Raw genomic sequence first — 54031 nt, 5'->3', positions numbered from 1 at the left:
CCGCGAACTCCACCGACTCCGGTCGCATGGCGATGATCACGTCGGCGAGCCGCAGCATGTCGCCGTGGCTCAGCTGCCGGGCGGGGCGCCTGCCCGACTCGGAGTAGCAGTGGATGCAGCGCAGGGGGCAGGCGTAGGTGACGTCCCAGATGATGTCGGTGGGCTTGGTGACGGGGGAGCTCATGAGGACCTCCTGGTGGCGAGCGGATGACCGGGACGGGCGCCGGACGTCGGGTCGTTCGTCCAGTGCCCGACGAGGTCGGCGTACAGAGGGGAGCGGGCCGGCAGGTCCGCGTGGGTGCCCGCGTGGGCGGCGGTGCCGTCCATCAGCAGGACGCGCCGGGCCCGGATCGCGGAGCTGATGCGATGGGCGATGACGATGAGGGTGCCGGGCCGGGCGGCGAACGCACTCTCGGCCTTCGCCTCGGCGGCGGGGTCGAGATGGCAGGTCGCCTCGTCCAGGACGACCACGCGGGCCGGGGAGGCGTAGGTCCGGGCCAGGGCGATCAGTTGCCGCTCCCCGGCCGACAGCGTGGCGGGTTCGTCGATCTCGGCGTCAAGGCCGCCGAGCCGATCGACGAGCGCCCGCGCGCCCACCCGGTCCGCCGCCTCGTCCAGCAGGGCGTCGGTGGTACCGGCCGGGCACAGGTAGCCGAAGTTCTCCCGTACCGTGCCGGCGAAGACGTACGCCTCCTGGGGCACGAGCGCCATCATGGAGCGCAGGGCGGGTTCCGCGATGACCTCCAGCGGGAGCCCGCCGAGCAGGATCTCCCCGTGGGTCGGCCGCCGAAGTCCGGTGAACAACAGGGACAGGGTGGACTTGCCGATGCCGCTGGGGCCGACCACGGCCAGGTGGTCTCCCTCGGGGATCACCAGGTCGAGGTCGTGCACCACGGGCGTGGCCTGGGGGGCGTAGGCGAAGCCCAGCCCCTTCGTCCGCAGCTCGCAACCGGCGGGCGCGGCGGTGCCGGACGCGTCGGCGGGCGCGGCGTCGGCGGGCAGCGCGATGGTCTCGGCGATGCGGTTCAGGGTGACGGCCAGGGCTACGCCCCAGCTCGAAACCGTGCCGGTCAGCATCTGCAGGGCGGGTTGCAGGCCGGTCGCCATGTAGGTCACCGCGCCGACGACCTCGCCCACGCTCAGGTGTCCCTGCCGCGTCAGTGGCTCGGCGGCGATGACCAGGCCGAGCAGCGGCACGTGCGTGCCGATGACGACGATCAGCCGCCGGGCCACGCCGGCCCGGGCCAGGGCACGCGTGGCCGCGGCCTGGGCGTCCACCGCGGTCCGCACGGTGGCGTACGCCTGATCGCGCGCCCCGCAGGCGGCGATGTCCCGCGTGCCCTCCAGGATCGGGGTCGCCTCGGCGGTGAGCGTCTCGTCGGCGAGGATCAACCGGCGTTGCCGGATCAGCAGCACCCGCAGCAGCCAGGCGAACACCACCACCGCCACGAGCACGGGCCCGGCGACGACGGCCGCGGCCGGCGGCGAGAGCACCAGCAGCCCCGTCATCGCGGCGATCAGCGAGATTCCCAGCCCGTGCGTGGTGCGCAGCAGCGCGGACACCAGGTTCCGCAGCGTCTCCACCTGCTCGGTGAGACGGTTGACGGCGGCGGTGTCCGGCCGGTCGCCGCGGACGGCGCGGGTCACGGTGGCCGTGACGACGGCGCGTACCAGGTCGTCGCGCAGCGGCTCCACCACCGCGGCCAGATGGGGGAACATCAGGCGCGTGGCCGCGGCCTTGAGCAGCATCGCGACCGCGAGCAGGCCGAGCCAGGCCAGGCCGGTGGCCGGGCGTCCGGCGAGGAAGCCGTCGTCGATGGCGGTGGCGACGAGCAGCCCGGACAGCAGCCCCGGGACGGACTCCGCGAAGGCCCAGGCCAGGGCGGCGGTCAGGGGCCGCCTGCGGGGGCGCAGCAGCGCGAGCAGCAGCCGGAACCCGCCGGGAGGGCGGCCGTCCCCTTCCAGGTGGAGGACGGGCGCCGCCGCGAGCGGGGCGGATGCGGGGGTCACAGCCGAGCCGGGCACGGTTCCTCACTCCATGAGCTGTCGTCGTCCGCCTCGCCGCCGTGGTCCGGACCGGCGGCGAACAGGGCGCGGTACGCCGGGTCCCGCCACAGCGCCCGATGCGTGCCCCGGCCCCGGATCCGCCCGCCGTCCAGCCACACCACGTGGTCGGCGCGGGCGGCGGTGGCCGCGCGATGGGCGATGACCAGGCGGGTGGTCCCGCGCATGCCCTCGACCAGCGTGCGGGTCACCTGGGCCTCGGTCGCGGTGTCCAGGCTGGACGTGGCGTCGTCCAGCACGGTCAGGCGGGCCCGGCGCACCATGGCGCGGGCCAGGCCCAGCCGCTGGAACTCCCCGCCGGACAGCGGGGCGTCGGCGGCGGGGGTGTCGTAGCCGTCGGGCAGGCGGCGGACGACGTCATCGACGTGTGCGGCTCGTGCGGCCTCGCGGACGCTGTCGCGGTCGAGCGCCGGCCTGCCGTAGGCGATGGCCGAAGCGAGGTCGCCGCCCAGGAGGACGGGGCGTTCGAAGGCGTAGGCGACCGCACCGCTCAGCGACTCCGGGGCCACGCCGGCGAGGTCGTGGCCGTCCAGCAGCACCCGCCCGCGCTCGGGGTCCAGCAGTCGCCCGGCCAGCATGGCCAGGGTGGTCTTGCCCGCCCCGGACGGCCCGACGAGGGCGGTCAGCGTGCCCGGGGCGATGTCCAGATCGATGGCGTCGAGGAGGCGGGAGCCCTTGCGGGTGACGGTGACGCCGCGGAACGACAGCGCGCCGGGGCCCTCGGGCAGCGGGCGGGTGCCGGGCACGAGGGGCGGCAGCCCGAGGACCTCCTGGATCCGGCGGGCCGCGGCGCGGGCCTCGGCGATCCCCAGGAGCGCGTCGACCTGGTCGATGAACCCCACGCCTATCGCCGCGTAGCCGGCCACGGCGAGCAGTTGCCCAGGTTGCAGCCGGCCGTCGCTGACGCCGAACCCGGCCACGACGAGCACGGCCACCTCGATGACGGGCAGCAGCAGGCTGATCTGCCACACGCCCTGCGCCTGGGCCCGCCACATGGAGTGACCGGCGTTCGACAGGTCGGTCAGCGGGCGCAGCACCCGGGTGATCTCGCGATCGGCGGTGCCGGACGCCCGCACCGTGCGGATGCCGGCCAGGGTGTCGGTCAAGCGCGCGGCCAGGCGCCCGTGCGCGCCCTGGTACCGCTCGTACGCCCCCGACAGCCGGCCGACGGAGAGCCGCACGATCACCAGCGTGAGGGGCACCGCGATCAGGAAGGCGATGCCCGAGCGCCAGTCGGTCACCAGCAGCAGGACGATGCCGCCGCCGGCGCTGACGATTTCCGCGACCGTGTACAGCAGGGTGAGCGGGACCCGCCCGGCGCTGGCGGTGTTGCTCACCAGCCGGTTGGCCAGTTCCCCGGTCGAAAAACGGCGGGCGCCGGCGGCGTCGAGGCGCAGAAGGTGGGCGGTGAAGCGCAGGCGCAGGGACGCCGTCGCGGACGCGGTGGTCGCCGCGCCGGCGAGGGTGTCGATCAGATCGGCGCAGGTGGCAACGGCCAGGACGAGCGCGAGGAACCCGGCGGCTCGCGCGCCCTCGCCGGACACCACGCCGTCCACGGCGCCCGCCAGCGCGGCGGGCAGAGCGAGTATGGCGGCCGTCGACAGGGCGACGGCCGCCGCGGTCACGGTCAGGGGCGCCCACAGGCCGCGCGTCGTGGCGACGAGGAGGCGGTCACCGTCCCGCCGCGTCACCTGCCGGGCGGCGGGGTCCGGGGCTTGGTCCGGCATCAGATGGCGTCGAAGCGCGAACCGAGGCAGGTCGGGCGCCAGCACGTGCCCAGACAGGTGCTCGGCCCGCCAGGGTACGGCCTCGCCTCCCGGACGACCGGAAGCAGGTCCAGGGTGGTGATGTTGGATTCCATCGGCTTTCCTCTCGTTGTCCACACCGCCGGATCCAGGAGGCTCGGGCGCCGGGCCGGCCCGATCGGCCGGGCGCGGAGTTCTGCGGTTCGTCGGGCATCGGCACGGGCGGCGGTGTCGGTCAGCCGGCGCCGGCCCTGTCGTTCAGCCGACGTCGGCGGTGTCGTTCAGCCGGCGCGCTCCGGCCCGGCGCGCAGGAAGGCGAGCACGCGCTCCCTGACGGCGTGTCCGCCGACGTCGGACAGCGGGTCATGGCCCGCGCCGGGAACCTCCAGGTAGGTCACCGGCGCGGCGTCCGGGTGACGGGTCCGCCGCAGCCGCTCGTGCAGGCGGCGGGAGTGGCCGACCGGGATGATCGGGTCGTGCTCGCCGTGCACGATGAGCAGCGGCAGCCGGATGCGGCCGGCCAGCCGGAGCAGATCGCGCGGCCCGAGGTCGTCGTCGTGGATCTCCTCGCGCCCGCCCAGGCGGTCGATGAGGTTGCGGACCGAGGCCGGTCCGTCCTCGTGGAGCAGCCGGCCGGACAGGAACGGCGCCACGACCACGGCCCGCTCCCACAGGCCCGGCTCCGCCGCCGCGGCCAGTAGCGCCAGGTACGCGCCGTAGCTCGCGCCGTAGAGCATCGGCCGGTCCGGGCCGCGCCCGGCCGCCAGGTGGCGGCCCAGATGCAGGATGTCGGCCAGGTCGCAACCACCCCAGGCGCCCTGGATACCCGCGCGGTGCGCCGCGCCGTAGCCGGTGCTGCCCCGCTGGTTGGGCGCCACCACCGCGATCTCCTCGGCGGCGAGGCGCTGGAACAGCGGGTCGAAGCCGAGCCGCCAGGCGGCCTCGGGGCCACCGTGCAGCGCCACCACCAGGCGCGGAGCGCCGGCCGGATCGCCGTACACGACGGCCTCCGTGCCGCCCGCCGGCCCCGGGTACTCCCGCGCTCGCGGTGAGGCCCATCCGGACCAGTCCTCGCCGGTGGGGGCGAGGACGCGCGGCCGGGACGGGTCCGCGATCGTGATGACGCCCGTCGGACGGTCGCCGGCGCTGTGCACCAGACGCAGCCCGGCGTCGGACCAGTGGGCCGTCGGGTGCAGGGCGCCGGGCGGCAACTCGATCTCGGCGGGGGCGTCCGCGGTCAGATCGTGGACCAGCAGGTGGGAACGGGTGCGGCGGGTGACCGACAGGGCCAGGAACCGCCCTGTCGGGTCCAGCGCCAGCGGGACCACGCTGCCCTCGACGGCGTTCAGCCGATCGGGCAGGGCCGTCGGCGCCGGATCGCCGAGGCGGCGCACGCCGAGCCGGTAGCCGCCGTCGCCCGGCGCGGCGGTCAGCAGCACCCTGCCTCGGGGCGCGGCCAGCAGCAGGTGCTCGCCGTCGGGAAGACCGAGGGACGTGATGGCGCCGCGCGCCGGATCCAGGACCAGGGTGCCCGCCTCCGGCTCACCGGAGGTGAGCGCGAGGGCGTGCCCGTGCTCGTCCAGCCAGACCGCCCCGCCGATCGGATGCGGCACCCGGGTGACCTGTTCCGGCGGCGCGGCCCCGCCGGGCAGGCGCCACACCGTGGTGCGCCCGTCGCCGTCCATCTCCAGCACCAGGGCGGGGGTGCGCGCCGTGCCGGGGAGGAGCCGCAGACCGCCCCTCCGGACGGCCATCAGCTCGACCTCCTCGACCGGCCGCCCGCCCTCGGCGCCGGACGCGGCGAAGGTGAGCCGGGAGCCGTAGGCTCCGGACCGGCACAGCAGCAGGCCGCCGTCGTCGGTGGGCAGCGGCACGCTCGCCGCGGTCTCGCCGTCGCGGGTGCGCACCGCCCGGGGCCGGGGCTCGGGACCGGTGAGGTCCCACAGCTCCGGGTACATCGCGGGGGCGCGGTCGTCGGAGGCCAGGCAGGCGGCGTACCCGCCGCCGGAGGAGAAGCGGAAGTTCAGGCGGTGGACGAACGGCCGCCGCCGTACGCCGGTCACCGCGGCGGCCGGGCTCATCGTCTCGGAGACCATCACGCCCGGACCCCGCGCGCCCACGTCTCGGCGCCCGTCTCGGCCATCCAGCGGCGCGGACCGCCGTGCCGCAGCCGGTACAGGAAGTCCAGCACCCCGGCCAGCCCGGTGTTCCAGGCGACGGAGACCTCCTCGCCGCCGAGTTCGTCGGGTACCACCATGAGCCCGTCGCGCAGGACGGCACCGGCCCACAGGGGCGCCGCCAGTTCCTCCGCCTGGTCGTGATAGGCGCGCTCGCCGAGCAGGTCGGCCATGTCCAGCAGGAACTGCCCGTCACCGGCGAGCCCGTGGCACGCCGCGGTCCCCGAGGCCAGGCGGCCACCGTGGACGGCCAGCGCGGCCGCGTGGGCGGCATCCCGGAAGCGCCGGTCGCCGGTCGCCGCGTACAGGCGCACCAGGTAGGTGCCGACGCCGGAGGAGCCGTTGCACCAGTGCGGCAGCTTCGTCCCGCCCCGCGGGCCCTCGGCCCACCAGGCGGCCTCCCCGTGGTACTCGGCCGCGCCCAGCAGGGTCTCCCCGGCGGTCAGGGCGATCTCCAGGCAGTCGTCCCGGTCGAGCGCGACCCCGGCGGCCAGCAGGTACGCGCCGACCCCCGCGACGCCGTGCGCGAAGCCCCAGTGCTCCGCACCCGCCAGCGCGGAGGGGAAGTCCGAGGGGATGGGCCACAGCACACCGTCCGGGGTCCGCCGCGCCGCCTTGAGCAGGCCGTCGGCGCACGCGTCCGCCCGGTCCCGGAACCGCGTGTCGCCGGTGGCGCGCCACAGGTGCAGCAGGGCCGTCCCCGCCCCGGCGGCGCCATGGCAGATGTCCGGGTTGGGCCAGGTGACCGGCAGCTCCAGCCCCAGCGTCACGGCGGCGGTGCGCAGGCTCTCCTCGTCGAGCGCGTGGCCGGCGTCGTGCAGGGCCACGGCGATGCCCGCCCGGCCGAAGTACAGGCCCGGGGAGGGCCGCTGCTCGCGCGCGAGCCTCCGAACCGTCCAATCCGCCGCGTCCCGCAGGGCGGAGGTGAGGCGGTCCCGGGTGTCCGGCGGCAGCGCGTCGTCCGCCCGCGCGGGGTCCAGCACGGCGGCCCACAGCGAGATCACTCCGGCGGCGCCGTACTGGACGGCGCACGGGTCGGCGGTCAGGCCGAAACCCCCGCTCGGCCACAGGCGGGCGGACGGCTGCTCGCCCGTGCCGGGCGACATGGCGCGCATGGTGTGGGCGAGCCCGTCGTGGAACAGGTGGTCCTGCTCCGCCGTGCCCAGGCGGAAGCCGGCGGTCCGGTCGGCGGACCCCAGGGCGGCGTCGTCCAGGTCGCCCAGGAATCGCCGCACCCGCGGCAGGTCCCAGCGCCGCGCCGGATCCTCCCGCATCAGGCCCAGGACCAGCGGGGACAGCGCGGTGGCGAGCGGGTCGCCGGTGGTCGCCACCCGCACCACCGTCTCCACCCGCTCGTCCCAGGGCCGCGCGTCCGCGGGCCGGTCCCGCAGGTGGGGCGGCTGGCAGGAGGTGGCCGCGAACAGCGTCGTCGCACCGAGCGCGTACAGGTCGGCCGTCACGTCGGGCGCGGGAGCGTGCACGGCGGAGTTCACCTGCTCCGGCGGCGCGTAACCGGGGGTGAAGGCGCGCCCGACCGGCGCGCCGGGCACGGCGGCCATCTCCAGGTCGATCAGGCGGCAGCCGCCGTCCTCCGTCACCATGACGTTGTTGGGCGTCAGGTCGCGCAGCACGTGACCCTGTTCGTGCACCACGGCGACCAGCTCGACCAGGCCGCGCAGGACGCCCAGTACGGCGCCGGGCCGGTCGTGCCGAGGAGCCTCCCAGCCGCTCAGCGGGGCGCCCGCGATGTGCTCCTGCGCCAGGAACAGGTTGTCGTCCTGCTCGAAGAGGAGCACCTTGCGAGCCGTGACGTCCAGCGGCCCGAAGATCTCCAGCATGCGCGCCTCGTGGCGCATCAGGTCCCGCTCGTCGGAACCGTCGAGCCTGGCGCCCAGGTGGGGGCGCGCCTGCTTGATCACCACCTGGCGGCCGTCCGCGCGGTCCTCCGCCAGGAACACCCCGCCCTTGGCGCCGTGCCGGATGGCCTCGCGCACCACGAACCGGTCGGCCAGCAGCACCGCCTGCGGCGCCGTGGTCCGCGCCGGGGCTTGGCCAGAGCCGAAGGGGCACGCCGCCCAGGCCGGCGGGGAGTACCAGGCGTTGCGCTCGTCGGTCACCTGGGTGCCGTCGGGCGCGGTCAGCCGGGAGGCGTAGGAGCCGTCGTTGTCGAGCACGCTGGGTGCCGAGAACACCCCGAAGCGGTAGTACACCAGACTGTCCGGCCGGTAGATCCGGTCGGAGAGGATCGGCGCCCCCGGCAGGCCGTAGGTGGCCCTGTGCAACTCCTCGGCGATCTCCACGGCGGCCGCGTCGTCGGGAGGGTACACCGTGATGAACTTGCCCACCGACCCCCGGTCCTGGCCGCGTGCCACGAGCCGGCTCAGCTCCTCGAAATCGGTGGCGTACTTGAAGGAGCACCGGCGGCGCGCCAGCACCCGCACAACGCGCGCCAGCACCACCGGGGCCGACAACGGCGTGGCCGCCACGTGCAGCTTCCAGCCCTGCGCCCGGCTGTCCGCCCCGGGCGGGGTCACGTACGTCCACGGTGACCCGACCTGGAACCGCCAGTCCGGCCCGCCATCGGCCTCCGTACCGGTCATCGGGCCCGTCTCGCCCGCCGCGCGGCGCAGTGCCGCCCGGGCGACGTCCTCCAGGACGTGACGGTCCGCACCGGAGACGCCGTCCCCCGTCGATTCACGTTCACTCACGACGCCGAATCTCCATTCGTCTTTTTCGACATGGGGTGATGCCGGACCATCGGTGCGAAATGGCTGCCCGGGTCTCGCCCACGGCCGGTTCTCCGGACGCTGAGCATGCTGCCAGCGGCGCCTAATGGCGCCCTTAAGGTCTCCACGCCCCCCGGCCGGGTTGTGCCGGGGCGCACATTAAGGACGGCTAAGCACCCCGTAAGAACCGCGGCCTATCGTCGGCACGCGGAGAATTCGCACCGGCCCGCCGGAACATCCGGACGCTCCCGACCGGGACGCCGGAGCGGTTCCCGGCGATGCCCCCGGCCACCGGCCGCGCCGGCGTCGTCCACAAGCCGAACCCGATCGTGGGCGGTCCCGCGTTCCCGCCGCTGATCTCCCATCGCCGACCGCGCGCTCACAGACCCCGCCGGCCTCACCGGCGGACGGCGAGACCTCGCATCACCTCGGAGGTCTCCTCTCCTGAGAAAGCCCCAAGAAAGGAGGTCCGATTTGGAGTTCGACGTTCAGTCGCTCGACATGCTCCCCGCGCGGGCGCAGGCCCTGCCGGGTCCGTGCTGCGTCACCTGCGTGTTGTTCAGCAGGTTCTACGTGTCCACCGACGGGTTCTAGCATCCGGCGACCCGCGTACGCGGGTCACGGTGATTTCCCGTGAAGCCATCGACCACGAAAGGAGGATCGCGATGGAGTTCGACGTTCAGTCCCTTGACATGCTCCCCGCGCAGGCGCAGAGCCGGCAGGGCCCGTGTTGCGTCACCTGTGTGATCGCCACCAATTCCATCTTCTCCTCCTGGTTCTGATCCCGGCGATCCGTATTCCCGGGTCACCGCGGATTCCGTAAAACCGTCACACACGAAAGGAGGATCGCGATGGAACTCGACGTCCAGGCTCTGGACCTGCTCCCCGCCCAGGTGGAGAGCGCCCTTTACCCGTGCGACATCACCTGCCAGAGCTACCGCACCTGCGCCACGTTCACGTGCGGATTCACCAACTACTGAGGCCCGCGGGTGAATGACCGGCCGGGTACGTGTTCCCGATGGAGGGCGCGCGCCCACCGGAGGGAAGACGGCCCGGCCGGTGCGGGACGAACGCTCCGCCTGCGGTGAGCCCCGTACGTCACCGCAGGCTTCCCGGCCCGGCGCGATGGCCCGGCGTGATGGCGCCGCGCGCCTGCGGTGCGACCCCGTTCGCGGGCGTCTTCCGAAGACGGGGGCGGCCTCATGACGAGGATTCGGCCCGGTCGATCCGGGCGCCGGGCTGAGGAGACGCCCTCACCCCGGCCCCAGGGCCGGAAGATCGGCGAGTTCCCGCGGGTCCGCCGCGACCACGCCGGAGAAGCGCTCGGGAGCGAAGAACTCCTCGGCCGCCGCGGCCACGGCGTCCGGGGTCACGGCGGCCAGCCGGTGCGGGAAGTCGAACAGCAGGAGCGGGTCCGCCCCCTTGGCCGCCAGGTCGGCCAGCGCGGTGGCGAGCCCGGCGCGCGGGGCCAGGTGAGTCGCCATCGACCCGACGGCGTAGGCGCGCGCCGCCTCGATCTCCTGGCCGGTGGGCGGATGGGTCCGCATCCGGGACAGTTCGGCGGCCAGCACCTCCAGCGCGGGACCGGTGGTGGCGGCCGCGGTGTCGGCCTCGATCGCCAGGAACCCGCCGCCGGGATGGCTGTCGAAGAACGCCGTGACGCCGTACACGTAGCCCTTGTCCTCCCGCAGGCTGCGCGACAGCCGGGAGGACAGGGAGCCGCCCAGGACGTTGCAGGCCAAGAACAGCGCCGGGTAGCGCTCGTGCGCCACGGTCACCCCCGGCGCGCGCAGCCGGATGCGCGACTGTGGCGCGCCCGGCCGCGGCAGCGATACCAGGCGGCCGCCCTCGACCGCGGGCAGCGGCGGCAGCGGCGCCACCCCCCGCATGGGGGCCTGCCAGCCGGCCAGCGCGCGTTCCGCGGCGTCGGCGTGCCGCCTCGGGTCGTCCGGGGCGAGGATCACCAGGACCGCGCCGCGCGGGCCGGCCGGCCGGTGCCGCACCTCGGTGATCGCTGCGAGCTCGTCCTCCTCCGGCATCGTGAACGCCACCGGATGGCCGCCGAACAGGTGCCGTGCCAGCTCCGCCCGTACCGTGACGTCGGGGTGCGCCCTGGCCACCTTGAACTGCGCGATCAGGTGCCCGCGCGCCGGCTCGACCTCGGCGGGCACCTCCCGCGCCACCCGCGCCAGCCTCAGCGTCAGCGCGTCCATGTCGGACAGCGAGCAGCAGGCGATGGCGGTCATCTGATGGACGTCGGCCACCACGTTCAGCTCCACGCCGTCCTCGGCCTCCTGCCCCCGCGACAGGCAGGCCGCCAGCAGGATCGACTCCGCCAGCGCTCCCCGGGTCGGGCAGGGGGAGGGCAGGAGCAGGCGCGCTTCGGCCAGGGGGGTCACACCATGCCGTACCGCCAGCACGCGCAGCCCGTTGACCAGCGTGCGATCGACCAGGTCCCTACTCATGGCCCCTCCCCGGGACGACCCGCAGCAGCGCGCGGGAGTGTGGGCGCAGGCCGCGTGCCGCCGCGGCCACGTCGGCGGCGCCCACTCCGGCGTACGACCCGGGCAGCCGTGCGACCAGTCCGGGATCGCCGAACAGCAGCTCGAAGCGCCCGAGCATGCGCACCCGGTCGGCGAGCCGGTCCATGGAGCGGTGGTGGGACAGCAGCCAGGCGGTACGCCGGCGCCGCAGTTCCCCGTCCGAGGGTCCGGCGGCGCCGAGCGCGTCCAACTCGGCGTCCACGGCGGCCAGCACCCGTTCGGCCGGAAGTTCCGCCGGGTGGATCGCGGTGAGCACCCACATGTCGGGGTCGCGGGCGTCGAGGAGATCGAACAGGCCGATCCGGGCCGAGAAGGTGACGTTGTGCCCGGTCTCCCGGTGCAGCCGTTCCCGCAGCCGGGGCCGTGCGCCGCCGGCCAGCACGCTGGCCAGGGCGGACAGCGCGAGGTGCGCGTCGGGGTGGGCGGCCGGATCAGGCACCCGGTAGCCGAGGGCGAAGGCGGGCAGCGGCGCCAGCGGGTCCGCGTACTCGGCCACCGCCTGCCCGGCGGGCTCCGGCTCCCCGTACGGGGCGGGCGGGGCGGCGGGGCGGGGCGCGATGGCCCCGAAGGCGCGCTCGATGACCCTCAGCACCGCCTCGGGCTCGACGTCGCCCGCGACCGTCACCACCGCGTTGCCCGGCCCGTAGTGCCGGTCGAAGAACTCCTCGCAGTCCGCGGCGGTCACGTGCTGGAGGGTGGCGTAGTCGCCGTACCCGTCGTGGGCGTTGGCGAAGGAACGGAACAGCACGGGGGAGAGGCGGGGCCAGGGGAAGCCGCCGTAGGGCTTGCGGATCTTGCCCAGGACCTCCTCGCGGATCACCGAGATCTGGGTCCGGACGGCCCGCTCGGTGATCGTGGGAGCGCGCATGCGTCCGGCCTCCAGCGCGATCACGCCCGCGACCGCGTCGGCGGGGACCACGGTGTAGAAGTCGGTGTAGTCCTGGCGGGTGGAGGCGTTGCAGAACCCTCCGGCGCGTTCGACCTGCTGGAAGTGGTTCGGCCCGGTGCCGGAGGCGGCCTGGAACATCAGGTGCTCGAACAGGTGGGCCAGGCCCGAGGCGCCTTCGGCCTCCGCGCGGAAGCCGATGTCGTAGTGCACCGCGACGCCCGCCACGGGAACGGAGTGCTCCTCCTCGATGACGACCCGCAGCCCGTTGGACAGCGTCACGCGCGTGATCTCGGCGGTGTTCACGAACGGGCCGCCTGGCTGGGGGAGGGCAGCAGCTGCCCGGCGCCGGCCGCGTCGATCACGTCGGCGACGAGCCTGAGGTACTCCACGAGGACGTCGTGCCACTTCAGGTAGGCGGCGAAGTCGTGCAGGTGGGTCAGGAAGCGCAGCGCGGCCGTCCTGCCCACGGCGGTGAGGTCCAGGGCGGCGGTGTCCGGGGTGGCGGTGTCCAGGGCGGTGAGGTCCGGGGCGGCGGTGTCCGGGGCGGAGGTGTCCGGGGCGGTGGTGTAGCCCTCCAGGACGCGGCCGATGAACAGGTCGAAGTCCAGGTCGCGGCGCGAGCCGAACCGGTGGACTGAGGCGCGGAGCTCCACCAGCTCGCCGATGATCCACCCCATGTCGGACTCCGGCGGACCGGCGGCCAGGTTCTCCCCGGTCAGCAGGCCGCCGTGCGTGCCAGGGGTCAGGGGCAGGAGGATGCCCAGGCTGGGGCCGCCGTGCAACAGGACGTGCGGTGCCTCCGCGGGCGGGACGCACCACGCCGCCACCGTGGCCATCCGGTCCCGGCCCAGCATCTCGGCGGCCCGGCGGTGCAGATCGGGCGCGGCGCCGGGCCCGAGCCCGTCCCGCAACCAGGAGAGCAGCCGCAGCAGGCCGTCGGGGGACGGGAGATCGGCCCCGGGCAGGGGGACGGCGTGCAGCCGGGCGAGGGCCGCGCCGGTCTCCGCGAGGGTGTCCGCCGTGATCCGCGCGATGTCGGCGTCGCTCTCGCCCGTCCCCGGGCCGAGCAGCATGGCCGCGATCGAGCGGGACTGACCGGCCCGGTACGTCGCGCCGGTGGCGTCCGCCCGCTCCGGGAGCGTGAGCTCGACCCGCCCCCGCGCCGCCGTACGGACGGCGTCCAGGACGGCGGGATCCGGCGTGCGCAGCGCGCCGCCTCGATGTGGCCCGGGACGCCGGGACCACCGGTAGTCCCCCTCGGCCGACCGGGCGATCGCGGTCAGCACGTAGCCCGTGCCGTAGGAGTCGTCGGCTCGGCTCACTGCTCCTCCTTCCCGCGCGTGGCGCGCAGCTCCACCAGTCGCTCGATCAGGGTGGGAAGCGGGGCCGCCCCCAGGGCGTCCTGTCTTCGGGTGTGGGTGCTCAGGACCGGCACCGGGTCGACGACCACGACATTGGGCCGCTCCTCGATCGCGGCACGGTGCCGCCGGTAGGCGTACGAGGTGGTGGCCCCGGGCGGCAGGGCCGGCGCGATCCCGATCAGCGCGGAGGTGCACTGGAGCGCCAGCAGCACGGGGGTGTCGGCGAGCCCGCCGGCGAACCGGCCCAGGAAGTGGTACGTCGCCGGGTAGACCACCACCGTGTCGGCCCAGCTCGCGTACTCCACGTGCGGCGACTCCGGCCCCGGGGCGTCCGGCCAGGCGTCGACGGGCACGTCCTTGCCGATGAGGGCCGCGATCGCCTGCCGGCTGACGAACCGCTCCGCGCTCCTGGTCACCACCACCCGGACGTCCAGGCTCGGGTAGGAGCACCGCAGCCAGTTGAGCCAGTACGGCAGGAAGGCGGCGCCGAGCGATCCGGTGGCCAGGATGAGCAGGCGCTCGGCGGGGAACGGCGGGACCTGGGGCCGCCCGGTCTCACCCATCGGCGTCCGCCATGGCGTGCAGCAGCTGCTCGGCGTCCGTGAGCGCCGCCCGGAAACCCTCGGTCCCCACGACGCCGGCGAGGTTGAGGATGATCTCCTCGACACCCGCCTCGCGGTAGCCGCGCAGCTGTTCGACGACCTCCTCCGGTGTGCCGTACACGTAGACGCCCGCTTCGACCAGGGCCGCGGCGCCGGCGCGCGGGTCGGCCGGGTCGGCGGGCACCCCGGCCCGCCGCAGCATGTCGGTGTAGTGCGGGGTCCGCAGGTGCTCCGCCGCCGCGCTGCGGGCGAGCCTGCGGGGATCGCGGCCGGGGCGGGCCAGCGCCACGTGCACGACGGTCGCGACACGGGGCGGCCTGCGGCGGTCCGCGGCCCCGGTGGCCAGCGCGGGGAGCAACGTGTCCCGGACGTAATGGGGCGGTGTCATCCAGGTGATGGCCACGTCGGCGACGGCGCCCGCCGCACGCGCCATGCCCGGACGAAGGACGCCCAGGCCCACCTCGACGGGCGGGTGGGGCATCGGGGGCAGCGCGGTGGTGACGACGCACGCCTCGCAGGCGTGCTCGACGGGGCCGCCGTCGAGGAGGGCGCGCACCGCGCGGGCGTACCCTGCCGCGGCCGAGGCCGGCTTGTCGTACGGCGCGCCGCGCAGCGCCTGGACCAGGTCCGGAGTCGCGGCACCGTACCCGGCGACCACCGGACGGCCGGTGAGCACCGCCAGGCTGCGCGCCTGCGCCGCCGCCTCCATCGGGTGCCGCAGCGGTATCAGCGTCACGCTCAGCCCGCACGGCACCCTGATTCCCCGGCCGGCCAGGTAGGCGATCGTCTGGTGCGTCTCGACCAGCGCGGATTGGGCCAGCCAGAGCCGGTCGGCCAGCCCGCTCTTCACCAGCTCCCCGAACGGCACGACCGCGTCGGGGTACGCGTGCTGGAGCGGGAACAGCAGCCCGGGAGCCATGGACCCCCCTTTCTTTTCCCAGGGCCATGGCGGTGCCGCGGGCCGTTGTCACGCGCCCGCGGCACCGCCACCGTCACCCCGATCCGTCAGCAGCCGGCATCGATGGTCCACGCGATGGTGCAGATGTGCGCGGTCATCCAGCTGGTCTCCCTCGGCCAGGCGCCGGGAGCGTCGCTCCCGGGAACCTCGGCGACCTCGGCGAGCGAGGTGTAGGCCTCGGCACCCTCCATCAGCAGCTCAGTAGACATGTGTGTCACCTCCTTCCTCGTCCTCGCAGGATCCGGGCCCGGTTTCGGGTCCGGAGGTCTCGAAGGGCAGCGGCGGTGAGCCGATGTTGCGGTGCATCGCGTCGGGTTCGACCCCGGCGGCCCGCAGCGCCTCGCGCACCGCCTCGTCCCGATCGCCACCGTGCTCGGCGTGGGCCAGCAGCCCGGCGGCGATGGCGTGCGAGCGATGCTCGCCGAAGCTCAGCCCGCGCATACCGGGCCGCCGATCCTGCGGCTCCCACGCCCAGCCAATGCCGGGGCCGAGCGCGGCGACGTAGGCGGACAGGTCCTGGCGCAGCCCGCCGGTCGCGGTGGCCGCCGCGCCGATCTCCGGCGCCGCGTGCCAGGAACGGGGGCCCAGGTAGACCACGATGCTGTCGCGGCGCGGGTGCAGATGGCGGTTGGAGAGCACCTTGGCGTTGTAGGGGAGCCGCAGCCTCTCCAGCCGTTCGAGCACCGCGCCCCACAGGGCGGGGGCGGCCTCGGCGCTCTCGGCGCCCAGGTAGATCCGCAGCCGCGCGCCCTTTTCCATGCCCTGGCCGGCCGAGCCGCTCACCAGCAGGAACCCCGGTGATACCGACGGCTGGACGGCGGGCAGGCTGACCCTGCGCGCCGGCCCGGCGGGGGTGGCGACCTCCTCGCCGAGGCGGGACTCGGGCACCCGCACGCGGACCCCGTTCAGGCGGACCACGCCGGGCTTTCCGGGTTCCACCAGGGGCAGGGCGGGGTGGTCGCGGTGCGGGACCACGGCACGCAGCCGGTGCTCGAAGTCCGGGTCGCGCGGCGAGTCGTGCCGAAGTTCCGCCGCGGGCTCGCGGTCGGCGTGGAAGGCGTCGTACAGCGCGTCGGCCAGCGCGCAGCGCAGCGCCTTGGGACCGTCGGCGGTGACCTCGCGGTCGTCGACGGTGGCCGAGGTGAGATTCGCGTGGACGCGCACCCGGTCCAGCGGTCGCTTCATCGTCCCTCTCCCAGGCCCAGCGTGGTGGTGAGGTCGGCGGGGCGGAGCAGGGCCGTGCGGCCGACGCCGGCCACCGCGCGTTCCAGGGCGGTCAGCCTGCCGCGCCGGCGGGCCGCGGCGATGACCCGGTCGATCAGGTGCCAACCGGCGAAGGCCGCTGCCCGGGCCGCCAGCTCGTGGTCGTCACGCGCCGCGGGGCGGGCGTCGAGGTAGCCGGTCCAGAACGCCTCGACGTAGGGGCGCAGGGCCTCGAAGCGGCGGGCGCCACCGGCGACGACCTCGCGGTCGCTCATGCCGTCCTCGGGGCGGGCCATGCCGAGCACACCCCGGTAGAGCCATTCTCCGGCGAAGGCGCCCACGTCCCGCGCGGCGTCGGCGAGCCGGGCCTCTTCCCAGTCGGTCAGGTACAGCGTCCCCCCGTGGTGGAGGAACTGGTCGAGCCGCAGGTCGCCGTGTACCAGGACGCGCGGGCCGCGGCTCTCCCGGTCGCACACGTCGCCGATCGCCTCGATGATCTCGGGGTCGTTGTGCAGGATCGCCCACGTCTCCAGTTCCGCGCCGCTGGAGGCGGTGTAGATCTCCAGCGGCAGGGCGGCCAGGTGGTCGCGCGGTGGCAGCGGCGGCTCGGTGGTGTCCGCCGCGACGGGCCGCGGTGCGCGGAGGGTGTGGAGCGTTCCGACCTGGATGCCCGCGGCGTGCGCGAGGTCCCAGGTGAAGGCGTCCTCCCCGGCGAGGTCGGCCCCGCTGCGCGCGTCCTGCAGCAGCGTGAAGGCCAGCAGGCCGAAAGCCTCGTCGCCGCCCAGGAAACGGGGCGCGTTGATCACCGGGTGCGTGTCGAGCACCACGCCCATCGCCCTGGTGCGCTCCACCCTCCGGCGTACCTGGTCCGCCTCACCGAGGGTGCGCTTGACGAAGACGGGGACGCCGGTGTCGGTCACACCCGCCCAGGTGTCGTTGCGGCCGAAGAACGCGAAGACGCTCTCCTCCCGCAGGACCCCGAGCCGCAGTCCGGTGAGGAACTCCGCGACCTCGGGCACCTGGTCGAGCGGCACCGGGATCGGCCTGGGCTCCTCACCCACGGCCGACACCGGCCTGGGCTCCTCACCCACGGCCGACACCGGCCTGGAGGCGGGGAACGCGGCGCGGCCGGATGCCGATGGCCGCGCCGGTGCACGAGCACCGGCATTCCGTGAGCATGACTGTGCCTCTTTCTCAACGCCCGGTGGATGGCGATCGACGGCGGTGCCGCGCGGGGGTGACGGGGACGAGCCCGAAGTGGGACCGGCGGCCTCGCCGCGGGCTCGTCGTCGCACGCGCCGCGGGGACCGCGGCCGACGGCGGAAGACCTCGGGTTCGCGGCCGGGGAACACGGCCGCCGGCAGGTCGTCGGCGGGTCGCCGTCATGCGCGTCCGGCCCGGCCGTTCGGCTTCGTCAGCGGATGGTGTTGGCGCAGGTGTTGTTCGTCCTGCAGGTGTGTCCGCAGGTGATCTCGCACGCGGCCAGGTTGCTCTCCTCCTGGGCGGGGAGCAGGTCGAGGGTCTTGATGTCGAGTTCCATCGGGTTCGTCCTTTCGGGTCAGCTGATGATGGAGTGCGCGGAGGTGACGCCGCGGCGGGTCGCCAGGCAGGTGGTCTCACCGGCCAGGGCGCTCTCCGTCAGAGCGCTCTCCGCCAGGGCGCTCTCCGCCTGGGCGGGCAGCAGGTCCAGGGTCGTGACGTCGAACCCCATCGCCTGCCCCGCCCCTACTGGTGGGTGACCTTGCAGGTGATCTTGCAGGTGCCGCCCTCCGGGCAGGTGATCTCGCACCTGGCCAGGTTGCTCTCCATCTGCGCGGGGAGCAGGTCGAGGGCCCTGATATCGAGTTCCATTTGGATGTCCTTTCCTGGGGAGAACCGCGCTTCCCGGGGAGAAACGCGCTGAGGCCGCGCTGGTCGGTCAGAAGGACTCGGTGACTCGCACCCGGCCAGGTGGCCGCCCACCTGGGAGGGGAGCGGGTCCGAGACCTCGATGTCGAGTTCCGTCTCGTGCTCCTTCCGAGCGCGATCGCCGCGGCGGCCGGTCACGGCGAGTTCGTCGCGCGAAGAAAGCATCGTGAGAGGCACTTAGGAATTGCTTTCGGCCCGGATGACAGTGCGTCCCGGACTCTTGTCCTCGGTTGTTGTCAAAAGCCGAGACGGGCTTCGCCGGAAGCGCTCCGATCCGCCTCCTGCCTGGTCACGGTGGTGGTGGGCCTGCCCGCGAAAGGCTAAAGGGCCCTTGCGTCGCGAGATCGGGGCCATGGCCGGACTGCCGTCACCGTCGCCGGTGTGCCGGACCCGCGCCGTGCTCGCCCTGTACCGCTTCAAAAGTCGTCGCAGGACGCCCTGACCCGTGGGTCGATCTGACGGGGTGGCGCAGGCACGATCGGTTGATCATGATTCGGGTGTTCGGCCGGCCGGTGCCGGCGAGGCGGAGCGAGACAGTCGAGGATGTCGAGGATGTCGAGATCAAGGTGCTCCGGCATTCTGAGGGGATCCCGCGAGCCGTGACGAATCCTGCGGCGTCCGGCGGTCGTACTGTCGAACCCGTTATCGAGGAGGACCTCTGATGCGCGGCGTGACCTATTCGATGAGCGTCTCACTTGACGGCTACGTCGTCGGGCCGGACGGCGGCTTCGACTGGACGGCACCCGACGAGGACGTCTTTCGCTTCAACACCGACCAGATACAAGAAGTCGGCGTCCACCTGTTGGGACGACGGCTGTACGAGACGATGCTGTACTGGGAGACCGCCGACCAGGATCCATCGCTCGACGACTCAAGGCTCGTGTGGGGCGCGATCTGGAAGTCGCTCCCGAAGGTGGTGTTCTCCACCACGCTGTCGGCGGTGCAGGGCAATGCCCGCCTGGCCTCCGGCGGTCTGGCGGAGGAGATCGAGCGGTTGCGAGCCGAGCCGGGGGAGGGTGACATCGCGATCGGCGGTGCGACTCTCGCCGCCGAGGCCGCCGCGTTGGATCTGATCGACGAGTACCGGGCCAGGGTCTACCCGGTGCTGGTCGGCGGCGGCTGTCCTCATCACCCCCACGAGGGTTCGCAACGGGGCGAGCCGCACCGTCGGGGACGAGGCAACGAGTCCTCATCGTCTCCATAAGGGGCGGCGGTGCGGCCCTGGCGCGGCGGCCGATGGTCGAGTACGGGGCGCGGGCGGTGCGGCGGGCGGCCCGATTCCCTCCGCCGTTCGGGACCGGCGCCCACGCCGCATGCCCGGTCGGCGGGCGGGTGGAGGGCCGTGCGGCGCCGCGCCGCCGCCTTGAAGCAGCTGCTGCAACATCACGGAGACGCTCGCGATCGAGGCGGCGGGCCGGATGGGACGGACGCCGTGGGACGGCTGACGGCAACGGGCCGGTCATAACCGCAACCGGAAACGCGACCGGGCAGACTTCCCAATCATGAAAATAGGGGAGTCTGCCCAGTTCGTTGGGGTAGAGCGCCTGGGACTCGAACCCAGAACCTGCGGATTAAAAGAAGTCGGTTCGAGCGAGGTCTGAGGCTCTGGCCTGCGGGTGTGGTGTCCGTGGACGTTCGCTGAGTTCCGCTGTAGTTCGCTCCCTTGGCTGTACTTGGGGCTGTACAGCCAGAGCACCATCAGCTTGGGAAGTGCATCGATCACGTCTCGCAGAGCGGCTGAAGTGAGCGTTCGGCTGGTCGTAAGTGACCGTGGTCGATCCCTCGACACCCTGATCAATGCTCATCGATCATGTCTGGGAGCGGGGATTCCACTCTGCCGGACAGCTGTCCTACGGTGTGCGGTCACGGCATGTCGCGACGATCGGAGTGAAAAGGCGTGGGACTGACGACACCAACCGCACCGGTGGACGTAGGGGCGCTCTTTCCGGAGTTGGCTGGCCAGAGCAGGACCACCGTCCGGCTGCACCCGCGCCGCGGAGCTCCGGCCGTCACGGACAGTTCCATGGGAGGGCCCCTGCTCTGGCCTGCTGGGGATCCTTGGCCGCTCTGTGCGTCCTCCGGCCACGGGGGCCTCTCGGGCTCGCAGCCGATCGCGATGGTGCCGATCCTTCAGATCTACGCCCGCGATGTGCCGGAACTGCCATTCCTGCCGGATACGGATGTGTGCCAGGTGCTGTGGTGCCCTCTCGTCCACGAGTCCGATTACCGGCCCGTGGTGCGCGTGGTCTGGCGCGATTCGAAGCTCGTCACGGATCTTCTCACCGAGATCCCGGAGCCCGTGTCCTCTGAGGGCTACCTTCCGCGTCCCTGCGTGTTCTCGCCTGAGCGGGTCGAGGAGTATCCCGCTGTCTGGGAAGCGTCGAAAGAGCTGTACGAGAGGATCGATGCGTGGGAGTCGTCCCTGGACAGCCTGGAGGAATGGAGTTATCAGTATCACCTGTCGGTCGCTCCGGGAACGAAGGTCGGCGGATGGGTCGACTGGGAGCAGATTTCGGAGCGCGTCGAGTGCGGTCAAGGCCACGAGATGGAGCACCTGCTGACGATCGCCAGTTGGGAGCACGATCCTGGGTCCGCAATCCGATGGGAACCGCTCGAAGAGCGGTATCTTCACAGCTCGAACTTCGATCCCGAACGTATGGGACCCGCTGGCATCATGATCGGTGACGCGGGATCGACGTACCTCTTCATTTGCAAGCAGTGCCCCGATCGGCCTGTCCGAGGTATCAGTCAATGGTCGTGAAGCCGACTGTCCTACCTCAGCGTGCGATGCAGACAGGAGTCGCACCGTGCTGCCAGCTTGGGAAGTCTCTAACGCACCTGGTGGCTGAGCTGGGAGAGGGCTGACCTGCAGAGGAGGGGGCCAAGTATCCGCGGTTCCCCGTGTTCCCCCTCCTGACGGGTACGCAACGGGCACGCCGTCTGGGCTAGGGCCGCTCTAGCGTTCAACGTGGGCGATCGTGCCGTCACCTCCGCTCATGCAATCGTCGGCGAACCGGCACAGGCGATCGATCCAGCGTTTCGGCTCGGCAGGGTCGACGTTGAGTTCCTTCAGCCATGACTGTTCCCAAAGACCGCCCGGGACGAAAAACCGGGCAGCATGGTCGGTTCCCAGGCGTTCGTCCAGGTGCAGGAGCGCGCCCATCGCCCAAGACTGGTCGTAGCGGCACGCCGGACGAGGAAGGTAGCGATCGAGGTAGTCGATGAGAGGCTCTGTGTCCTCCGCCCTCCCGAAACGGGCGAACGCGAAGCAGTACCCCTTGCCTGCATAAGGGCCGCCGCTTTCCAAGAGCAGTTCGCCAAGCTTGGGACGGAAGCAAGTGCGACGGTCAAGACCTATCAGGTAGGCAGCGACGAGACGGGGGCGCCAGTCCTCGCCCAGCAGTGCACCAAGCTCGTCGTCGGTGATCTCCTTCGCGTCACTCGCGATCGACCGGGCGAACGCGGCAAGTTCGGGTCTGGGCAGACGGAGAAAATTACCGCCGAGGAGCTTCATGTACCGTCGCGATGGCTTCCCCTCCGGAGTGACCCTTCCTTCTGTGGTGACGAAGCGATGGATGAGGGGCGACACCTTGGCATTCCCGGCCTCGTAGCGCATAAGAGTATCTTTCCGTCTCTACGAATCCCGTGCTCCCTCCGGTCGCCGGCCTGTACTGGCGTGCGCGCGGTGTGGTCTGGCCTTCTGATCCGTAGCTCCCCGAATGATGTGCAGGATCGTTCAGAACCGTTCGCCCTACTGCTCGCCTGGACTCCGGCCGTTCAGATCCGTCCGACCCAGTTCATGATCGTTCCTGCGGTTGGCTCCCAAGATGGCTCCCCGAAATGCGATCGACTTCTCCCGTCTCACATCGGCATACTCGTAGCCCCGCCTGGGATGTCCGCTCGGTCACTGTCTCCGGCACCGGTCATGGAGGGCGAAGACATGTCGACACCGCAGCTCCCTGACAGCCTGCTCACCGAACTACTCGATTGGGACGAGAGCTCTCACCGTGAGCATTTCGACGCGATGGACCGGCTGTTCGAGTCCCTCTCCACCGCCGAGAAGATCATCGCCCTGGCCCGGACCTGGTGGGCTGATGCGGACCACAACGTGCAAGCACTCGGATTCGACCTGCTGGCGGTTCAAGCGCTCGACTTCGCCTGGCACGTCCCGCCCCTGATCGAAGCGGCGAACGCCCTCGACCTGGACACAGTCCACGAGGACGTCCGGTGGTCCGCCGCCCACGCACTCGCCGCAATCTGTGACGACGAACGCGTCCTGTCCCCGCTCCTACGGTTTGCCGGCGACCTGGACCCTGATGTCCGCTGGCAGGTGGCATACGGGATTCCGGCCGGGATCGATCCGCTTCCCGAGGATGCGGTCCAGGTCCTGCTGAAGCTGATGCACGACCCGGACGCCCAGGTGCGGGACTGGGCCACCATGGCGCTGGGCAGCCGTGGAGACAACGACTCCCCAGAGATCCGAGACGCCTTCGTCGAACGCCTGCAGGATCCTGAGGCAGATACGGCGGGCGAGGCCGCAGTGGCACTGGCGGTACGGCGCGATCTCCGGATCCTGCCCACACTGAAACGAGTGCTCGCCACTCCAAACGTGGGCAACCTATATGTCGAGGCCGCAGCGGAGTTGGGTGATCCACAACTCTTGCCGCTGTTGCAGAAGCTCAAGGCCGATGGCTGGCAGGATGACGAGCCACGCCCCCATGTCCTTGATCAGGCTCTGAATGCTTGCGCTTCAGGCAGACCCCTACTCGCCTGATCTCTTTATCTGCAGCGCCCCGCCTCCAAGAACAATCAGCGAGGACGGCCCCGTATCCAAACCGCATTAGCAGCTCGGGAGGCCGTCGTTCAGGACAGTCCCACCTGGACCAACGCCCCTCGACGGTCCTCCTGGAACGGCCTGGTACGACAGTGAACTGCAACCCAAACTGCAACCCGACTCGTCGGTGAACCTGTCGACATCCTCATGGATCGTGTCACCGAATTGCTCCCACATAATCATCAGGACCGGAAGGATACGTTCACTGACGGTGTGATCATCGATGGCTTCCCGACCCGAACCGCAGCCAGCCGGGCAACTCCAGTAGCGTGCTTCTATGGCTGAGGCAGATGAAGCTGCGACGCTCTGCCCTATATGCGCCCAGAGCATAACGTTTGGCGGCTTCTATCTGATGCATCGCGAGGATGATGCCAAGCGGACGTGCCGCATTCGATGGAGTTGCCCCGCGAATCATCACTGGTGGGCGTGGGCCGATCGACCTAGCGACCCTCTTGAGACGTTCCCGCTTGAGTATCTCTGATTCTCAGGCCAATGCCATCAGCTTGGGAATCATCTACTGACCTTGCCGCCCTGAGCTGGGAAAACAGGGGTGCAGGTCAGGGCGGGTCGAGTCCCCGTGATTCCCCGTGAGTGACCGTGATTCCCTGCCTGTTCTGGCACGCATCTGGCACGGGAAACTCGCTCGTCGTCCATCACTTGACGGCAGCCTGATTGCGCTGCCGCTGATAGCCGATCTTGTCGGTGGCGGAGTCTATGCTTCCCGCCCATGACCAGAGATGAAACTCCTGTCGTGCAGATCAAGCAGATGGATGTGGAGGTGGATTACAGCCAGGCTTACCTCGTGGACGAGGGGTGCGACGTGGGCGGGTTTGACGACGTGCCGAGCCCCCCTGTGGGGATCATCCGAGTGGAGAAAGGCAGTGCCCTCCTGATTGTGGGCCCTCAGTGGGGACCGGTGGAGTTCACGGTGGCTGTCGCCGATCGGGATCCGGGTGCTGACCTCGATGGCTACGAAGACGTCGTCGAGATCAGCTACGAGTCCCCATCGGGCCGGCTTTCGCTGCAGGAGTGGGGAGGAGGGAGGACGCATCCTCTTCCTCCGCTGCCCGCCGGTCCCGGACCATATCGTTTGCGATACCACATCAGAGGAATGGACGAAGAAATCGCGGTCGAAATAGGTGATCACTACTTCCTGCAGATCTGGCCTGAGCCGCCACGTGATCCCACCGTGCTCAAATCGACGAGTTCATCCTTTCAATACTGGCTGAACTCTGAACGATCCAGGCAAGCTGGCGTGGAATAGAGCGACCTGCATTATCAGCTTGGGAAGTCTCTATCGTGCCTGGTCGCTGAGCTGGGGAGACGTTGACCTGCGGGGAAGTGGGTCGAGTGACCGTGATTCCCCGCGAGTCCCCCTTGATCACCCTCCTGACGGGCACGCAAGGGGCACGGGGAACAACGTCTGCACCTTCGTCGCCCTGGTGCTCGGTAGGCCGGGGGTGAGGAACGAACCCCCGGCCCGTCGATCGCCCCCGACCTCGTATGGAGATCAGCCCGCATCAGGCGATCGTCAGGGCGGTACCGGTCGCAGCGATGTGATGCCACCATCTGGAGACGGGGTCGAGTTGGAGAGGCAGGGTTGTGGGGTTTCTTCTGAGGACTTGCCGACTCCATAATCACTGCGTGTCCAAGATGCCGGTGTGGTCCAAGTTGGCGCTGGCCCTGATGGTGCTGGCATTGACGGTCAAGATCGTCACGTTGATCTCTGGGGCGACTGGCACCCTGCGCGAAACCTTTGACTGGGTGTTCGTCGTCATCGGTGTTCTCGCCGTGACGCCGTACCTAGCGGCCGGTGTGCGGGGGGTGGCCAAAGTGCGCAGGCACGAGTACCCCAAACCCTTGCCGGGGGAAGCACCTAATGGACCGCGTAAGCGCACGATGGTGTCCTCGGCGCTCCGGCTCTGCATTGCCCTGACGGGGCTTTTAGCGATTTCTGGGACTCTCAGGTCTGCGATCGAGCCCGGCCCACATGAAACCGCGCCGCTCGGCTGGGGCATAGAGGTCATCGGGCATCTGCCCGTGATCCTGCTTTTCACCGTGATAGGCATCTCCGTGGTGACTGTGGTGTGGTCCTCGATGAAGTCGAGCAAGTAGGTAGCCGGCGGCCGAAGCAAGGTCACAGATACCGGAAGAGCTGCGAAGCGTTCGGTCTGCTGGTCAAAGAAACCTGTAGGTGGCGGTGCGGCCCCGTGCGGTGGTCGATGGTCGGGTACGGCGGGTGTGCGGTGCGGCGCGCGGCCCTGAGTCCCGCGCCGTCCGGGACCGGCGCCCACGCCGCACGCCCGGACGGCAGGCGGGCGGCGGGCCGTGCGGCGGCGCGCCGCGCCGCCGCCTTGATACCCATAAGAACAATTCGGCAGTGTGTTGGCATGATCCAAAACACTTCGGATTGCATCGAGGTCCGCGTCACTGCCGGCAGCCGTGATGAGGCCGATCGGATTTGTTCGGCAGTGGTGGAGCGTCGGCTAGCCGCGGGAGCTCAGATCGTCGCGCCGATCGAGTCGACCTACTGGTGGGCCGGTGAAGTCCAACACTCGCAGGAGTGGTTGTTGCTGATGACGACGACCACCGGGCGATTCGAGGATCTGGCTCGGTGTGTGCGGGAGCTGCACTCCTATGAGGTTCCGCAGATCATCGCCAGCGCCCTCGTGGCCGGCACTGCTGACTATCTGGAGTGGATCAGGCGGGAGACGGCCCCGGGTTCCGGCGGGTAGCGGTGATGTCGCCGAGCAGCTCGCGAACGGCGTGGTCGATGCCTATGAGAACAATTCGGGAGTGATCTGTGATGGGCTGCGTTCGGTGTGCGGGTGGCTGGTAGAACGCTGGGTGTGGAGGATCGTCGGGATCGCCTGCGGGCGCTGGGTGAGCTGTTGCGTCGGCTGCGTAAGGACGCTGGGCTGACGGGGAAGGACCTGGCGTTACGGGCTGGGGTGGCTCAGCCGACGATCTCTCGGATTGAGACGGGGCGGCTTCTTCCGGTTCCGGAGACGGTGGATCGTCTCGTTGAGGCGTTGGGCTTGGATGATGCGGGTCGCGGGAAGCTGGATGCCCTACTCGTGCGGCTGCGCGATGAGGTGTCTCGTCTCAAGGGCGGGCTTGCCGGCCGGGAGGCGGCCAATGTCGCTCGGCTGCGGTCGGCGCGTCGGGTGGTGGTGTTTTCTTCGGCAATGGTTCCGGCGCTGTTGCAGACGGCGGAGTATGCCCGGCTGGCGTTGGCGATCGGTCGTGAGGTGGATGAGGAGGACGCGGCCAAGGCTGCGGCGGTTCGGGTGGAGGGGCAGGCGGTCCTGTTCGAGTCCGGCCGGGAGTTCTTCTTTGTGCTGACTGAGGGAGCTGCGCGCACGTGGCCGGGGTCGCCGGGGTTGATGCTGGCTCAGCTTGATCGGCTGTTGCAGGTGGCGACGCTGCCTCACGTCACTGTTGGGGTGGTGCCGTGGTCGGTGCAGGCTCCGGCGTTCCCGCTGCATGGGTTCACGGTCTATGACGGTGCGGTGAGCGTGGTGGAGAGTCTGACCGGTGATCTGACGCTGACGGAGCCGGGGGAGCTGTCGGCTCACGGGGAGACCTTCGAGCTGTTCACGGCGGTGGCCGTCTATGGCGAGCAGCTGCGGGATCTTCTGGGGCGAATCAGTGCCGACTATCGCACCTTGGCGACACACCTCTAGCCACTGACGCATTTATGCGTCGAATACCTTGAGATACTTCTAGCATCACTCATACGCTGGCGCGGTGGATGTATAGCCCCCTAGACAACGGAGTCCGCTATGTCGCCCTGGCGCATGTCCCGCACCTTCCCTGGCTCTCCCGTGGCGATCACCGAAGCGCGACGATTCGTCACCGCCCTTCTGGGCGCCTGGCCCGTGACCGAAGACGCCGAACTGATCGTCAGCGAACTGGCCACCAACGCCATCCGTCACTCCGCAAGCGGTCAGTTTGGCGGCTGCTTCACCGTTGCCGTCCACGCCAACCACAGCCGAATCTGGCTCGGCATCCTGGACCAGGGCGGCCAGCGCGCACCGCACCCTCTCCCTCCTCAAGCGGACGAGGAAGGGGGACGGGGCCTGGCCCTCGTCGCAGCTCTGGCGGCCAGCTGGGGTGTGACCGGAGACGAGCAGGGGCGCATCGTCTGGGCCACCCTGAACCCGGCTCCCGAGAAGACGACTGCGCGGTGAAAAGGTGCCTGGCCCCGCACGTGGGACCGTTGCAGGCCGGTCACATCCCGTTGGCCTGGATCGACCTACGAGACGACGGGCGACGGCGAGTGATCGCCTGGACCTGTGACTGCCGCTCGGTCATTTACGAACTGTGCTCGGCGGGCGGGCAGTCCTACCTTCGCCGCACTGTGCAAGGCGCCCACCTGAGCGTCACCGAGACTCCCCGAACCCGCGCCAGTGAAGCGCACGACCTTTGGGCCGAGCTGCTGACAGGGCACGTGCGATGACGCGCGGTGTGCCAAAGCGACGCTCAGCGATTCGGGCAACCAGCCCAAAAACCGGCGAACAGCTCAAGGCTGTACTGTCCAGGGGGATAGACGACATTTCGTCTAGGGGTCTAGACTCGGCTGAGCATCACCGAAAGGGAACCCCTGTGCCACCGAGTGACCTTGAGCGCATCGCCGCCATGGACGACCCGTATCTGTTGATCCGGGCCGCAACCGAGCGACTGAGCATCGCGCAACAAGAGGTCACCGAACTGGCTCGCCTCCGACGCCGCGTCATCCAAGAGTTGCACGCTCAAGGCATCTCGTACGCGCAGATCGCCGAGCAGGCCGGTCTGTCGCGTGGACGCATTCACCAGATCAAGCACACCGGTCCGGCTCCGGAAGGGGCGTTCCTGGGTGTCGGCACGGTGACCGTGGTGACTCCGCTGCGACTGGACCCAGAACGCAACCGGCCCGTGGTCGCCCTGGACGACATGCGCTCAGGTAAGCGACTGGAAGACCTCGCACGCTCCTTCGGGCTCACCGTGGCTTCCGACAACGTCTCGGTCGACGGGCAGATAGATCTCAACCGGCCTGGCCTGCTCGTCATCTGCGGTCCTCGGATGGCCGAGGCGATGCGCACCGCGTATGACACCGACCCCGTGATCAGGTGGGAGCGCGACGACCTCGGCTGGTTGCTGCGCGACACCCGGACCAATGTGGCTTATCGCTCCGGCAGCCAGGTCAACCCGCCGAAGCCGACCGACTCGGCTTACCTCGGCCGTCTCCCCCGCCCTGATGGCACCGGCACGTTCTTGGCCATCGCGGGCATTCACCCCAATGGCTCGCTCGGCGTCGTTGATCTGCTCGCCTCTGAGATCGCCACCATCTGGGGTCAGGTGGGTGACAAGCGTTTCTCCACTGTCGTCGCCGTCGAATACGACCCCGCCACGGGGGAACCGGTCCGTACGCAACTGGCCGGCCCTCTCTATCGGCACGAAGACAACTGACGTGCGACTCAGCCTCGCCACCGAACCCGCATACGCCGATCGGCCCAATGAGGACTTCATCGGGGCCACTTCTGACGCGGTGGTACTCCTGGACGGCGCCGGGACCCCACCGGGACTGAAAACGGGTTGCTCCCATGGCGTCGCCTGGTACGCCCGCACTCTCGGCTCAACCCTGCTGGCCGCGGTCACCCAAAGCGCCGGCACCCTGACCGAGATCCTGGCCGAGTCGATCAAGAACGTCGCCTCGTTGCACGACTTCACCTGTGACCTGGTGCATGCAGGATCCCCTTCGGCCACGGTCTCGATGCTGCGCCGTACGGGTGACGTCCTGGAATGGCTGGTGCTGGCCGACTCCGCCGTCGTCCTCGACACCGGTACGACAGAGCCGACGGTGATCTGTGACGATCGCGTGAGCCGGATCGGGGCACGCTATCGAGCGCTGATGGACAGCCTGCCGGGCGGAAGCCCAGAACATGCCGAAGCGTTTCGAGGCTACGTCGAGACGTTGCGCGATCACCGCAACCGGGACGGTGGTTTCTGGGTGGCCTCCGTCGACCCTCTCGCCGCAGAACAGGCCCTCACCGGTACCGTCCCGGTGGATCAGGTGCGGGCGGTGGCGTTGCTGAGCGATGGCGCCTCCCGCCTCGTCGACCGCTTCGCCCTGGCATCTTGGCGGCAGCTTCTCGACCTCCTCGACCAGGACGGCCCCGACGAACTGATCCGTCGTGTCCGGGAGGCCGAACGCAGTGATCCGGACAGCTCCCGCTGGCCTCGGGGCAAGGTCTATGACGATTCCACTGCGGCGCTCTGGAAATTCCCCTAAGGCATTTCGTCGACCCCCCTAGACAGTTCGCCGACTCCGGCCTAACTTACTTGCATAGCCCCCTAGACGCCTTGCTCTCGCGGAACGGCCGCACCTGTCTAGGGGGGTCGACAGCAGGAGTTGCATCATGGCCATCCAAGGCCCCATCCCCGTCAGCTTCGACCAGGTCTTCCCGCACGGCTGCTACGTGGTCGGCGAGGTCGAGCAGGTCAAGGACTTCGACGCCTCGTCCAAGGGCCGCACCGTCTACGCCAAGGACAAGAACACCGGAGAACTCGTCTGGCAGGTCGCCGTCATGGACGCCGACCCCACCGTCAAGGCCGGCCAGAAGACGGTCTCAGTCAAGATCCTGTCCCCGGTTCAACCCGTCGTTCCGGCCGCGCTGCCGGGCCTGCCGTTCGTGCCGGTGGAGTTCGACGGCATGACCGCCACCGCCTACGTCAACCAGAACACCGGCCGCCTGGCCTGGTCCATCCGCGCAACCGCGATGCGCCCACCCCGTACCGCGGCGACTCCGGCCAAGACATCGGCCGGTAAGGACATCGCGGCCTGACACGAAGCGGGGCCGCTGGAACTGGCATTCCGGCGGCCCCTCGGTTCTCCCTCTCACGCGAATTCAAGGAAGAGGCTCCAGCCTAATGTTCAAAAAACTGCCCGGCGACGAGGCACGCACTCTCGTCACCACGACCCCCGATACCGCTGTGGTGTTCCGCCCGGCCGTGGTCCGTACCCCGGCCATCCTCACCATCACCATCACCATCTTCTTGTGGCGTCTGCTGGCCGGAATCGTCCGACTCGTCTGGCGTCACCCGATCGCCGTGGCCGTGCTCGCCGTTCCCGCAGTGCTCGGCATCCTGTACGGCTGGCGCCTCGCCCTGGTCGTGGTCACCGTTGCCTTCTCGCTGCTGGCGCCGTGGCCGTTCTTCGATCGGGCCTCGTTCAACCGCTGGATGGGCTGGCGGCTGCTGGCCTGGTGGCGACTGGTGTGGATCTACCGGCGACACTGGCAACCGGTGATGATCGTCTCCGGTCTCGGCCGGAACCTACGCGGACGGGACTACCTGCCTCGCATCGTGCGCGTCACCTGCACCTCGTGGGCGGACCTGATCACGGTGAAGATGATCAGCGGACAGGCGGTCAAGGACTGGACCGACCGCATCGAACACCTCGCCCACGGATTCGGCGCCACCTCCTGTCGGGTCACGGTGGCCCGGTCGGGCCGTTTGCTGCTGGCCTTTCCCCGGCGTGACCCGCTGGCCACCCCCTTACCCGCCCTGCCCATCCCCGAGGTGGCATCGGTCGGGCCGGTCGAGATCGGCCAGTGTGAGGACGGCACCCCGTGGCGGCTCAAGGTCCACGGCACCCATGTCCTGGTGGCCGGCGCCACCGGAGCGGGCAAGGGCTCCATCATCTGGTCCACCATCCGCGCTCTACTGCCTGCGGTGCGGGCGGGCCTGGTTCAGGTGTGGGCGCTGGACCCCAAACGGATGGAACTGTCCTTCGGACGCACCCTGTTCGGTGACCGCTACGCCGCGAACCCTGCCGACTGCGCCGATCTGCTGGAAGCGGCGGTGACGGTCATGCAGGAGCGGGCCGACCGGTTCGCCGGCCTCCAGCGCAACCACACCCCCACGGTCGAGGATCCGTTCGTCCTGGTGGTGGTCGACGAGGTGGCGTTCCTGACCGCCTATCAATCCGACAAGGGCCTCAAGCTCCGCATCTCCGCCGCGCTGGCAACGCTCACCACCCAGGGCCGCGCGGTCGGCTTCGGCGTGATGGCCGCCCTCCAGGATCCGCGCAAGGAGGTCATGAACGTCCGCAACCTGTTTCCCGACAAGATCGCCCTCCGCCTCGATGAGTCCGAGCAGGTGGACATGGTGCTCGGCGACGGCGCACGCGACCGCGGGGCACTGGCCGATCACATCTCCCCGGTCCCCGAGCAGGGCGCAGGCATCGGCTACGTCCGCCTGGAGACCTCACCTGAGCCGATCCGCGCTCGTGCCGGCTACGTCTCCGATGCCGACATCCGCGCCATGGTCGCCGACTTCGCTGCGGAGGCACACCAGTGAAGATCATCATCCAGGGCACCCTCGCCGAGATCGACACCATCCCCTTCCGCCTCCTCAGCCCCCTGTCCGACTCCCCGCCGCGCTTTGAGCTGGTGCTCTCCGACCTGGTCAACATCCGGCTGCGCCGTGACCCCTACAGCGCCTCCTACCGCTTCACCGCCGACGTGCTCGCCCGAGAGGAGGACAGGTGACCAACACCCCCACCACCTCGCCGGACGGCTCCGACCGCACCCTTCCCCGCCTCATCCGTGACACCCTGCCCTTCGCCCTGGACGTCGCGGTGGAAGTCGCCAAGAACAACGGCGTCTGCATCCGCCCGATCGAACTGCGGCGCCTGGACACCCACACCGGCATGACCGAGTCGTTCAACATCCCCTACGGCGCCACCCAGGAAGCCAAGTGCCCGCCGTGCGCCACCCGCAACAAGCAGCTGCGCAAAGCTCAGTGCCGTGAGGGCTGGCACCTCGACCACGAACCCGTCGCCGAACCTCACCCCTCCACCGACGACCAGAAATGGCTGATTGAGTTCCGGGCCGACGTGCAAGCCAAGCGCGACGAGGCCGAGAGGGGCGGGGAAGACACCCTCGACTGGGACGAGGCCATCGCGGGCATCGATGTCGAAATCAACGCCGCGGGAATGCGCGGCAACGTCCTGGGCGGTCGAGCGACCCCGAAGCGCTCGCGTTCGACGAGACGGCGTCAGGATGCGCCGGACCTGCCCAAGCGGGCCAAGCAGAACACCACCCTGGGGCGGACCTTCATCGCCTCCGACGGCAAGGTCTACCGGCCGTCCCTGTTCGTCACCCTGACGCTTCCCTCCTACGGGCGCATCCACAACGGTGTGCCGGTCAACCCGGCCACCTACGACTACGCGGCGGCGGCTCGCGACGCGCTGCACTTCTCCAAGCTGGTGGACCGGTTCGTGCAGAACCTTCGCCGGGTGGCGGGCTATGACGTGCAGTACTTCGCCTCCGTCGAACCACAAAAGCGGCTCGCTCCGCATCTGCACATGGCCATCCGCGGCACCATGCCGCGCGCGGAGGTCAAGGCGATCGCCGCCGCCACCTACCACCAGGTGTGGTGGCCATCGGTCGACGAAGTCCGCTTCGACGGTGACCACCTGCCCATCTGGACACAACGGGCCGAACGCGCTGAGCCTTACCCCGACGGGCAGGCCGGCGACTACCTCGACCCGGCCACGGGTGAGCTGCTGCCCACCTGGGACGAGGCACTCGACCAGCTCGACACCGACGAGACGGCCGAACCGCTGCACGTGGTCCGCTTCGGCGCCCAAGCCGATGTTCAGGGCGTCCTGGCCGGATCACCGGATGCCGACCAGTGCCTCATCTACCTGTCGAAGTACCTGACCAAGAACCTCGGCGACCCCCTCGACCCCAACGACGTCGCCAACCAGGGCCGTCGTGACCATGCCACCCGCATGGTCGAAGCGCTGCGTTATGAACCCTGCTCCCCGGCGTGCGCGAACTGGCTGCGCTACGGAATCCAGCCCAAAGGCGCCAAGGCGGGCATGCTGCCAGGCCGATGCCGCGGCAAGGCACACAAGGCCGAACACCTCGGCTACGCCGGCCGTCGCATCCTGGTCTCCCGCAAGTGGTCGAACAAGACGCTCCGCGAACACAAGGCCGATCGCCGGGCCTGGGTGCTCGACATGCTCGGCCTGCCCGACGACACCGTGACCGACCCGCACCGCTACGTCTGGCGACCGGTCTCCTCCAAAGACCCCAACCGCACCCCGCTGGCCAAACGGCTGCTACGCGAGGTCGCCAACCGACAGCGCACCCGCGCACGCCTGATCGAACTCCAAGCCAGAGCAGACGGACAACCCGTCCCGAGTTCAGCTCTGGAGGTGGCGGCGTGATCACCGGCAACAAGCTTCTCGTCTCCGCAGGTGAGGCATCCGAGATGCTCGGGATCGGCAAGACCAAGATCTACGAACTGATGGCTTCCGGAGAACTGCGCTCGGTCAAGATCGGCCGTTCGCGGCGCATCCCTGTTGAGGCGCTCACCGCTTTTGTTTCGGCAATCGAGCAGGAGGCAGCATGACCAGCAGCCGTAAGCGTCGCCGTTCCCAGGGGGAGGGCTCCGTCTTCAAGCGCAACGATGGGCGCTGGGTCGGACAGATCGATCTCGGCTGGACGGACGGCAAGCGGAACCGCAAGACCGTCTACGGCGCGACCGAGAAAGAAGCACTCGGCAAGCTCGCAGAACTCCGGGAAGCTCAGAGCAAGGGACAGAACCTCACTGCCAAGCCTCGGAAGTTCGCCGAATGGCTTGACGAGTGGGTTGAGATGAAGCGGCGGCAGGGAACTCGGCCGTTGACTCTCCGGGGCTATCGGCAACTGATCAGAGATCACATCGGCCCCGCTCTCGGCCGGAAGCAGCTCGACAAGCTCACTCCCACCGATGTCCGCCGGCTCGTCGAAGCCAAAGCCGAATCAGGGCTGTCGGCTGCCACCGTCAAGCAGATCCACGGCCTGATCCGGAACACACTGGCTGATGCCGAGCGTGAAGAGCTGGTGCATCGAAACGTCGCCAAACTCGTCAAGACTCCGGCAGTGCGCCGGGAGGAAGCTCGGGTGCTCACGATCGAGGAGGCCAGATGGCTGCTCGATGTGATCAAGGACGATCGGCTCGAAGCATTCTGGGTCTGCGCGCTGACGCTTGGCCTGCGGCGTGGCGAACTTCTCGGGCTCCGTTGGGATGACGTCGACTTCGCCAATGGGCTGCTCGCCGTACGGCAGACGCTTCAGCGGGCGGACGGCTCCCTTCAGTTTGTCGATCCCAAGACGGACAGGTCTCGCCGAGTCGTTCCCGCGCCAGAACCGACCTTGGCGGTGCTCCGCAAGCACAAGCGGGCTCAGGCGGCCGAACAGCTCGCCGCGGGCAAGCGGTGGCAGAACCTCGGGCTCATCTTCCCGTCCACGATCGGAACACCCATCGAACCGGGCAATCTCAGCACCCGGTGGCGAGCCACCCGAAAGAGGGCGGGGCTCGACTGGTTGAGGCTTCATGACCTGCGCCACGCCTGCGCCTCGTTCCTGCTCGCCTCCGGCGCTTCGCCTCGAACCGTTATGAAAACGCTGGGTCACAGTCAGATCGGACTGACCATGAACACCTACACGCATGTGCTCCCGGACATCGAACGGGCGGCCGTCGACGCGGTCGCCAAGAGGCTTTTCGGGTGATCAAAGACATGCCGAGGGCCGGACTCCTGACGGGGGCCGGCCCTCTTGGCTGTCAAAGGTGGCTGTCATCGCCCTTTAAAACAAGATCGACAACTGCTGTTTTCGCAGGTAGGGCGCCTGGGACTCGAACCCAGAACCTACGGATTAAAAGATCGGCCTCGGCTTGTTCCAAATAGTTCAATGCAGGTCAGAGGACATGAGTGGTCCATCCTGAACGGCTCTGAACGCCTCTGTATTGCAACCCAAAGTGCAACCCTGGTGCCCGGCGGGCTGGGGCTGAGGAACGAGGCCCCAGACCTGCGATCGCCCCCGACCACTTCGGGGATCAGCCGCCCCCTGGCGATCGTCGTGCTGCATTGGCACACTGCGTGAGTGGGTGAGCGGAAGCATAGCTCTGGAGATGCGAATACTGGTCCCTGGTGCGACCATGAATTCTTCTGTGCCTATGCCAGAGGAAGAGGTACGCGGTGTCACAGCTACGGATCCGCCAGGCAACCCCAGGGAGAGACGCTGCCCTGCTCGCTGAGATGAACCATTACGTGCATGGCATCCACGTAGAGAATCGGCCGGATCTCTACACGACTCCTTCGCTCGAAGATCTGACAGAGATGTTCGGAAACCTGCTCGACCAGGAGACGGCGCGAATCTTCATCGCCGAGCTCGATGACGAATGTGTTGGCTATGCAGGTGCGACCCTGCATCAGTCTGCCCCCACCGTTCTCACCCATGCTGACTCGTTGATCGGGTTGGATCAACTGGCCGTGGCCCCGCTAGGGAGGCGCCATGGGGTTGCGGCCGCCTTACTGGAGGCTGTTCGAGACGCGGGACGGGAGGCTGGATGCCGCCGCCTCCTTACGGAGGTCTGGGACTTCAACGAGGAGGCGCTTTCGTTCTACGAAGCGGCAGGGTTCCTGCCGATGAAGCATCGACTGGAGCAATCTCTGTGAGCTGCGTTATCGCCGAGTGAAGTGAACTACATCGGTGCCCACAACAGGCGAGGAGATCAGGCTTCCACCTCAACTACCTAGTACCCCCACCGAAGGCATTCGGTTGAAGCTGGGCGAGATTCCAGATCTGAGAGAGCGAGCGGGCCGGCGCAATGCGAAGCACCCGAAGGGCCTCGAAGAGGTTGGGCCTGCCAGTCGAAGCTCTCGCCCTTGGGCGGCGGTGCGGCCCCACTGCGGCGGGCGATGGTCGAGTGCGGCGCGCGGGCGGTGCGGCGGGCGGGCCGATTCCCGCCGCCGTTCGGGACCGGCGCCCACGCCGCACGCCCGGACGGCGGGCGGCGGGAGGGCCGTGCGGCGGCGCGCCGCGCCGCCGCCTTGATACTCATAAGAACAATTCGGCAAGCTACTCGCTACGCTCGGCGGCCTTGCGCGCCTCAGCGAGGAGTTCGACCAGATCAGCGAGGATTTTGGGGCTCGCCGCGATAGTGGCTGCGGAGTTCATGGTGTGCGGGCTGCCGTCCAGGTCCACAACGCTGGCGCCGGCCTCGCGGGCGATGAGTACTCCCGCGGCGGTGTCCCACGGTTTGTTGCTCATCATGATGAGGGCGTCGACCTTGCCTTCCGCTACCCAGGCGAGATCGATCGAGGCTGCTCCGAACATCCGGATGCGTTGCACGCGGAGGACGAGTTCGTGGGTGAGTGCCAGGCGGAGACGGTTCTTCGTTTGCGCGTCGCTGCCTACGGCGTAATCACCCATGGCGACCACGGCGGTGTGAAGGTCGCCGGTCTCGCTCGCGTGAATCTCTTGTCCGTTGGCGTGGGCTCCATGTCCTTCTGCCGCGCTGTAGCGGGAGCCGAGGAAGGGCAGGTCGATCACGCCGAGGGTTGGCATGTCCTTGTCGACCAGTCCGAGGGAGACGCCGCACAGCGGGAGGCCGTGCAGGAAGTTGGCGGTTCCGTCGATCGGGTCGAGTACCCACTTGAGGCCGCTTTCGGCAGCGGCTGTGGCCCCTTCTTCCTCGCCGACGAATCCGATCTCGGGTGTCTCCCGGCTCAGGAAGTTACGGACCGCGTGCTCTACGGCGTAGTCGACTTCGGTGGCCATGTCTCGATCGCCCTTGGCGGTGACGGTTCCGGGGAGGCGGGTTTTCACGATCTCGCTGGCGATGGTTACGGCCTGCTCGGCTATCGGTAGGAGTGCGTGGGTGTCGACGGTCATACGGGGCTGCTCCGCTCCCACATTGAGGTGAACACCTGGTCGAAGACGGGGAACAGCCCATCGGCGGCCGTGTTGTCATTGATCACGATGGTAGGTGAGTCGACTCCACGAGCGTGCGGGAGGTAGGGCTGGACCACGCATGTGGTCCCGTCCACGATGAGGATGTTGAAGCGGATCGTCTCGTCGTAGACACGCAGCTCAAGCAGCTCGGCTGCCTCTGGGGTGAGTTTTTCCTTGAGGCGGTTCAGCATGCTGATGTTGAGGGCGGTCAGCGTGGTGAGTGTGCCGTCTGTGTAGCGTTCCTCGTCTTCGCGGGCGCGGATCGCCTTCCCCTGGGGGTCGAGGAACAGGCATCGAATCCTGGTGCCGCTTTCGAGGAGTTGCTTGAGCCGGTGGTCGGGGTAGCTCTGGCAGAGCACGTTGAGTGACAACCCGGCGGCATTGATCTCTCTGGCCGTGTCGAACAGAGCTGAGGGCGGATAGGCGGACGCGAAAGCCGACCGGCTACTGAACACGGCCGCCACGTCAGCCATCTGGGATGTAGGACAGATCTCGGTGACGTGGCCACCGCTCTTTGTCGGCTCAGTTGTGACCAGCGGCGCGGGAATCCCGCCATTGCTCAGGGAGAACAGCTCTTCGATGGACCGGCCGGGAAACATCGCTTCCAGGACTCGGCAGTGATCGGAGTACGGCAGACCTTTGAGTTCTCCGGAGAGCCAGCGGTGAAGCTGGGCACGACTCGGCCACTTTCCTTGCAGTGTTGAATCAACCACTTTGGCGGCTTTGTCGTACTCCTTACAAAAAGTCTTGTATGTCTGCCAATGGCGTTGCTGTAACAGTGTCTTCAGCACGATCTGTCGACCAGTCATGATCAACGCCTTGAGTAGGAGGGATCTCGCAACGCCAGGCTATCCATGAATGCGAAGCAATAGGAGACATAGAAGAGACAAAGCGAAACGCCATGATCGAAGACGACACATGAACGCTGTCGAGACGTGACGTGGCCTCGGGAAATCCTGACGTCATGGCTGAGCAGTGCATTTCATGCGGCGGACGAGGTTGGAAGTACGTAAGCCCTCGACGTGGGCTGCTCGCTGGATCCGGCGAGACCGCGTCCCTGTTCCGTGTTCGTGATCGGTGCTCGATGTGCTGGGGGCTGCGTTTCGCTTCCGGCGCTATAGGGGAGCGGCGGTCATGAGGGAAGTAGCCGGCCCTTCTGAGCCGCTGATCCCCACGGGGATGTCTCCAGTAGAGACGGCAGAAACTCTTCGAGTTCAGCTCACCGGTCGAGAGATCGCCTGCGATATCCACGACGGGTATGGGCTGGCGTTGGTGTCGGTCTGGGTGGGCCTGGTGGTCTGGTGCGACGGTGACCGGTTCTGGTGGCGTACCGGCTGGAGCGTCCAGCGTGGTCGCTTCGTCTACGCCTGGCATCCGGCCACCGACCCCGAACGGGCCGCGCACCGCATCGCGCTCATGTACACGGATCTTCGGGAGCGGCACATGCCGTCCTGGCTGGCCCCGGAGAGCGTGGGGGTTCATCATGGGCCGCGCTGAGTGCCAGGCGCCGCCGGATGCCGAACCCGCTGAGGTGTGCAGGGCCGATGAGTTGCGGGGCGGGGAGTATCTGGCCTTCACCTACGGAGCTGTGGGAGGTCCGCCGGGAATCGAGATGACTCCTGTTCGGGGTGGCGACCACGGGCGCGAAGGTCTGGCGCAGGGGTGGGCGTGGGGGAAGGTCGCCGAGGTTGACGAGCAGCTGTGGCATGGCTCTTCGCCGCTGACGGAGAGACACCGGGTTTGGGTGCTGTGCGAGTTCGGCGATCAGTCGTCGATCATCACGACCGTCCCTCGCGGAGACATGATCGTGGTGCGCCGGTTGCCCGTGTAGGCGGGTGCGGCGGCGTTTGGCGGTCGAGGTCCGGGAGGGAAACCTCGGCACTGGCCGGCGTCGCCGCGCTCCTCCAAAGAGGAGGGGTTGCTATGCAAGTCGGACACGGATGTCTATGCTGACGGTAAGTCGAGTAGTTGGGTTGTTGACATGTCCGTTTCCGGCGAGGAATACGCGCCTCCGAAGTACGCCCAGATCGTTGCGCAAATTCGCAACAAGATCGCGGACGGTACTTATCCCCCTGGTTCTCTGCTGCCCTCGGAGACGCAGCTGATCCGGGAGTTCGCAGTCAGCCGGCCAACTGTGGTGCGGGCGCTTCAGGTGTTGCAGCTGCGGGGCTTCATCGACCGGGAGCACGGCAAGGGGTCGTACGTGAAGGCGGCGCCCCCGGTGGCTGAGGAGGACTTCTCCCGGCCAGGCCGTGCCGTCCTCGATCGCCCCGAAGCCAATCAAGGCGCCTCGGTGCTGGAAGCGGGTTCACGTCCGGCTCCGGCGAACATCGCGGCGATGCTGAACCTGCCCACCGAGGCGCCGGTCGTGATGCGACGCGTTTTGCTGAGTGATGGCAGCGCGCCGTGTGAGCTGATCACCCTGTGGTGTCCGATCGAGCTGGCCGAGGGGACCGACCTGGGCAAGGTGCTGCCGTTGATGGCGGGTATCCGTCAACACGTGCAGGCGGTCAAGGGTCTGCGGCTGGATCATGTCATTGAGCGTCTGGCGGCTCGTCATCCGACGGCCGATGAGATCAAGCTGCTGAAGCTGGGCAAGACGACGGCGGTGCTGGGAGTGGTCTCTCGGGTTTTCGCCGGGACTCGTCCTGTCATGGTTCTTGAGATCACGCTTCCGGGGACGCTCCACGAGCTGGAAGACGCCTACTCTCTGTAGTGTGATGTAAGTCACATACCAACACGGAAACTCGTACTGTCGAGTGAGCGTTTCATCAGTTAGCTTGTAACTCGACAGTACGAGTTATCAACAAAGCGACTAGACAACAGGGGAGCACATCATGGCCATCCAAGGCCCCATCCCCGTCAGCTTCGACCAGGTCTTCCCGCACGGCTGCTACATCGTTGGCGAGGTCGAGCAGGTCAAGGACTTCACCGCCTCGACCGGCGGACGCACCGTCTACGCCAAGGACAAGAACACCGGCGAACTCGTCTGGCAGGTCGCCGTCATGGACGCAGACCCCACCCTCAAGGCCACGCAGAAGACGGTGGCGGTCAAGATCCTGTCCCCGGTTCAGCCGGTGCCCCCGCTCCCGCTGCCCAACATGCCGTTCGTCCCGGTGGAGTTCGACGGCATGACCGCCACCGCATACGTCAACCAGAACACCGGCCGCCTGGCCTGGTCCCTGCGCGCCAGGGCGATGCGCGCTCCCCGATCCGCTGCGGCCTCGACCAAGCAGAGCGCTGCGGCCTGACACGCAAGCGGGGCCGCTGGAACTGGCATTCCGGCGGCCCCTCGGTTCTCCCTCTCACGCGAACTCAAGGAAGAGGCTCCAGCCTAATGTTCAAAAAACTGCCCGGTGACGAGGCACGCACCCTCGTCACTACCACCCCTGACACCGCTGTGGTGTTCCGCCCGGCCGTGGTCCGTACCCCGGCCATCCTCACCATCACCATCTTCCTGTGGCGTCTGCTGGCCGGAATCGTCCGGCTCGTCTGGCGTCACCCGGTCATCGTGACCCTGCTCGCGGTCCCCGCCGTGCTCGGCATCCTGTACGGCTGGGAATTCGCCGTCACCCCGCTCGCCGTGCTCGTCTTGAACACGGCTCTCTGGGCGCTGCTGGATCGGGCCTCGTTCCTGCGCTGGGTGGGCTGGCGACTGCTGGCCTGGTGGCGACTGGTGTGGATCTACCGGCGGCACTGGCAACCGGTAATGATCATCCCCGGTCTCGGCCGTCACCTCCAGGGCCGCGACTACCTGCCCCACCTCGTCCGCGTCTCCTGCACGTCCTGGGCCGATGTGGTCACGGTGAAGATGATCAGCGGCCAATCGGTCAAGGACTGGGCCGACCGCATCGAGAACCTCGCGCACGGCTTCGGCGCCTCCTCCTGCCGGGTGGCCATCGTGCGGGCCGGTCGTCTCCAGCTGACCTTTCCCCGCCGTGACCCGCTGGCCGTCCCTCTGCCGGCGGTTCCGCTTCCCGTGTCGGCCTCGGTGGGGCCGGTCGAGATCGGCACATGTGAGGACGGCCGCCCCTACCTGCTCAAGGTCCATGGGACACACGTGCTGATCGCGGGAGCGACAGGTGCGGGCAAGGGCTCGTTCCTGTGGTCGGCCATCCGTGGCCTGCTTCCGGCGGTCCGGGCCGGTGTCGCGCAGGTGTGGGCGCTGGATCCCAAGCGGATGGAACTGTCCTACGGGCGCGAGATCTTCGCCGACCGCTACGTCGCCGATCCGGCTGCCTGCGCCGATCTGCTGGAAGCAGCCGTGAAGATCATGCAGGAGCGGGCCGACCGCTACGCCGGGCTCCAGCGCTCCCACACCCCCACCCTGGATGACCCGTTCGTCCTGGTGCTCGTTGATGAGGTGGCGTTCCTGACCGCCTACCAGTCCGACAAGGGCCTCAAGCTCCGCATCTCCGCCGCGCTGGCCACCCTCACCACCCAGGGGCGTGCGGTCGGGTTCGGCGTGATGGCGGCTCTGCAGGACCCGCGCAAGGAGGTCATGAGCATCCGCAACCTGTTCCCCGACAAGATCGCGCTTCGCCTGGATGAGTCCGAGCAGGTGGACATGGTTCTCGGTGACGGTGCCCGGGGTCGGGGAGCGCTGGCCGATCACATCTCCCCGATCCCTGAGCAGGGCGCGGGCGTCGCCTATGTCCGACTGGAGACCTCTCCCGACCCCATCCGGGTCCGCGCGGCCTACGTCTCCGATGCCGACATCAGAGACATGGCGGCGCTGATGACCAGTGACACCCTGCCGATCGAGATGGAGGGGGCGGCCTGATGCGCCTCATCCTGCACGGCACCCCGGCCCAGATTGCGGGCCTTCCCTTCCGGCGGCTGCGCACCCTCGACGGCTCTGACCTCGCCGAAGTGATGATCGTTGACCTGGCCTCCGCGCGGCTGCGCAAACACCCCTACCGCGACGCCTACCGGCTCTGCGCCGACCTCGTCGACCCGAAGGGGGCCATGTGACCGACACTCTCGTTATCCCCTCGACCGACACCCCTTCAACTGACACCCCTCCGGACGGCGCTGATCGCACCCTTCCCCGGCTGGTGCGTGACACCCTGCCCGTCGCCCTGGACGTGGCCATCGAGGTCGCCAAGCTCAACGGGGTCTGCATCCGCCCCATCGAGATGCGACGTCTGGACACCCACACCGGCCAGAGCGAACCCTTCGACATCCCCTGCGGCACCACGCAGGAAGCCAAGTGCCCGCCGTGCGCCAAACGCAATCAGCAGCTCCGCCGGGCGCAATGCCGGGAAGGCTGGCACCTCGACCACGAACCCGTCGCCGAACCCCACCCCTCCACCGATGATCAGAAATGGCTGATCGAGTTCCGGGCCGACGTCCAGGCCAAGCGCGATGAGGCCGAGAGGAACGGCGAAGAGGTCGCCGACTGGGACGAGGCCATCGCGGGCATTGATGCGGAGATCAACGCCGCCGGGATGCGCGGCAACGTCCTGGGAGGGCGGACGGCTCCCAAGCGCTCGCGGTCGACCAGGCGTCGCCAGGATGCGCCGGACCTGCCCAAGCGGACCAAGCAAGACACCACCCTCGGCCGGACCTTCATCGCCCCCGATGGCAGGGTGTATCGGCCGTCGCTGTTCGTCACCCTCACCCTGCCCTCCTACGGCAAGATCCGCTCCGGCCTAGGCGTGCCGGCCGATCCGAGCACCTACGACTACGCTCGCGCGGCCCGCGATGCCCTGCACTTCTCCAAGCTCGTCGACCGGTTCGTGCAGAACCTTCGCCGGGTGGCGGGCTATGACGTGCAGTACTTCGCCACCGTCGAACCACAAAAGCGGCTCGCGCCTCACCTGCACATGGCCATCCGCGGGACCATGCCCCGTGCGGAGATCAAGGCGATTGCCGCCGCGACCTACCACCAGGTGTGGTGGCCATCGGTCAGTGAAGTCCGCTTCGACGGCGAGCACCTGCCCATTTGGGTGGAACGAGCCGACCTGGGCGACGGCGCCACCTACCCGGACGGCCAGGCAGGCGACTACCTCGACCCCGCCACCGGGGAACTGCTGCCCACCTGGGACGAGGCACTCGACCAGCTCGACCAGGACGACGAGGCGGCCGAACCGCTACACGTGGTGCGCTTCGGTACTCAAGTCGATGTTCAGGGCCTCGTCGCCGGATCGCCGGACGCGCACAAGCGCATCGGCTACCTCACCAAGTACCTGACCAAGAGCCTCGGCGACCCCCTCGACCCTGACGACCCCGCCACCGAAAACCCCGCACGCCGTGACCACGCCACCCGGATGGTCGAAGCGCTGCGCTACGAACCCTGCTCGCCCACCTGCCCGAACTGGCTGCGCTACGGAATCCAGCCCAAGGGCGCCAAGGCGGGCATGCTGCCAGGCCGCTGCAAGGGCAAGGCACACAAGGCCGAACACCTCGGCTACGCGGGCCGCCGCGTCCTGGTCTCCCGCAAGTGGTCGAACAAGACCCTGCGCGAACACAAGGCCGACCGCCGGGCCTGGGTCCTCGACATGCTCGGCCTGCCCGACGACACCCCCACCGACTCCCACCGCTACGTCTGGCGACCGGTCTCCTCCAAGGACCCCAACCGCACCCCGCTGGCCAAACGACTGCTACGAGGCGTCGCCGATCGCCATCGCACCAAAGCACGCTTGGTCGAACTCCAGGCCAGAGCGGACGGCATCCCTGTTCCAGATCTTTCGGCAATCGGAGAGGCGGCCTGACATGGAACCACTGTTCTACCGGCCCAAGGATGCCGCCGTGGTTCTCGGCATCAGCCGTACGAGGGTGTTCCGGCTGATCAAGACCGGTGAACTCAAGTCGATCAAGGACGAGGGATACCGGCTCGTTCCCCGGTGGGCGCTTCATGAATTCGCTCGCGCGCTGGAGACCAAGGCAGGGTTCACGCAGGAAGAGGCGGCATGATGTCGAAGAAGCCCAACGGCCGGTCTTCCATCTATTTCGGCAAAGACGGCAAGTGGCACGGCTGGGTGACCATGGGCGTCAAAGATGACGGCACTCCCGACCGTCGCCACCGCAAGGGCAAGACGGAAGCGATCGTCACGGCCAGGGTGCAACAGCTGGAGAAACAGCGCGACTCGGGAAAGATCGACAAGGCCGGAACGAAGGTTCCCACGGTCGCCCAGTGGATACGGACCTACCTCGACGAGATCGCGCCCATGCGGGTCAGTCAGCTCACGCTGGACAGCACGTACCGGCCCAAAGCGGAATGGTGGATCATTCCCCGGCTCGGCGCGCATCGGCTGGACCGGCTTCGCCCCGATCACCTGGATGCCTTCTATGCCGGACTGGCTAAGGAAGGGCTGTCGCCGAATACGATCTTGCAGATTCACCGAATCCTGTCGCGGGCTCTCAAGCTGGCGGTACGGCGTGAACTGATCGCGCGCAACGTCTGCGGCATGATCGACGCGCCGACCGGTGAAGACACCGAGATTGAGCCGCTGCTCAGGGAAGAGGCGCAAGACCTTCTGGCCGTGGTGAAGGATCGCCGGAACGGTACGCGCTGGTCGGTGGCGCTCGCGCTCGGACTTCGGCAATCGGAGTCGCTGGGTCTGCGGTGGAAGTACGTGGACCTGGACAGGGGCGTGATCCGGGTGTTCTGGCAGATCAAGCGGCTTCGCTACCGGCACGGCTGTAAGGACCCGCACACCTGCGCTGCACGCCTCCATCGCTATCCCTGCCCGAAGGACTGCCCCAAGGCCAAGCGCACCTCTGGCCGTCAGCACGTATGCCTCACCGCGTGCCGTAAGAACTGCACCAAGCACGGGGGCGCGTGTCCAAAGTTCTGTGCTGCCGACTGCGCCAAGCACGCTCTTGCCTGCCCGGATCGTGCCGGGGGCTGGACGTTCACCAAACCGAAGGGCAAGGGCAAACGATCCATCGCCCTGCCTCCGCCCTTGATCGTTCTTCTCAAGCTCCACAAGGAGGCACAGAGGCTCGAACGGGAAGCGGCGGGGGACAGGTGGCAGGACTGGGACCTCGTGTGGTGCACGCCGGACGGAAACCCGATCGACGCCGGGGACGACTGGGACGACTGGAAACAGCTGCTGCAACTCGCCGAGATCGACAAGGATGCCCGCGTTCACGACGCGCGCCACACGGCCGCGACGCTCCTGCTTGAACAGGGGGTGGACATCCGGGTGATTCAGGCGGTCCTCGGACATTCCCAGCTCACCACGACCAAGCGATACACCCACATCACGGAGACGCTCGCGATCGAGGCGGCTGGGCGGATGGGACGAGCGCTGTGGGACGACTGACCGCAACCCGGCGGCGACCGTTGCAACCCTAATTGCAACCCTGGGCAGACTTCCCGAATAGGAAATGGGGAGTCTGCCCAGGTCGTTGGGGTAGGGCGCCTGGGACTCGAACCCAGAACCTACGGATTAAAAGTCCGCAGCTCTAACCATTGAGCTAACGCCCCGCAGGTGACAGCGTACCGAGGATAGTGTCCACTAACGTCCGTCGCCAGGCCCATTCATGGTCATCTGTTTGCGGAACGCCCGGTGGGGGGCGGAAGCGGCTCCTAGAGTGGCAGGCATGACGAGCTCGGGGCTTGAGCCCGCCCTCACCTCCCATGTCTCCACGCGCCCAGGGTATGTCGTGGTCGATGTGGAGACCACAGGTTTCTCGCCGTCGAGGGGCGACCGGATCTGCGAGATCGCGCTCATCTCGCTGGACGCCCGGGGCGAGACCGTCGACGAGTGGCACTCGCTGGTCAACCCCCGGCGCGGCACCGGGGCCGTCCACGTCCACGGCATCACCAGCGCGATGGTCCAGGGCGCGCCGGTGATCGAGGAGCTGCTGGACGAGATCTGGCGGCGGGTCGCCGGCCGGGTCCTGGTGGCCCACAACGCCTCCTTCGACCTGCGCTTCCTGCGGAGCCTTCCCGGCAGCGAGTGGGTGACCGAGACCCTGTGCACGCAGCGGCTGGCGCCCGGCTTCATCCCCGACGGCAGATGGACGCTCGCCGCGTGCTGCGAGCGCGCCGGTATCCCGCTCCTCGGGGCTCACGCCGCGCTGGCCGACGCCCGCGCCAGTGCCGAGCTGCTCCGCTTCTACATGCGTACGGGCGTCTCCTGGGAGGAGGAGCTCGGCAGGGCGGCCCTGGCCCCCGAGTGGCGTCCCTCGGGGCTGCCCCAGCGGCACCCCAGGCGGCGGTGAGTCCCGGAGAGGGTCAGCGGTAGGCGGGGATGCCGGTCAGGGCCTCGCCGAGCACGAGCGTGTGGATCTCCTCGGTCCCCTCGTACGTCAGGACGCTCTCCAGGTTGTTCATGTGCCGGATCACCGGATACTCCAGGGTGATGCCGTTGCCGCCCAGGATGGAACGTGCCTGGCGGGCGATGTCCAGGGCGGCCCGGACGTTGGCGAGCTTGCCGAAGCTGACCTGGCGCGGGGTGAGGGTTCCCGCGTCCTTGAGGCGGCCCAGGTGGAGGGCGGTGAGCTGTGCCTGCCCCATGCCGACGTACATCCAGGCGAGTTTCTCCTGGGTCAGCTGGAAACCGCCGATGGGCCTGCCGAACTGGACGCGGGAGGTGGAGTAGTCGACGGCCGACTCCAGGCAGGCGCGGGCGGCGCCCACCACGCCCCACACGATGCCGAAACGGGCCTCCGAGAGGCACGACAGCGGGCCCTTCAGGCCACGCACCTCGGGCAGTACGGCGGAGGCGGGCAGGCGGACGTCGTCGAAGTACAGCGACGAGGTCACCGAGGCCCGCAGGGACATCTTCCTGTGGATTTCCGGCGCGCTGAAGCCCGGGGTGTCCGTGGGCACCACGAAGCCGCGGACGCCCTCCTCGGTCTGCGCCCAGACCACGGCGACGTCGGCGATGGAGCCGTTGGTGATCCACATCTTGGAGCCGTTGAGGATCCAGTCGCCCGAGGGGTCCTGCTTGGCGTGGGTGCGCATGCCCGCGGGGTCGGAGCCCTGGTCGGGCTCGGTCAGGCCGAAGCAGCCGATCGCCTCGCCCGCGGCCATCCGGGGAAGCCACTCGTCCTTCTGCTCCGCGGAGCCGTACTTCCAGATCGGGAACATCGCGAGCGAGCCCTGCACGGACACGAACGACCGCAGCCCGGAGTCTCCCGCCTCCAGCTCGCGGCAGGCCACGCCGTACGAGACGGCGTCGAGGCCCGCGCAGCCGTACCCCTCCAGATGCATGCCCAGCACGCCGAGCGAGCCGAGTGCCGGGGCGAGCTCGCGGGCGGGGAAGACGGCCTCCTCGAACCAGTCGCCGACGTGGGGGAGGATCCGATCCGCGACGAATTCCCGCACGGTGTCGCGGATGAGGCGCTGCTCCTCTACGAGCGTGTCGTCGATGCGCAGGAGGTCGTCCATGAGGTTTCCTCTCTCTCGGCCCTCAAGGTACTGCCGGTGCGGCTGGGATACATGTCAGGGTCGCATTCGGCCGGGGAAGGGGTATAGGTCAGGGTCGTGCCAGGGGGAATCCCGATGTGAGGAACGCTCGCTCTCGGGCAGTCTGAGGACATGAACGAAAACGACTTCGCCGGCGTCAAGCAGCTCCGCAGGACCAAGGACGGGCGCATCATCGCGGGTGTGGCCTCCGGCCTCGGACGCTACACCGGGGTGGACCCCAACATCATCCGCGCGGCCCTCGCCGTCGCCACCTTCTTCGGTGGTCTCGGGGTGGCGGTCTACGCGATCGGCTGGGTGCTCCTGCCCGACGAGAGCAAGGACCGGTCGGTCCTGCAGGACGTGATCGAGAAGAACAAGGACAACCCGATCTGGGTGGACGCCAGGACCAAGGCCGAGCAGGGCTGGGCCAAGGCCACCAACCAGCACCGCGCGCCGCACCAGGCGGCCCCGGAGTACCCCACCCACCAGAGCCCCTTCCCGCCCGCCGCCCCCCAGGCCCCGTACGGCACGGCGCCGCGGCAGGACGACGACACCCGTCCCCAGGTGTGAGTCAGGAGGTCGCCTCCGCGCGAACCCTCTCGATGATCTCCCTGCGGGAATTCCTCCAGAGCACGGCCAGCGCGGCCGCCATGGCAAGCCCGGTCGCGCCGGCCAGTGCGACCACCATCTCGGGGCCGAGGTGGTCGGCCGCGGCCCCGCCGACCAGGATGCCGATGCCCTGGGAGGCCAGCAGGCCCGACTGGACCAGCCCGAAGGCCTGTCCCCGCTGCTCGGCGGGAACGCACTGCACGAACGCGGCGTTGGCCGCGAGCTGGTAGGCCCCACCCAGGCCCGAGACGAACCACAACAGCAGCACCACAGGAAGCGGTGGCTGCGCGGCGCACAGGATCAACGGCGCGCAGGTCAGCATCGCCATCCAGCCCATCGACCGCAACCGGTTCGATGGGCTGACGTAGCGGCTGTACAGGAACGCGCCGACGACGGTACCGGTGGGCATGGCGCCCATCAGCAGGCCGGTGACCAGCGAGAGTTGCCGGGGATTCCCGGTCAGCTCGTCGGCGTAGGGGGTCGCGATCCCCTCGGGCAGAACGTAGAAGCCACAGAGCCAGGCGAAGAGCACCAGCGTACGCAGCCGGGGGTCGCCGAAGACCAGCCTGGCGCCGGCGCGGGTCATCGTCCACATCGAGGGCCGGTTCTCGTCGGCCGGGATGGGGGCGGGACGCCGCCGTACCCCCGAGACGATGATGAGCGCGGAGGCCAGGAAGGTCGCCGAGTCCAGCGCCAGCGCGCGGTACGGCCCCATTCCCATGATCAGGACGCCCCCGAGGGCGAAGCCGAGCATCTGGGCGCCCTGGTTGGTCATGTTCTGCAGGGCTGAGCCCGCGACATAGCGGTCGCCCTCGAGCAACTCCGGCAGCAGGGCCGCCCGCGCCGCGGAGAACGGTGCGCTGAGCAGCACCACGCAGAAGACCAGCACGCACAGCATGGCGAACGAGACGCCGGGAATCGCCATGAGCGCGACCAGGAGAGCCCGGAGCAGGTCACAGGCGATCATGATGCGCCGGCGGGCGTAGCGGTCGGCGAGTCCCGCGAGAAGCGGTCCGCCGATGATCGGCGGCAGGTAGGTCAGGGCATAGACCGACGCCGTCGCCAGGGGCGAGTCCGTCCGTTCGAAGACCAGGACGGACAGCGCCACTCGTGAGAGCTGGTCGCCGAGGAGGGAAAGCCCCTGGCCGAGCCAGAGCGCACGGAACTCCCTGATGGCGATGACCTCGCCGTAGGTCGCTTGGCGTTCCGCCGGACGGCGGTGCCGCCCGGGTAGTCGGCCGGACTTGGTCGCCGCCATAGGACTCCGCTGAGCTCGCAGGCACACTGACTGTAGGTGTTCACTGTGTAACCTACGGTGCCTGCTGCGGGGCCGCCGCGCAACCGAAAGCAATCAAGCGCATGCAAACTGTAATGATAAGCCGCGACATTCCGGAAAGGAGGCCTTTGACGTGCTGTGCGGGGTTACCTACCAGCCCAGCTCGTGCAGCCGGTCATCGTCGATGCCGAAATGGTGGGCGATCTCATGAACAACGGTTATCTGCACTTCTTCGACGACCTGGTCCTCGGTCTCGCAGATCGAGCAGATCGGGTTGCGGTAGATCTCGATCCGGTCGGGTAGCACTCCTGCGTACCAGTCGCCTCGATCGGTGAGCGGGATACCCGTGTAGAGACCTAGAAGATCCGGTTCGGGTGGGTCGTCGACGACGACGAGCACCACGTTGTCCATGACTTTCGTCAGCTCGGGGGGAATGGTGTCCAGAGCTTCGGCCACGAGCTCTTCGAACTTCTCCCGCGAGATCTCGATCACAACCGTCATTCTGCCCCGTCATCCCGGGTAGAAGTGGAGGCGCATGAAATTCGCTGATTGGACCCAGGGTGCCCGTCGTCTCGCCACCGGCCGGATCGTCCGCGGCGCGATCGTCGCCGTCGTCGCCGTAGCCGGTGCGTGGCTCGGAATCATGCTGGGCGGGGCCGTACGATCCAACGTCGGCCCGGTGGAGCTCGGCATGTCGGCGGAGCCCTCGTGGGCCGGGGAGACCGTCGTGGACGCTCACCCCTTCGGCACACTTCTGTTCGACACCCACGACGCCCCGGTCAGTCTCCGCGTGACCCTGGAGAACATCAATCCCGACCGGGCCCGCGGATTCCTGGACGACCCGAGGTTCTCCGCCGACCGGCTCCCCGCGCTCCTGGAGGAGGAGCTTGGCGCCGGTGTCAGGACGCTGATCATGCGCGCCGCGCTCTCCGGCCTGGTGGGCGCCCTGGTCACGTCCCTGATCGTCTTCCGTCGGCCGGGGCCGGCCCTCGCGGGCCTGCTGGGCGTCACCGTCGCGATCGCCGGTACGGGGGCCGCCATCGCCCTGACCTTCCGGCCGGACTCCGTGGTGGAGCCCAAGTACACCGGCCTGCTGGCCGGCGCGCCGTCCCTCGTCGGCGACGCCGAGTCGATCGTGACCAGGTTCGAGTCCTACCGGGTCCAGCTCGCCAAGCTCGTCAACAACGTCTCCCAGCTCTACGACGCCGTCTCCGCCCTGCCGGTCTACGACGCGGACCCCACCTCGATCCGGGTGCTGCACGTCTCCGACATCCACCTCAGCCCCATCGCCTGGAACCTCATCCGCTCGGTCACCGCCCAGTTCAAGATCGACGCGATCATCGACACCGGTGACCTGACCGACCACGGCACAGGCCCCGAGGACAGGTTCACCGAGGAGATCGGCACCTTCGGCGTCCCGTACGTCTTCGTCAGGGGCAACCACGACTCCATGGCCACCCAGCGGGCCGTGGCCAGGCAGAAGGGCGCGATCGTCCTCGACGACGCGACCAAGACCGTGGCGGGGCTGCGCGTCTACGGCCTGGGCGACCCCCGGTTCACCCCGGACAAGTCCGTCCCCGTCGACTCCAACCTCGAATCGCTCGACGCCCTCGGCCGCTCGCACGCCGCCGAGCTGGCGAAGCTGCCCAAGCAGGTCGATCTGGTCGCCGTCCACGACCCGACGATCGCCAAGGGATTCTCCGGTGCGGCCCCGATGATCCTCGCGGGTCACTCGCACGAGCGATCTACCGAGTTGCTGCCCTCGGGCACCCGCCTCCTGGTCCAGGGATCCACGGGCGGAGCCGGTCTGCGGGCTCTCGAACACGACGAACCCACCCCGGTCGCCGCCTCTGTTCTGTACTTCGACGCCAACACTCACCGCCTGCGGGCCTGGGACGACATCACCCTGGGAGGGCTCGGAGAGCAGTCGGTCCAGATCCAGCGTCACGTTGAGACCGACCCTGGCCGTACAATTTCTCCTGTGCCGACGATTACCCCGTCTCCAACGGGGTCTGTCACCGTCACACCGACGCCGTAAGCCGCAAACCGCTTTGGCATCGGGGGCAAAAGTCCCCTATGCTTCAGAGGTCTCCAGCGGAAGACGGCAACGGAACGAGACGAGAGTCTTGAGCCCCCATCGTCTAGTGGCCTAGGACACCGCCCTTTCAAGGCGGCGACACGGGTTCGAATCCCGTTGGGGGCACGGCCGAGCCAAGGCTCGCCAGGGAAACGGCAGGTCGAAGACCTCCGGAAAACTGGTAGGCTAAGCGAGGCAAGAACGACCGGGACAAAAGCCCCGGAAGCAAGGTCCTGTAGAGCAGTTTGGAGTGCTCGCCACCCTGTCAAGGTGGAGGTCGCGGGTTCAAGTCCCGTCAGGACCGCTCTGGTAGGTGTTCGATCCACCACCGAGGTCAGGTAGCTCAGTCGGTACGAGCGTCCGCCTGAAAAGCGGAAGGTCGGCGGTTCGACCCCGCCCCTGACCACAGCAGCTGAGCAGCACAAACGCCCCGAGCCGATTATGGCCGGGGCGCTTTTTGTTGTGCTTGACGACAACGGTGACGACAACGCGCTTTTCATTGAGGGAGCGAGTAATGGGCTGGCGGCTCCTACGACGTCGGCAGGCACATCCGTCGGCTCAGACCGCGGTGCGCTATCTGATGGGCCGAGGGTTCATCGAGATACGCGCCACGACGCACATCGTGCGCCGGGAGTTGCAGGGTGGTGAGGAGCTCAGTAGCCCGCTCAGCCGCATCGACCGCATAAGGATGATCGCCGACATCTGCCACAACCTTCCGGGCGACTTCAGGCCGGGAAGTGATCGGGAGCGAGAGCGGCGAGCGGTCGAGAGTCTGAGATTCCACTTGCGGAAGCTTGAGCCTGATGATCATGGGGCTCAATGGGTGCGCACAGAGTTGGATGATCTTGGATATGACTACCTCCCCCTCCTCCCAGAGGACGTAAGGGCCCGGCTCATGCAACAGTGAACGCCCGGAACGGATGTCCCAGGCGTTCCTGTAACCCTTCCCGAAGTTCACCCAAGGGCATCGCCGAGCTTCCCAAGGGCTGCGCGCTTGTCGTTGAGTGACGAGTGGGCGTAGATGGTCATGGTCACCTCGATGTCGGAGTGTCCGACGATCTCCTTGACGATGTGTGGAGGCACCCCGAGGTCGAGGAGCAGGCTGACGCAGGTGTGTCGGAGGTCGTGAAGCCGTACGGCTCCGAGGCCGGCCGTGGCGCGGATCTCCGCCCAGCTCCGTCGCAGGTTGTCCGGTTCCATGGGGGTGCCGCGGCGGGAGGGGAAGACGAGCCCGTGATCCTCCCAGTCCGGCCAGCGGTCCGCCCGTTCTGCGAACTGCCGCCTGCGGTGCTCCTTGAGAGCGTCGAGGCAGATCGGCGGGAGCGGAATGGTGCGCTCGGAGTCTTCGGTCTTGGGCTTCACGAACTGGAGCCGACCGCCGACCCGCTGAAGAGTTTGTATCACTTCGAGCGTTCCGGTCTCCAGGTCGAGGTCTTGCCAGCGGAGCCCGAGGAGTTCCCCGCGCCGCAGGCCGAGGCAGACGGCCAGGACGTACAGCGCGCCGAGGCGGTGACCCGGAGCCGCCTTGAGAATCGCCTTGGCCTGAATGACCGTCAGACCCCTGTTGACCTTGTACTTGGGCGGCGAGACCTTCACGAGCTTGGCGACATTCCGATGAATGACCTCCTCGCGAACCGCACTCTCCAGAGCGTTACGAAGAACGGCATGGATTGACTGGACCATGCGGGGCTGGATCTTGTACTCGCAGCAGGTGCCGGCCTTTTTCGCGCAGCACTCCGCGGGCTTGCGCGCCTTGTCCCATCCCCGCTGGCAGCACTGGCAGCCGTTGCGCAGCGACGTGACGAACTGGCGGACCTCGGCCGCGTTCAGCTTGTCGAGTCGCTTCCGGCCGAGGGCGGGAATGAGGTAGCGCCGGATCACCCCCTCATAGCCCTGCACGGTCTTGGGACGCCGTTCGGCCCGGACGACATACTCAAGCCAGTACGTCAGATAGTCGCCGACCGTCCAGCTTTCGGCGGCCACTGGGATGCCTTGATCGGCTTGCGCCTTGAGTTCGATGAACTTGCCGTGACATTCCTCGCGGGTCTTGCCGTAGACGCTGACGCGCTTGATCGTTCCCGCCGTGGTGGGGACGAAGACCTTCGCCTCATATCGTCCGTCCTTGCGCTGGACGATCGTTCCCTCCCCGTTGGACCGCTTACGGGTCTTGCGATTCTTGGTGCCCTTCGGCTCTTCCTCAGGAGTGCCGAGTTTGGTCCTGGTCATCACGCCACCGCCTTGAGGTTGTCGACACATTCGGCCAGCGCGTCGACCGGGACGAGCCGACGACGGCCGATCTTGATGGTCCTGAGCTGGTTGGAGCGGATCAGGGTGTAGAGGGTCCACCGGCTGATGCGGAGCTTCTGAGCGGCTTCTTCAACGGTGATCACGAGGTCATCCATGGGCAGCCTCCGGCCGACTCGCGTGGTCAGGTGGTTGGACACCGGTCAAGGCGGCTACCAGGAGCGCTTCACCGGCCGACAGGCCCTGTCCGGCGTAGTCCCAGTGAGAGGTGACGAGAACGGTGTCTTCCTCGAAGAGGGGGAGTCGGCCAGTGCTGACGGCCTCGTCGCGCATGTGGTCGGCCCGTTCGGCGCGGAGGTCGCCGAGGGTGGTGGAGTAGCGCCGTGACTTCGTGGAGAAGTGGGATCTGGCAAGATTTTCGTGATGGGGTGACGGATTGTCATCGCGGTGGCATCGTGGCCATTGTGTGATGACCTTCTGCGTCTGCTGTTTCCGCACCTGGAGAAGGTGCTGGTGGAACAGGTGCGTCGGGTGGACGGGACGGTATGGCTCTCGGCCCGGACCCCTACGGATGCAGTACTTGCCTGCCCGGACTGCCAGACCTTGTCCCGGCGGGTTCATAGCCGCTATCGACGCAAGGTGGCGGATACGGCTGTCGGCGGGCAGTCGGTGAT

At 68.7% G+C, this 54031-nt stretch carries 60 protein-coding genes and 4 tRNA genes (1 of these 64 cut by a window edge); 37 read left to right on the top strand and 27 right to left on the bottom strand.

From position 1 onward, the window contains the following. The 6 genes from ACSDR0_RS12990 to lanL form a co-directional block, all read right to left on the bottom strand. A protein-coding gene (locus ACSDR0_RS12990; RefSeq protein ID WP_435289020.1) for a radical SAM protein crosses the window boundary here: on the bottom strand, positions 1 to 184 show its start. The gene continues 863 nt to the left of window position 1, outside the view; only the first 184 of its 1047 coding nucleotides appear in the window; it begins with the start codon at positions 182 to 184; the stop codon falls past the left edge of the window. Next, positions 181 to 2025, bottom strand: a complete 1845-nt coding sequence (locus ACSDR0_RS12985) for an ABC transporter ATP-binding protein (RefSeq protein WP_435289019.1) — start codon at positions 2023 to 2025, stop codon at positions 181 to 183. The genes ACSDR0_RS12990 and ACSDR0_RS12985 overlap by 4 nt, the downstream gene beginning before the upstream one ends. Next, complete coding sequence (locus ACSDR0_RS12980) at positions 2007 to 3791, bottom strand: ABC transporter ATP-binding protein (RefSeq protein ID WP_435289018.1); 1785 nt, start codon at positions 3789 to 3791, stop codon at positions 2007 to 2009. Before ACSDR0_RS12980 ends, ACSDR0_RS12985 begins: the two co-directional genes overlap by 19 nt. Beyond that, positions 3791 to 3925 (bottom strand): hypothetical protein, encoded by a 135-nt coding sequence (locus ACSDR0_RS12975; protein ID WP_435289017.1) that lies wholly within the window; start codon positions 3923 to 3925, stop codon positions 3791 to 3793. The genes ACSDR0_RS12980 and ACSDR0_RS12975 overlap by 1 nt, the downstream gene beginning before the upstream one ends. A 165-nt stretch (positions 3926 to 4090) precedes the next feature. Then, positions 4091 to 5905 carry an alpha/beta hydrolase family protein gene (locus ACSDR0_RS12970; protein WP_435289138.1) on the bottom strand — a complete coding sequence of 605 codons (1815 nt, stop codon included), beginning with the start codon at positions 5903 to 5905 and terminating at the stop codon, positions 4091 to 4093. Beyond that, entirely contained in the window at positions 5905 to 8694 is a 2790-nt protein-coding gene (gene lanL, locus ACSDR0_RS12965; RefSeq protein WP_435289016.1) for a class IV lanthionine synthetase LanL, read from the bottom strand. The genes ACSDR0_RS12970 and lanL overlap by 1 nt, the downstream gene beginning before the upstream one ends. A gap of 683 nt (positions 8695 to 9377) precedes the next feature. Between lanL and ACSDR0_RS12960 the strand changes: the two genes are divergently transcribed. Together ACSDR0_RS12960 and ACSDR0_RS12955 are read left to right on the top strand one after the other, a co-directional pair. Further along, on the top strand, positions 9378 to 9494 hold the full coding sequence (locus ACSDR0_RS12960) for an ALQxL family class IV lanthipeptide (RefSeq protein ID WP_435289015.1): 117 nt from the start codon (positions 9378 to 9380) through the stop codon (positions 9492 to 9494). A gap of 69 nt (positions 9495 to 9563) precedes the next feature. Further along, positions 9564 to 9692, top strand: a complete 129-nt coding sequence (locus tag ACSDR0_RS12955) for an ALQxL family class IV lanthipeptide (protein WP_435289014.1) — start codon at positions 9564 to 9566, stop codon at positions 9690 to 9692. 273 nt (positions 9693 to 9965) lie between these two features. Here the strand turns inward: ACSDR0_RS12955 and ACSDR0_RS12950 are convergent, their stop codons facing one another. The 11 genes from ACSDR0_RS12950 to ACSDR0_RS12900 all read right to left on the bottom strand — a co-directional run bounded on the left by ACSDR0_RS12950 (position 9966) and on the right by ACSDR0_RS12900 (position 18119). Continuing rightward, positions 9966 to 11177, bottom strand: coding sequence for a M16 family metallopeptidase (locus tag ACSDR0_RS12950; RefSeq protein ID WP_435289013.1), 1212 nt, complete (start codon positions 11175 to 11177; stop codon positions 9966 to 9968). Beyond that, entirely contained in the window at positions 11170 to 12447 is a 1278-nt protein-coding gene (locus ACSDR0_RS12945) for a M16 family metallopeptidase (protein ID WP_435289012.1), read from the bottom strand. Before ACSDR0_RS12945 ends, ACSDR0_RS12950 begins: the two co-directional genes overlap by 8 nt. Next, positions 12444 to 13466 carry a hypothetical protein gene (locus ACSDR0_RS12940; protein WP_435289011.1) on the bottom strand — a complete coding sequence of 341 codons (1023 nt, stop codon included), beginning with the start codon at positions 13464 to 13466 and terminating at the stop codon, positions 12444 to 12446. The genes ACSDR0_RS12945 and ACSDR0_RS12940 overlap by 4 nt, the downstream gene beginning before the upstream one ends. After that, positions 13463 to 14068: a flavoprotein gene (locus ACSDR0_RS12935; RefSeq protein WP_435289010.1), complete on the bottom strand. Its 606-nt coding sequence runs from the start codon at positions 14066 to 14068 to the stop codon at positions 13463 to 13465. The genes ACSDR0_RS12940 and ACSDR0_RS12935 overlap by 4 nt, the downstream gene beginning before the upstream one ends. After that, complete coding sequence (locus tag ACSDR0_RS12930) at positions 14061 to 15026, bottom strand: LLM class flavin-dependent oxidoreductase (RefSeq protein WP_435289009.1); 966 nt, start codon at positions 15024 to 15026, stop codon at positions 14061 to 14063. The genes ACSDR0_RS12935 and ACSDR0_RS12930 overlap by 8 nt, the downstream gene beginning before the upstream one ends. 86 nt (positions 15027 to 15112) lie before the next feature. Then, complete coding sequence (locus ACSDR0_RS12925; RefSeq protein WP_435289008.1) at positions 15113 to 15274, bottom strand: hypothetical protein; 162 nt, start codon at positions 15272 to 15274, stop codon at positions 15113 to 15115. Continuing rightward, the gene (locus ACSDR0_RS12920; RefSeq protein WP_435289007.1) at positions 15264 to 16250 is read right to left on the bottom strand and encodes a T3SS effector HopA1 family protein; all 987 of its coding nucleotides are present in this window, start codon (positions 16248 to 16250) and stop codon (positions 15264 to 15266) included. The genes ACSDR0_RS12925 and ACSDR0_RS12920 overlap by 11 nt, the downstream gene beginning before the upstream one ends. Then, complete coding sequence (gene lxmK, locus ACSDR0_RS12915; protein WP_435289006.1) at positions 16247 to 17338, bottom strand: class V lanthionine synthetase subunit LxmK; 1092 nt, start codon at positions 17336 to 17338, stop codon at positions 16247 to 16249. The genes ACSDR0_RS12920 and lxmK overlap by 4 nt, the downstream gene beginning before the upstream one ends. Positions 17339 to 17682: 344 nt before the next feature. After that, positions 17683 to 17808 carry an ALQxL family class IV lanthipeptide gene (locus tag ACSDR0_RS12910; RefSeq protein ID WP_435289005.1) on the bottom strand — a complete coding sequence of 42 codons (126 nt, stop codon included), beginning with the start codon at positions 17806 to 17808 and terminating at the stop codon, positions 17683 to 17685. Between the two features lie 18 nt (positions 17809 to 17826). Further along, positions 17827 to 17979 (bottom strand): hypothetical protein, encoded by a 153-nt coding sequence (locus ACSDR0_RS12905; RefSeq protein WP_435289004.1) that lies wholly within the window; start codon positions 17977 to 17979, stop codon positions 17827 to 17829. Positions 17980 to 17993: 14 nt separating this feature from the next. After that, complete coding sequence (locus tag ACSDR0_RS12900) at positions 17994 to 18119, bottom strand: ALQxL family class IV lanthipeptide (protein WP_435289003.1); 126 nt, start codon at positions 18117 to 18119, stop codon at positions 17994 to 17996. A 545-nt stretch (positions 18120 to 18664) separates the two neighbouring features. Here ACSDR0_RS12900 and ACSDR0_RS12895 point away from each other — a divergent pair. From ACSDR0_RS12895 to ACSDR0_RS12885, 3 genes are all read left to right on the top strand, one after another. After that, complete coding sequence (locus ACSDR0_RS12895; RefSeq protein ID WP_435289002.1) at positions 18665 to 18838, top strand: hypothetical protein; 174 nt, start codon at positions 18665 to 18667, stop codon at positions 18836 to 18838. Continuing rightward, the gene (locus tag ACSDR0_RS12890; protein WP_435289001.1) at positions 18838 to 19380 is read left to right on the top strand and encodes a dihydrofolate reductase family protein; all 543 of its coding nucleotides are present in this window, start codon (positions 18838 to 18840) and stop codon (positions 19378 to 19380) included. The genes ACSDR0_RS12895 and ACSDR0_RS12890 overlap by 1 nt, the downstream gene beginning before the upstream one ends. A gap of 912 nt (positions 19381 to 20292) precedes the next feature. Continuing rightward, complete coding sequence (locus ACSDR0_RS12885; RefSeq protein ID WP_435289000.1) at positions 20293 to 20937, top strand: hypothetical protein; 645 nt, start codon at positions 20293 to 20295, stop codon at positions 20935 to 20937. 195 nt (positions 20938 to 21132) lie between these two features. Here the strand turns inward: ACSDR0_RS12885 and ACSDR0_RS12880 are convergent, their stop codons facing one another. Further along, a complete protein-coding gene (locus ACSDR0_RS12880; RefSeq protein WP_435288999.1) occupies positions 21133 to 21792 on the bottom strand; it encodes a DUF6000 family protein in 660 nt (219 codons plus the stop codon). Positions 21793 to 22116: 324 nt separating this feature from the next. Here ACSDR0_RS12880 and ACSDR0_RS12875 point away from each other — a divergent pair, with 324 nt between their 5' ends. The 15 genes from ACSDR0_RS12875 (at position 22117) to ACSDR0_RS12805 (ending at position 35506) form a co-directional block, all read left to right on the top strand. Beyond that, complete coding sequence (locus ACSDR0_RS12875) at positions 22117 to 22950, top strand: HEAT repeat domain-containing protein (RefSeq protein ID WP_435288998.1); 834 nt, start codon at positions 22117 to 22119, stop codon at positions 22948 to 22950. A gap of 787 nt (positions 22951 to 23737) precedes the next feature. Continuing rightward, positions 23738 to 24274 (top strand): hypothetical protein, encoded by a 537-nt coding sequence (locus tag ACSDR0_RS12870; protein ID WP_352036905.1) that lies wholly within the window; start codon positions 23738 to 23740, stop codon positions 24272 to 24274. Positions 24275 to 24654: 380 nt separating this feature from the next. Next, positions 24655 to 25125, top strand: coding sequence for a hypothetical protein (locus ACSDR0_RS12865; RefSeq protein ID WP_435288997.1), 471 nt, complete (start codon positions 24655 to 24657; stop codon positions 25123 to 25125). A 107-nt stretch (positions 25126 to 25232) separates the two neighbouring features. Then, the gene (gene cutA / locus ACSDR0_RS12860; protein ID WP_435289137.1) at positions 25233 to 25745 is read left to right on the top strand and encodes a divalent-cation tolerance protein CutA; all 513 of its coding nucleotides are present in this window, start codon (positions 25233 to 25235) and stop codon (positions 25743 to 25745) included. Positions 25746 to 25859: 114 nt separating this feature from the next. Beyond that, positions 25860 to 26696: a helix-turn-helix domain-containing protein gene (locus tag ACSDR0_RS12855; RefSeq protein ID WP_435288996.1), complete on the top strand. Its 837-nt coding sequence runs from the start codon at positions 25860 to 25862 to the stop codon at positions 26694 to 26696. 99 nt (positions 26697 to 26795) lie between these two features. Beyond that, positions 26796 to 27203, top strand: a complete 408-nt coding sequence (locus ACSDR0_RS12850) for an ATP-binding protein (protein ID WP_435288995.1) — start codon at positions 26796 to 26798, stop codon at positions 27201 to 27203. Between the two features lie 448 nt (positions 27204 to 27651). Beyond that, the gene (locus ACSDR0_RS12845) at positions 27652 to 28461 is read left to right on the top strand and encodes a sigma factor-like helix-turn-helix DNA-binding protein (RefSeq protein ID WP_435288994.1); all 810 of its coding nucleotides are present in this window, start codon (positions 27652 to 27654) and stop codon (positions 28459 to 28461) included. 1 nt (position 28462) lies between these two features. Further along, a complete protein-coding gene (locus ACSDR0_RS12840) occupies positions 28463 to 29284 on the top strand; it encodes a protein phosphatase 2C domain-containing protein (RefSeq protein ID WP_435288993.1) in 822 nt (273 codons plus the stop codon). A gap of 127 nt (positions 29285 to 29411) precedes the next feature. Beyond that, positions 29412 to 29837, top strand: a complete 426-nt coding sequence (locus tag ACSDR0_RS12835) for a plasmid replication, integration and excision activator (protein WP_435288992.1) — start codon at positions 29412 to 29414, stop codon at positions 29835 to 29837. Positions 29838 to 29922: 85 nt separating this feature from the next. Further along, positions 29923 to 31353: an FtsK/SpoIIIE domain-containing protein gene (locus ACSDR0_RS12830; RefSeq protein WP_435288991.1), complete on the top strand. Its 1431-nt coding sequence runs from the start codon at positions 29923 to 29925 to the stop codon at positions 31351 to 31353. Beyond that, positions 31350 to 31544 (top strand): hypothetical protein, encoded by a 195-nt coding sequence (locus ACSDR0_RS12825; RefSeq protein WP_435288990.1) that lies wholly within the window; start codon positions 31350 to 31352, stop codon positions 31542 to 31544. Before ACSDR0_RS12830 ends, ACSDR0_RS12825 begins: the two co-directional genes overlap by 4 nt. After that, the gene (locus tag ACSDR0_RS12820) at positions 31541 to 33232 is read left to right on the top strand and encodes a replication initiator (protein WP_435288989.1); all 1692 of its coding nucleotides are present in this window, start codon (positions 31541 to 31543) and stop codon (positions 33230 to 33232) included. Before ACSDR0_RS12825 ends, ACSDR0_RS12820 begins: the two co-directional genes overlap by 4 nt. Then, positions 33229 to 33417 carry a helix-turn-helix domain-containing protein gene (locus tag ACSDR0_RS12815; RefSeq protein WP_435288988.1) on the top strand — a complete coding sequence of 63 codons (189 nt, stop codon included), beginning with the start codon at positions 33229 to 33231 and terminating at the stop codon, positions 33415 to 33417. Before ACSDR0_RS12820 ends, ACSDR0_RS12815 begins: the two co-directional genes overlap by 4 nt. After that, entirely contained in the window at positions 33414 to 34559 is a 1146-nt protein-coding gene (locus ACSDR0_RS12810) for a tyrosine-type recombinase/integrase (RefSeq protein ID WP_435288987.1), read from the top strand. Before ACSDR0_RS12815 ends, ACSDR0_RS12810 begins: the two co-directional genes overlap by 4 nt. A 527-nt stretch (positions 34560 to 35086) precedes the next feature. Next, on the top strand, positions 35087 to 35506 hold the full coding sequence (locus tag ACSDR0_RS12805; RefSeq protein ID WP_435288986.1) for a GNAT family N-acetyltransferase: 420 nt from the start codon (positions 35087 to 35089) through the stop codon (positions 35504 to 35506). A 403-nt stretch (positions 35507 to 35909) separates the two neighbouring features. Here the strand turns inward: ACSDR0_RS12805 and ACSDR0_RS12800 are convergent, their stop codons facing one another. Next, positions 35910 to 36725, bottom strand: coding sequence for an inositol monophosphatase family protein (locus tag ACSDR0_RS12800; RefSeq protein WP_435288985.1), 816 nt, complete (start codon positions 36723 to 36725; stop codon positions 35910 to 35912). Next, entirely contained in the window at positions 36722 to 37594 is an 873-nt protein-coding gene (locus ACSDR0_RS12795; RefSeq protein ID WP_435288984.1) for a DUF5919 domain-containing protein, read from the bottom strand. The genes ACSDR0_RS12800 and ACSDR0_RS12795 overlap by 4 nt, the downstream gene beginning before the upstream one ends. A 325-nt stretch (positions 37595 to 37919) precedes the next feature. Between ACSDR0_RS12795 and ACSDR0_RS12790 the strand changes: the two genes are divergently transcribed. The 9 genes from ACSDR0_RS12790 to ACSDR0_RS12750 all read left to right on the top strand — a co-directional run bounded on the left by ACSDR0_RS12790 (position 37920) and on the right by ACSDR0_RS12750 (position 45058). Continuing rightward, a complete protein-coding gene (locus ACSDR0_RS12790) occupies positions 37920 to 38282 on the top strand; it encodes a hypothetical protein (RefSeq protein ID WP_435288983.1) in 363 nt (120 codons plus the stop codon). 115 nt (positions 38283 to 38397) lie between these two features. Continuing rightward, the gene (locus ACSDR0_RS12785) at positions 38398 to 38616 is read left to right on the top strand and encodes a hypothetical protein (protein ID WP_435288982.1); all 219 of its coding nucleotides are present in this window, start codon (positions 38398 to 38400) and stop codon (positions 38614 to 38616) included. Positions 38617 to 38766: 150 nt separating this feature from the next. Then, on the top strand, positions 38767 to 39501 hold the full coding sequence (locus ACSDR0_RS12780) for a GntR family transcriptional regulator (RefSeq protein ID WP_435288981.1): 735 nt from the start codon (positions 38767 to 38769) through the stop codon (positions 39499 to 39501). A 121-nt stretch (positions 39502 to 39622) separates the two neighbouring features. Next, positions 39623 to 40036, top strand: coding sequence for a plasmid replication, integration and excision activator (locus tag ACSDR0_RS12775; protein WP_435288980.1), 414 nt, complete (start codon positions 39623 to 39625; stop codon positions 40034 to 40036). An 86-nt stretch (positions 40037 to 40122) separates the two neighbouring features. Next, positions 40123 to 41568, top strand: a complete 1446-nt coding sequence (locus ACSDR0_RS12770) for an FtsK/SpoIIIE domain-containing protein (RefSeq protein WP_435288979.1) — start codon at positions 40123 to 40125, stop codon at positions 41566 to 41568. Continuing rightward, positions 41568 to 41759 (top strand): hypothetical protein, encoded by a 192-nt coding sequence (locus tag ACSDR0_RS12765; protein WP_435288978.1) that lies wholly within the window; start codon positions 41568 to 41570, stop codon positions 41757 to 41759. The genes ACSDR0_RS12770 and ACSDR0_RS12765 overlap by 1 nt, the downstream gene beginning before the upstream one ends. Next, positions 41756 to 43501 (top strand): replication initiator, encoded by a 1746-nt coding sequence (locus tag ACSDR0_RS12760; RefSeq protein WP_435288977.1) that lies wholly within the window; start codon positions 41756 to 41758, stop codon positions 43499 to 43501. The genes ACSDR0_RS12765 and ACSDR0_RS12760 overlap by 4 nt, the downstream gene beginning before the upstream one ends. A 1-nt stretch (position 43502) precedes the next feature. After that, positions 43503 to 43703: a helix-turn-helix domain-containing protein gene (locus ACSDR0_RS12755; protein WP_435288976.1), complete on the top strand. Its 201-nt coding sequence runs from the start codon at positions 43503 to 43505 to the stop codon at positions 43701 to 43703. Continuing rightward, on the top strand, positions 43700 to 45058 hold the full coding sequence (locus ACSDR0_RS12750; RefSeq protein WP_435288975.1) for a tyrosine-type recombinase/integrase: 1359 nt from the start codon (positions 43700 to 43702) through the stop codon (positions 45056 to 45058). The genes ACSDR0_RS12755 and ACSDR0_RS12750 overlap by 4 nt, the downstream gene beginning before the upstream one ends. Before the next feature lie 91 nt (positions 45059 to 45149). Here ACSDR0_RS12750 and ACSDR0_RS12745 read toward each other — a convergent pair. Next, a tRNA-Lys gene (locus tag ACSDR0_RS12745) sits at positions 45150 to 45222 on the bottom strand. Between the two features lie 116 nt (positions 45223 to 45338). Between ACSDR0_RS12745 and ACSDR0_RS12740 the strand changes: the two genes are divergently transcribed. After that, positions 45339 to 45962, top strand: a complete 624-nt coding sequence (locus ACSDR0_RS12740; RefSeq protein WP_435288974.1) for a 3'-5' exonuclease — start codon at positions 45339 to 45341, stop codon at positions 45960 to 45962. A gap of 13 nt (positions 45963 to 45975) precedes the next feature. Here ACSDR0_RS12740 and ACSDR0_RS12735 read toward each other — a convergent pair whose 3' ends face one another. Then, on the bottom strand, positions 45976 to 47133 hold the full coding sequence (locus ACSDR0_RS12735) for an acyl-CoA dehydrogenase family protein (RefSeq protein WP_435288973.1): 1158 nt from the start codon (positions 47131 to 47133) through the stop codon (positions 45976 to 45978). Between the two features lie 150 nt (positions 47134 to 47283). Here ACSDR0_RS12735 and ACSDR0_RS12730 point away from each other — a divergent pair, with 150 nt between their 5' ends. Continuing rightward, positions 47284 to 47721: a PspC domain-containing protein gene (locus ACSDR0_RS12730; protein ID WP_435288972.1), complete on the top strand. Its 438-nt coding sequence runs from the start codon at positions 47284 to 47286 to the stop codon at positions 47719 to 47721. Between the two features lies 1 nt (position 47722). Here the strand turns inward: ACSDR0_RS12730 and ACSDR0_RS12725 are convergent, their stop codons facing one another. Further along, on the bottom strand, positions 47723 to 49018 hold the full coding sequence (locus ACSDR0_RS12725) for an MFS transporter (RefSeq protein ID WP_435288971.1): 1296 nt from the start codon (positions 49016 to 49018) through the stop codon (positions 47723 to 47725). 168 nt (positions 49019 to 49186) lie between these two features. Further along, entirely contained in the window at positions 49187 to 49537 is a 351-nt protein-coding gene (locus ACSDR0_RS12720; protein ID WP_435288970.1) for a metallopeptidase family protein, read from the bottom strand. Between the two features lie 34 nt (positions 49538 to 49571). On the opposite strand from ACSDR0_RS12720, the gene ACSDR0_RS12715 reads away from it, so the two are divergent. From ACSDR0_RS12715 to ACSDR0_RS12695, 5 genes are all read left to right on the top strand, one after another. Continuing rightward, complete coding sequence (locus ACSDR0_RS12715) at positions 49572 to 51074, top strand: metallophosphoesterase family protein (protein WP_435288969.1); 1503 nt, start codon at positions 49572 to 49574, stop codon at positions 51072 to 51074. A 92-nt stretch (positions 51075 to 51166) separates the two neighbouring features. Continuing rightward, positions 51167 to 51239, top strand: a tRNA-Glu gene (locus ACSDR0_RS12710). A gap of 103 nt (positions 51240 to 51342) precedes the next feature. Then, positions 51343 to 51417: transfer RNA gene (locus ACSDR0_RS12705), tRNA-Asp, on the top strand. A gap of 28 nt (positions 51418 to 51445) precedes the next feature. After that, positions 51446 to 51519 (top strand) — tRNA-Phe (locus ACSDR0_RS12700). 108 nt (positions 51520 to 51627) lie between these two features. Next, on the top strand, positions 51628 to 52020 hold the full coding sequence (locus tag ACSDR0_RS12695) for a hypothetical protein (RefSeq protein ID WP_435288968.1): 393 nt from the start codon (positions 51628 to 51630) through the stop codon (positions 52018 to 52020). Positions 52021 to 52067: 47 nt separating this feature from the next. Here the strand turns inward: ACSDR0_RS12695 and ACSDR0_RS12690 are convergent, their stop codons facing one another. The 3 genes from ACSDR0_RS12690 to ACSDR0_RS12680 are packed head-to-tail and all read right to left on the bottom strand — an operon-like array spanning position 52068 to position 53855. Continuing rightward, positions 52068 to 53339, bottom strand: a complete 1272-nt coding sequence (locus tag ACSDR0_RS12690) for a tyrosine-type recombinase/integrase (RefSeq protein WP_435288967.1) — start codon at positions 53337 to 53339, stop codon at positions 52068 to 52070. Next, the gene (locus ACSDR0_RS12685; RefSeq protein WP_355628709.1) at positions 53339 to 53515 is read right to left on the bottom strand and encodes a helix-turn-helix domain-containing protein; all 177 of its coding nucleotides are present in this window, start codon (positions 53513 to 53515) and stop codon (positions 53339 to 53341) included. Before ACSDR0_RS12685 ends, ACSDR0_RS12690 begins: the two co-directional genes overlap by 1 nt. Then, positions 53508 to 53855 carry a replication initiator gene (locus tag ACSDR0_RS12680; protein ID WP_435288966.1) on the bottom strand — a complete coding sequence of 116 codons (348 nt, stop codon included), beginning with the start codon at positions 53853 to 53855 and terminating at the stop codon, positions 53508 to 53510. Before ACSDR0_RS12680 ends, ACSDR0_RS12685 begins: the two co-directional genes overlap by 8 nt. Here ACSDR0_RS12680 and ACSDR0_RS12675 point away from each other — a divergent pair. Next, a partial coding sequence (locus tag ACSDR0_RS12675; RefSeq protein WP_435288965.1) for a transposase family protein occupies positions 53805 to 54031 on the top strand: 227 nt, incomplete at its 3' end. The genes ACSDR0_RS12680 and ACSDR0_RS12675 overlap by 51 nt on opposite strands.

It is taken from the genome of Streptosporangium sp. G11, from assembly GCF_051192615.1.
Classification (GTDB): domain Bacteria; phylum Actinomycetota; class Actinomycetes; order Streptosporangiales; family Streptosporangiaceae; genus Streptosporangium.
The sequence above is the reverse complement of the archived record's forward strand: the minus strand, read 5'-3'. Positions and strand labels throughout refer to the sequence as shown.

What these genes read in the sequence shown, in the direction of transcription:
- ACSDR0_RS12980 (WP_435289018.1), bottom strand. Translation starts at nt 3,791, where the DNA reads ATGCCGGACCAAGCCCCGGACCCCGCCGCCCGGCAGGTGACGCGGCGG.
- ACSDR0_RS12975 (WP_435289017.1), bottom strand. Translation starts at nt 3,925, where the DNA reads ATGGAATCCAACATCACCACCCTGGACCTGCTTCCGGTCGTCCGGGAG.
- ACSDR0_RS12970 (WP_435289138.1), bottom strand. Translation starts at nt 5,905, where the DNA reads ATGGTCTCCGAGACGATGAGCCCGGCCGCCGCGGTGACCGGCGTACGG.
- ACSDR0_RS12960 (WP_435289015.1), top strand. Translation starts at nt 9,378, where the DNA reads ATGGAGTTCGACGTTCAGTCCCTTGACATGCTCCCCGCGCAGGCGCAG.
- ACSDR0_RS12955 (WP_435289014.1), top strand. Translation starts at nt 9,564, where the DNA reads ATGGAACTCGACGTCCAGGCTCTGGACCTGCTCCCCGCCCAGGTGGAG.
- ACSDR0_RS12950 (WP_435289013.1), bottom strand. Translation starts at nt 11,177, where the DNA reads ATGAGTAGGGACCTGGTCGATCGCACGCTGGTCAACGGGCTGCGCGTG.
- ACSDR0_RS12935 (WP_435289010.1), bottom strand. Translation starts at nt 14,068, where the DNA reads ATGGGTGAGACCGGGCGGCCCCAGGTCCCGCCGTTCCCCGCCGAGCGC.
- ACSDR0_RS12930 (WP_435289009.1), bottom strand. Translation starts at nt 15,026, where the DNA reads ATGGCTCCCGGGCTGCTGTTCCCGCTCCAGCACGCGTACCCCGACGCG.
- ACSDR0_RS12925 (WP_435289008.1), bottom strand. Translation starts at nt 15,274, where the DNA reads ATGTCTACTGAGCTGCTGATGGAGGGTGCCGAGGCCTACACCTCGCTC.
- ACSDR0_RS12920 (WP_435289007.1), bottom strand. Translation starts at nt 16,250, where the DNA reads ATGAAGCGACCGCTGGACCGGGTGCGCGTCCACGCGAATCTCACCTCG.
- ACSDR0_RS12910 (WP_435289005.1), bottom strand. Translation starts at nt 17,808, where the DNA reads ATGGAACTCGACATCAAGACCCTCGACCTGCTCCCCGCCCAGGAGGAG.
- ACSDR0_RS12905 (WP_435289004.1), bottom strand. Translation starts at nt 17,979, where the DNA reads ATGGGGTTCGACGTCACGACCCTGGACCTGCTGCCCGCCCAGGCGGAG.
- ACSDR0_RS12900 (WP_435289003.1), bottom strand. Translation starts at nt 18,119, where the DNA reads ATGGAACTCGATATCAGGGCCCTCGACCTGCTCCCCGCGCAGATGGAG.
- ACSDR0_RS12895 (WP_435289002.1), top strand. Translation starts at nt 18,665, where the DNA reads ATGATTCGGGTGTTCGGCCGGCCGGTGCCGGCGAGGCGGAGCGAGACA.
- ACSDR0_RS12890 (WP_435289001.1), top strand. Translation starts at nt 18,838, where the DNA reads ATGCGCGGCGTGACCTATTCGATGAGCGTCTCACTTGACGGCTACGTC.
- ACSDR0_RS12885 (WP_435289000.1), top strand. Translation starts at nt 20,293, where the DNA reads ATGGTGCCGATCCTTCAGATCTACGCCCGCGATGTGCCGGAACTGCCA.
- ACSDR0_RS12880 (WP_435288999.1), bottom strand. Translation starts at nt 21,792, where the DNA reads ATGCGCTACGAGGCCGGGAATGCCAAGGTGTCGCCCCTCATCCATCGC.
- ACSDR0_RS12875 (WP_435288998.1), top strand. Translation starts at nt 22,117, where the DNA reads ATGTCGACACCGCAGCTCCCTGACAGCCTGCTCACCGAACTACTCGAT.
- ACSDR0_RS12870 (WP_352036905.1), top strand. Translation starts at nt 23,738, where the DNA reads ATGACCAGAGATGAAACTCCTGTCGTGCAGATCAAGCAGATGGATGTG.
- cutA (WP_435289137.1), top strand. Translation starts at nt 25,233, where the DNA reads ATGGTCGGGTACGGCGGGTGTGCGGTGCGGCGCGCGGCCCTGAGTCCC.
- ACSDR0_RS12850 (WP_435288995.1), top strand. Translation starts at nt 26,796, where the DNA reads ATGTCGCCCTGGCGCATGTCCCGCACCTTCCCTGGCTCTCCCGTGGCG.
- ACSDR0_RS12845 (WP_435288994.1), top strand. Translation starts at nt 27,652, where the DNA reads ATGGACGACCCGTATCTGTTGATCCGGGCCGCAACCGAGCGACTGAGC.
- ACSDR0_RS12835 (WP_435288992.1), top strand. Translation starts at nt 29,412, where the DNA reads ATGGCCATCCAAGGCCCCATCCCCGTCAGCTTCGACCAGGTCTTCCCG.
- ACSDR0_RS12830 (WP_435288991.1), top strand. Translation starts at nt 29,923, where the DNA reads ATGTTCAAAAAACTGCCCGGCGACGAGGCACGCACTCTCGTCACCACG.
- ACSDR0_RS12810 (WP_435288987.1), top strand. Translation starts at nt 33,414, where the DNA reads ATGACCAGCAGCCGTAAGCGTCGCCGTTCCCAGGGGGAGGGCTCCGTC.
- ACSDR0_RS12805 (WP_435288986.1), top strand. Translation starts at nt 35,087, where the DNA reads ATGAACCATTACGTGCATGGCATCCACGTAGAGAATCGGCCGGATCTC.
- ACSDR0_RS12800 (WP_435288985.1), bottom strand. Translation starts at nt 36,725, where the DNA reads ATGACCGTCGACACCCACGCACTCCTACCGATAGCCGAGCAGGCCGTA.
- ACSDR0_RS12795 (WP_435288984.1), bottom strand. Translation starts at nt 37,594, where the DNA reads ATGACTGGTCGACAGATCGTGCTGAAGACACTGTTACAGCAACGCCAT.
- ACSDR0_RS12790 (WP_435288983.1), top strand. Translation starts at nt 37,920, where the DNA reads ATGAGGGAAGTAGCCGGCCCTTCTGAGCCGCTGATCCCCACGGGGATG.
- ACSDR0_RS12785 (WP_435288982.1), top strand. Translation starts at nt 38,398, where the DNA reads ATGACTCCTGTTCGGGGTGGCGACCACGGGCGCGAAGGTCTGGCGCAG.
- ACSDR0_RS12780 (WP_435288981.1), top strand. Translation starts at nt 38,767, where the DNA reads ATGTCCGTTTCCGGCGAGGAATACGCGCCTCCGAAGTACGCCCAGATC.
- ACSDR0_RS12775 (WP_435288980.1), top strand. Translation starts at nt 39,623, where the DNA reads ATGGCCATCCAAGGCCCCATCCCCGTCAGCTTCGACCAGGTCTTCCCG.
- ACSDR0_RS12770 (WP_435288979.1), top strand. Translation starts at nt 40,123, where the DNA reads ATGTTCAAAAAACTGCCCGGTGACGAGGCACGCACCCTCGTCACTACC.
- ACSDR0_RS12765 (WP_435288978.1), top strand. Translation starts at nt 41,568, where the DNA reads ATGCGCCTCATCCTGCACGGCACCCCGGCCCAGATTGCGGGCCTTCCC.
- ACSDR0_RS12755 (WP_435288976.1), top strand. Translation starts at nt 43,503, where the DNA reads ATGGAACCACTGTTCTACCGGCCCAAGGATGCCGCCGTGGTTCTCGGC.
- ACSDR0_RS12750 (WP_435288975.1), top strand. Translation starts at nt 43,700, where the DNA reads ATGATGTCGAAGAAGCCCAACGGCCGGTCTTCCATCTATTTCGGCAAA.
- ACSDR0_RS12740 (WP_435288974.1), top strand. Translation starts at nt 45,339, where the DNA reads ATGACGAGCTCGGGGCTTGAGCCCGCCCTCACCTCCCATGTCTCCACG.
- ACSDR0_RS12735 (WP_435288973.1), bottom strand. Translation starts at nt 47,133, where the DNA reads ATGGACGACCTCCTGCGCATCGACGACACGCTCGTAGAGGAGCAGCGC.
- ACSDR0_RS12730 (WP_435288972.1), top strand. Translation starts at nt 47,284, where the DNA reads ATGAACGAAAACGACTTCGCCGGCGTCAAGCAGCTCCGCAGGACCAAG.
- ACSDR0_RS12725 (WP_435288971.1), bottom strand. Translation starts at nt 49,018, where the DNA reads ATGGCGGCGACCAAGTCCGGCCGACTACCCGGGCGGCACCGCCGTCCG.
- ACSDR0_RS12720 (WP_435288970.1), bottom strand. Translation starts at nt 49,537, where the DNA reads ATGACGGTTGTGATCGAGATCTCGCGGGAGAAGTTCGAAGAGCTCGTG.
- ACSDR0_RS12715 (WP_435288969.1), top strand. Translation starts at nt 49,572, where the DNA reads ATGAAATTCGCTGATTGGACCCAGGGTGCCCGTCGTCTCGCCACCGGC.
- ACSDR0_RS12695 (WP_435288968.1), top strand. Translation starts at nt 51,628, where the DNA reads ATGGGCTGGCGGCTCCTACGACGTCGGCAGGCACATCCGTCGGCTCAG.
- ACSDR0_RS12690 (WP_435288967.1), bottom strand. Translation starts at nt 53,339, where the DNA reads ATGACCAGGACCAAACTCGGCACTCCTGAGGAAGAGCCGAAGGGCACC.
- ACSDR0_RS12685 (WP_355628709.1), bottom strand. Translation starts at nt 53,515, where the DNA reads ATGGATGACCTCGTGATCACCGTTGAAGAAGCCGCTCAGAAGCTCCGC.